The following is a 57488-nucleotide window of genomic DNA, read 5'->3' on the forward strand; positions in this document are numbered from 1 at the left end:
GCCGACAGCGGCAGCAGCCGAAAGCCCACCAGACCGGTCAGCACGATGGCCAGCATCAGCAAGGCCGTCGCTACCGGCCGCTGGATAAAGGGACGGGAAGGACTCATCGCTCAGCCCGCCTTATGGGTTGGCGCGCTGGGCGGGTTGCACGGTGCTGGCCGCTGGCGCCATGCCCTTGGGCACCTCCTCCGGTTTGATCGCGGGTGCGGTCTGGCCGGAGCCGGTCGCAGGGGTTGCTCCGCCCGAGCCACCCGAACCGCCAGAACCACTGGCGCCAGCGGCGGGTTGGTCCGGGTTCACCGCAGGGGCTGCGGCACTGGGCTGGCCAGCATTGGGCTCAACGGCTGCACCGCCACCACCACCACCGCCGGCGGGCGCGCCATTGCCCGCCGCACCGCCGGGTGCCGCACCATTGGCGCCACGGCCTTCGCCATTGCCTCGGCGTCCACCACCCTCGCGCGGGCCGCGCCGGCCACTGCTGGCGCCATGGGCCTGGGTGGGCGTATCGCCCTGCAGGGCCACCACGGCGCCATCCTTCAAGCGGTCGGCGCCCTCGGTCACCACCAGCTCGCCCTCCTTGAGGCCCGTGTTGATGGCCACCCATTCGACCGTGCTCATGCCCCGGATGACGGTGCGCTGGGTCACGGTGCGGTCGGCGTTGATCACGTAGACAAAATCGCCATTCCCACCGGTGCGGATGGCGGTGACCGGCACCACCAGCGCGCTCTCGTCCTTCAAGGTCAAACGGGTGTTGACAAACTGGTTGGGAAAGAGCGAGCCATCGCTGTTGTCGAACCGGGCCTTGGCCTTGACGGTGCCCGTCGCGGTGTCAACCAGGTTGTCCAAGGTCAGGAACACGCCCTGGGCCAGGGTCTTGTTGCCTGCGCGATCGAGCGCTGCCACCGGCAGCCGGGCATCGGCCTTTTGCGCGCCCAGCACCGAGGGGATATGGTCCTGCGGCACGGTAAAGCTCACATCGATCGGCGCAATCTTGGTGATGACGGCGATGCCGGTGGTGCCGCCGGCGCTGATGTAGTTGCCCGGGTCCATCGTGCGCAGACCGATGCGGCCATCGATGGGTGAGGTGATGCTGGCATAACCCAGGTTGAGCTGGGCGGTCTGCACCTGGGCCTGGTCGGTGAGCACCGTGCCTTCGAGCTGCTTGGCCAGCGCGGCCTGCGTGTCCAGATCCTGGCGGGCAATCGAATCCTGGTCCCACAAGGTCTGGTAGCGCTTGAGCGTCACGCGCGCGGCATCGAGCTGCGCCTGGTCGCGCGCCAACTGGCCCTTGGCCTGCTGCAGCGCTTGCTCAAACGGGCGGGGGTCGATCTGGGCGAGCTTCTGGCCTTTCTTGACCATCTGGCCTTCGGTGAACAGCACATCGCGCAGAATGCCCGAGACCTGGGTGGTCAGGGTCACCGTGGTGGTGGGCACCACCGTGCCCATTGCCGTCAGGGTCACCGGCAGGGTTTGGCGTTTGGCAGCGGCACTGCCCACGGTGACGGCCATCGCCCGCATCGCGCCCGGGCCCATGCCGGGAGGGCCACCGGCGCCCGGTGGGCCGCCCATGCCAGGTGCACCGGCTGCCATGCCGCTCGGGTTCTTCTTGCTCTGCACCAGGTACCAGGCCCCGCCTGCCAGCCCCGCCACCAGCACGATGGCGATCGTCGAGCCCAGCCAGCGGCTGCGCCGCTTGGGTGCTGCTGCAGCACCGGGGTTCAACCCGGCGTCTGCCGCGCCGGGGGTTGGGGTGGGACGGGTGGAATTATTGGAGTTATGGTCCATGGCAGCAATCGGTAGAGGTGAGTTACAGCAGCGGCCTGTGGCAAAGCTCCACCATCAGCACCGGCATGTAAAGAATGACCGCATCCTAGTGCAGCCATGTTGCACCTGCCCTGTACCGACTGCGAAGATAAGTAAACGCCACCGCCGCCAGCCCCGAGTCTACTGAGATTCCGTGGCAGCACGCCGCTGGCAAGGCTGTTGGACACGCAGGTTTTTTGCGGCGCAGTTTCTTGGCTGCCTGCAGCCACCCATCGCCATTCCTGGCGCGGCAAAGCGCAAGCCAGCCAACACGGCTGCAGCGGCCCAGCAGCTTGCAGATCACCCCTAGCCTGCGCATCGCGCAGCGGTCCCGCTTTGTCCCCATTGCACGGGCACAATGCTGTGGAAAGCTGTGAAGAAGCTTGTAGATAAGCAGGGCAAGCCGCTGATTCCTAAGCCAAATGCCAGCCTTGCTCAAAATTGAGGCATATGGGGCCTGGGCGCGTCATTCGCGCAGTTTCAACGCCACTACACTGCTGGCCCTGGCCTCTTCTGGCACTGGAGCACCGCTGTTTTGGCGCAGCGCAGCGTTGTCCCCAGTCCGTGGGCACAATGCTGTGGAAAGCTCTGTGCACAGCTGTAGATAAGCCACCCAAATCGTTGAAACTAAGACAAAAAGTTAACCATGATGAAAAAAAAGGCAGCCTGCTTGGGCTGCCTGGGTGCTGTGGAGAACAGCGGGCTGAGGATCAGGCATCGCGGCGCTTGATCTGTTGCAGGCCTTCTGAGGTGATGACCATGTAGCCCTCACGCTCCACCACCATGCCGCGTTCCAGTAAGCGCTTGGAGACATGTGCATGCACAGCATCCTGCAGCGAAATCTTTTCTCCCAGTTCCAGTTTCTTCAAAGCGGCCAACTCATCGACCGTGGGTTCGAACACGGGAGCGTGGTAAGCGGTATGGGTGGTGTTGGTAGACAACATGGCAACTCCTTATATGGTTGCGATACGTGCGTGTAGGCCTCGGACTTGCTCGGGGTCTGCGCGTTGGCGCATCTGGTCAATGAATGCCACGAAGCGTAAGACCGTTTTTCGAAAGCGCCTGTAGGCGAATACCGCTAGCCTATCGCACTGTGGAGCCGCATTGCATAACTTTACGACGGCGCTGCCGGAGCTTTACAGCGCAGCAGCGCAACGCAGTTTGGGTGCCGCTCAGCGCGTCGGCCAGCTTCCCAGCTGGTAGGCGCTGTCCCAGAACATCCATTCGAGCTCAGCACTGTAGCGGTAGGCCTCGGCCATGCGCGTGCGGGTGGCGCTGTCAGCGGCGTCCGCCACACGGTCGATCGTGGCGATGACGGCGCGCACAGCGGCGTGGAATTCTTCACTGGCATAGGTGTCCACCCAGGCCTGGTAGGGGTTACCGGGCTGGGAGCGAGCATGGATGTCCCGCCCCACTTCGGCATAGATCCAAAAGCAGGGCAAGAGCCCGGCCAGCGCCACCGGGTAGCTCTCCGACCAGCTGTTGGCCAGCAAAAAGCTCGTGTAGTGGTGGCAGGCCGGTGTCAGTGGCGTGGCGGCAAAGTCCTGCGCGCTGATGCCGAAGTCGCGCATAAAGCCATCGTGCAGCTTGCGCTCCTCGACCACCGCCTCATTGGCGGCATTGGCAAACTGCACCACGCCCTCGGCCTGGTCGGCCTTGGCGGCAGCGACGGCCAGCGCACGGCCATAGGCCACCAGGTAATGCGCATCCTGGATCATGTAATGGCGAAAGCGCTCGACCGACAAGCTGCCTGCCGCCAGCTCGCGGTTGAAGGGATGGTCCAAGGTGCGCTGGTACAGCGCCTGGTTGGCTTGCCACAAGGCCTGGCAAAACGACATGCAAACTCCTCAAGAGATCGTGGACAAGCGCTGATTGTCGGCCAGTGCCGGGCCGCTGGGCAGTATCCAACCCCAGAACAGCCCGGGCATGCATGCAGCGCAGAACCGGCTACGATCCATCCACTGCAGTCCCTGGACCTTCAACCGAACCCGCCCTGCCCATGCCCAGCCCCGCGCCCTTGTTGACCGCCGCCCAGCAGCAAGCCCTGCAGGCCGTGCAGCGCCGTGGCGGCCCGGTGCGCGAGCACGCACCTGCACCCGCTTCGATTCACGTCCACTTTCATCCCGACTGGACCGTACAAGGCCAGCCGCTGCTGGCGCTGCTGTGCCAGCAAGGCCGCTACCTGTCGCAGTTTGAGAGCGGCCGCAGCAATGGCAGCTACAGCCCCCAGCCCCAGGGCGAGCGCTGGCAGTGGGAGGACCAGCAGTTTGCGGGCGCTTACAACCACGCCGATCCCGCCGAGCGGCCGGTGTACGGCGCCGTCGATCTGGTGCCCTTGGGCCGCCCCAGCCACCAGGGCTATGGCGCCGCGCCCCGCTTTGGATCGGCGTATCTGCAGCTGCACAGCTCTGCCACCGCACGCAGCAGCTTTTGCGACCCCGACAGCTACTGGCAGCCCCGCCATGTCGGGCTGTGGCAGCAGATGGACTGGCAGCAGCTGCAATGCCTGCAACTGGCCGACCCGCTGGACCACTATGTCGAAGCCCAGCTGCATGGCGGCCTGGTTCTGGCGCGCGATGTGGCCGCCATCTGGCTCGACCCCTGCTACCGCGATACGCCGCTGGCGCAGGCCGTGCAGACATCCGGTCTGCCCTTGCGCTTTCACCCCGGTTACCGGCTGCAGGCCGGGCAGCTGGCGCAAGCCAGCCAGTACCGGGGCGCCGACGTGGCCGAGGTGCTGGCCGAACTGCTGCAACGGGCGCCGGACGGTCTCACCCCAGCCGATCTGGGCCAGGCCCAGGCCCGCCATCGCTACCCGGCGCCGCTGCTGAAAAAAGCCTGGCATTGCATCGCCCACCTGGGCAGACAGTCGGGTTAGGGCCGCATCACCGATAATCGCTGCTTTTGTCGGCGCGGGCACTCCATAGAGAGGCCTGGCCATCTTCCGGATCCGCATGCCTTCTCCCGCTCCCACCCACCTGTTTGATACCGTCATCATTGGCGCAGGAGCTGCCGGCCTGTTTTGTGCGGCGCAGGCGGGCCAGCGCGGGCTCAAGGTGCTGCTGATTGACCATGCGGCCAAGGTCGCAGAGAAGATCCGCATCTCGGGCGGCGGGCGCAGCAACTTCACCAACCGCGATCTGGATGTGCGCCAGCCCCATAAGCACTTTGTCGGCCAGAACCCGCAGTTCTGCCGCTCGGCACTGTCGCGCTTTGGGCCGGCCGATTTTGTCGCGCTGGTCGACAAGCACGGCATTGCCCACCACGAAAAGCACAAGGGCCAGCTGTTTGCCGACCATTCGGCCGAAGACATCATCGCGATGCTGCTGGCCGAGTGCCGCGCGGGCGACGTGACCCACTGGCAGCCCTGCCCTGTCAGCGCCGTTGCGGCGCTGGATGCCGATGCGCAAGGCCAGCGCTTTCAGGTCAATACCGCCCAGGGCATGGTGCACTGCCGCCACCTGGTGATCGCCACCGGCGGCCTGTCCATCCCCAAGATTGGCGCCACCGACCTGGGCTACCGCCTGGCCCAGCAGTTTGGGCTGGCACTCGTGCCGCGTGTGCCAGGCCTGGTGCCGATGACCTTTGATGGCAGCGCCTGGGCACCCTACGCGCAGCTGGCGGGCCTGGCCTTGCCGGTGGTGATCGGCACCGGCAGCAAGAAAACCCGCATGACGTTCAACGAAGACCTGCTGTTCACGCACCGGGGCCTGTCGGGGCCGGCCATCCTGCAGATCTCGAGCTACTGGACACCGGGCACCTCCATCGACATCAACCTGGTGCCCGAGGTGGATGTGGCCGAGCAGCTGCTGCAGGCCAAGCAACGCTCGCGCAAGCTGATTGCCAATGAGCTGGCCAGCCTGGTGCCCGCGCGCCTGGCCGATGCCTGGGTGGCGCAGGATGCCGATTGGCAGCGCCCGATTGCCGAGGCCAGCGACAAGGCGCTGCTGCGCCTGGCCGAGCGCCTGACGCGCTGGGAGCTGACCCCCACCGGCACCGAAGGCTATAAAAAGGCCGAGGTCACCGTGGGCGGTGTGGACACGCGCGAGCTGTCACAGCAAACGATGGAAGCCAAGAAAGTGCCGGGCCTCTACTGCATTGGCGAGGTGGTGGATATCACCGGCTGGCTGGGCGGCTACAACTTTCAATGGGCCTGGGCGAGTGCCGCCGCCTGCGCGGCGGGCATGGCAGAAAGCCAATAGCAGCAGGACGCTGGGCGAGATGCAGGAGAGCAACAGCGCAGGTCTGGCTCCCCGCTTGCAAACCGTGACCCTCTTGCTTTCCTATCAAAAGCCGGATATAATCGCCCCTCTTTGCTGGCAAAGCCCTGTCTGCCAATACTAGTCAATATGACAGGGCAAAACCGCCATTCAAGGCTTTGGGGCGCGATCTTCCCCAAAACCCGCTGTTGGCACCAATGGAAACATTAGCTAATGACGACTATCCGTGTAAAAGAAAACGAACCCTTTGACGTTGCGCTGCGCCGCTTCAAGCGCACCATCGAAAAGCTGGGCCTGCTGACCGACCTGCGCGCTCGCGAGTTCTACGAAAAGCCAACTGCTGAGCGCAAGCGCAAGAAGGCTGCTGCCGTCAAGCGCCACTACAAGCGCGTTCGCAGCATGCAACTGCCCAAGAAGCTGTACTGATCGCAGCTCTCACAGGCCTGACGCAATTTGCCCAGGCTGTGACACCACCCGCGCTCGGGACGCCAGGCGCGGGTTTTTTGTTTTCTGGCCATCGCCAGATTTTTCAGGCAGACCGCTGCTTGCGTCGACGGCCTGCCAACAGGAGCCTGTTATGAGCTTGAAAGCACAAATCACCGAAGACATGAAGAACGCGATGCGCGCCAAGGACACGGAACGCCTGGGCACCATCCGCTTGCTGCAAGCTGCGATGAAGCAAAAGGAAGTCGATGAGCGCGTCGAGCTCGATGACGCGATGGTGATCGCCATCGTCGACAAGATGATCAAGCAGCGCAAGGACAGCATCGCCGCATTTGAAACTGCCGGCCGCCAGGACCTGGCCGACAAGGAAAAGTCGGAAATCGAGGTCATCAAGGCCTACCTGCCAGAGCGCATGTCCGCCGAAGAAGTGACCGCTGCGGTCCAGGCCATCGTGGCGGAACTGGGTGCCTCGGGCCCTGGCGACATGGGCAAGGTCATGGGCGCCGTCAAGACCCAGCTGGCTGGCAAGGCGGACATGGGCCAGGTCTCTGCCGCCGTGAAGGCCGCACTGGCCCCCTGATCGCCGGGAGGCAGGCCCCGGGCACGGGGCTGCCCGGAAGCCAAACATCAAAAAAACCACTGCAGCACCGAGCGGCAGTGGTTTTTTTGTGGGCGCTTTGCCGCTCAGTGGCGGCCGCGCTGGCGCATGCGGCGCAGGCCCAGCGCAGCGGCCCCGCCCAGCAGCAGCGACATCAGCAGCAGCCCCGCCAGCGATACCGTGGGTACCGCTACTGGCGCGGGCAAGGGTGTCGGGTCTGGATCCGGAGTCGGGTCAGGTGTGGGATCGGGCGCAGGTGGGTCCACATCGATGGTGTTGCTGTAGACCGCATCCTCGTCCTCACTGCTGCAAGGCGCGCTGCTGCTGCACTGGGCCGCATCGCTCACCCGGGCCAGATTGCGAACATGTGCAGGTGCCGTGGCCGTGATCCGGGCCTGTACCGCATAGCGCACGGTTTCGCCACCTGCCAGCGTCACGCCGCTGCAACCCGACGGGCTGCAGACACCAGCGGCGCTGTGGGCCCCGACCTCGGTCGCAACAATCTCAGTCACCACCATGCCGCTGGGAACATCGTCCCACTGCAGCTCTACGGGCATGCCACCTTCATTGCTCAGCGTCACCACATAGCGCGTGCTGCTGCCTTCCAGCACCTGGCTCACGCCATTGCTTTTGAGCACCGTGATATGGGCGGGGGCCAGCACATCAGTGCGCGCCTGGGCACAGCTGTCGGCAGGCAGGCAGGCAGCGCCCGGCACCGGCGGCTCGCTGCCCCCCAGCGGATCGATGGCGGCATGGTTGGTGATGCTGCCGGCCTGCGCTGGCGCGATGGCATGCAAGCCAAAGGCAGCATGGCCGCCTTGCTCCAGCGCGGCATCCAGCACCACCTCGCACACCAGCGGCTCGCCACTGCAGACCACCGATGTCACACCGGCACCGGGCGAGGCACCCGTCAGGCGCATGCCATCGGGCAGGGCCTCAGCCACGACCAGCGTTTGCCCGGCGGCAACGGCTGTCTGGCCGCTGTTGCCAATGCGGAACTGGTAGTCCAGCGCCTGGCCCGCTTCCACCGTTGCCGCAGCCGTTTTGCTCAGCGTCAGATGCACGGGGCTGCGCAGCGCGTCGGTATCCGTCACGGTGCAGGGGGATGCTGCCGTGCAGTTCGCCCCCGTCAGCGTGGCCGTATTGCTGACCGTGGCATCGGCACGGCCCTCCACCAGCGCCGTGACCCGCGCCCGCACCTGGTAGCTGACGCTGGCGTTGGCGGCAACCGTGATGCCGCTGCAGCCCATCGGTGCCTGCAGGCTGCAGCTGCCGGCATCACTGGGCACTGCGGCCGCCAGCGGCGTGATGGCCTCGATCTCCATGCCCTGGGGGCTGTCCAGCCAGGCGAGGCCGGCAGCGGGCATGCCGCCGCTGTTGGTAATGGTGACGGTATAGCTGCTGCTGGCGCCTTCGGTCAGCGTATCGACACCATTGCTCTTGCGGATGCTGACAGTGGCGGGCAGCACGATGGCATCGCGGTCTTCGGCACTGCAGCTGTTGCCGCCGCTGCAGCTCGCGCCACTCAAGGTCACCACGTTGCGGGCGCTGTCCACGCCCACCTCGCCGGTGACGGTCGCCTGCACCGCATAGACAATCGATTCACCAGCCGCGACCGCGATATCCGAGCAGCCGCTGACAGTGCACAGGCCCGCCTCGCTGTTGGCGCCAACCGTCGTGGCGCTGATGCGCTCAATAGCCAGGCCCACCGGGCTCTCTGCCCAACGCAGGCCCGCAGCTGCACTGCCGCCGGTGTTGTGCACAACCACCTGGTAGACCGTGCTGGCACCCTGGGCCAGTACATCCACACCATTGCTCTTGCTGATGCCCATATTGGCCGCCGTCACCACCAGGTCGGTATCGGTGCTGGCGCAGCCGCTCACCCGCTCGCTGGTGCAGGTGCCGCCTTGCACCACGGCCTTGTTGCTGACCGAGGCGCCTGCGGCTACGGCAGCATTCACTTTTGCGCTGACGATGTAGACGATGGATTGGCCCGCTGCCAAGGTGATGCCGGTGCAGCCCGTGGTGCTGCAGGTGCCCGCCACACTACCGGCCCCCACGCTGCCCGCGCGGATGCCACTGACCGTCAGGCCGCTGGGCACATCGCTCCAGCTCAGGCCCGAGAACGCAGTCGCTGCGCTGTTGCTCAGGGTCACGCTGTAGGTGGTCTCGCCACCCACGGTCAGGCGGTCCACCCCATTGGTCTTGACCACACTGACCGAGTCGGCTGCCACGATCAGATCCGCATCGCTGCTGCTGCAACTGGCGGGGCTGCCGCTGCTGCAGTTGGCGCCGTTCACAATGGCGGTGTTCGATGCCATCGCGCCCACCAAGCCGGTCACCTCCGCCTCCACGCGGTACGCGATCGATGCACCAGGCGCCAGGCGCAGGCCCGTGCAGCCGCTGCTATTGCAGACACCGGCATCGCTGCCCGCGCCCACGACACCGGCCTCAATGCCCAGCACGCGCAGGCCTTGGGGCAGATCCTGCCAGGAGACATCGCTGGCCAGCGAGCCGCCGGTGTTGCTGATCGTCACGGTGTAGACCGTGCGGCCGCCTGCGGTCACGGCAGCAGCCTCATTGGTCTTTTGCACGCTCAAGGCCGCCGGGGTGCTCACGGCCTCCTGGTTGTAGGCGACAAAGGCAATGTCGGAGTCGCCGCTCAAGGCCTGCACAAAGCCAGCCACCCGGCCCATGTTCTGCGGCGTGATGCCAAAGTCGGCGAAATAGTAAGCACGTATGCGCAGATCACGGCTGCCATCGCCCACCGTGGACTTGGTGTGGTTGGGGTTCCAGAACTGCCAGTTCTGCCGGGCGACGACGGGCACGCTGCTGAGCGCGATGCTGATGCTGTTCCCCACGACCGCACCCGTGTCGTCGATGAAATAAAAGGTGTCGGTCTTGCTCGATGGCTGGCCCACCTGGGTCACCAGCACATCGGGCACCGCGTCCGTCGTGGACTCGGGATTGCCCACACTCGCACTGAAGCGCAGCGAGCTCGCCGGGATATTGAACAAGGCGGTGCTGAGATCGAGCCCATGCCCGCCATCCGACAGGTAGGAGGCCCGGGTCTTGGAGATGTCGTAGCTGGCGCTTTGGGCAATGGCATTGAGGCCGCCCGCAGCGGGGAGCGAGCTGGGATTGGGCGTAAAGGCCTGGAAGACCGCCGGCTGAAAAGCCCCAGTCAGCACCGCGTCATTGACACCGGTCGAGTAGCGCACGCCCCCGGCCGTGAACGCCAGCAGATCGTTGTTCCCATTGGCTGCCGGCGCTGTGGCGGCATTGCTGGTACTGGCCGTCCAGCTGTTGCCGTTGAAGCTGCCCCAGACGGCGGTCACATTGTCAGCCGCATGCGCCAAGCCCTGCCCCACCACCAAGCAAAGCCCCAGCAGGCCACGCAGCCCTCGCGCACCCAGCGCCCACCTCATCACTGAACCCATCACACCTTGACCGTTCTTGTTGAAAACACCGGCACCGAAATGCCAAGACCCTGAAGCCTGTGCAGCCTCAGGGCCCGTGTCCATCAGTTGAAATTGAGAAAAATATATTAACTTAATCAATTATCAAAACCCAGCCTTCGATTCCATGTATTCACTTTGGTTAACAATGACTGAAATTTGACCTACGCCCAACCTTGACTGAAATCAATAAATTTCAATAAGTTATTTTTGTATCATTTTATTTCATTACCCAATACACCAGCAAGGCTGCGGTGTATGGGCAAGGCGCCCGGCCCTTGAGAGCCTTTAGCGAGCCGCGTTCAGTCCCACAGGATGGATGCCGGACCCGAGGAAACTGACATCGAACCCAGCGAGCCAGCAAGCTTCTGGCCCTGTGAGCACTGACCTTCAAATGCAGAAATTGGTAACGATTCCCTGCAAAATCCTTGGTCTTGCCATCGTGCTTTTACAATGCCCGGTTGGCTGCAGGCTTCCATGACACGCAGCTATGCGGTCGGTGCCGACTGCCTTGTTTCACTTCCTATGAATACACCCATGCGACTGATCTCCAAAAGCATTACAGCTGCGCTGATATCTTGCGCCGTCTCCGCAGGTTGGGCAGCCAACACGATTGCGCCACAAAACGGAAACTGGATCATTGCCGACGAATTGGGCGGCAAGCCCGGCCGCGGCATGGGCATTGATGTCCAGGATGGCATCTTCCTGATGCAGCTGTACAACTACAACAAGGATGGCAGCGCCACGTTCCACATGGCAACAGGCCCGGTGGTGGACAACAAGGTAGACACCCCACTCAAAAAGTACAAGGACGGGCCTTATTTTGGCGGTGGACGTCGGGATGGCGTTGAAGCTGAAGACGCCGGCAATGTGAAAATCGAATTCACCAGCCGCACCACCGCGATGATTCAGTTCCCGGGTGAAGAGGCCAAGTTGATGCACCGCTTCAACTACGAAGGCACGCCAGAGGACCAGTGGTCCGACCCCGCCTTCGTCGAGCGCTGGGCCATGGTGGCGATGGATGCCGATGGCAATCCCACTACCACCTTCTTTGCAGACACCGGTGTAGGCTCGCAAATGGCCATGAGCCCGGACATGGCTGCTGGCTGGCCCTACAAGTCGAGCAGCAAATTCACGGTGCATACCCTGGACGTGGGCAGCCCCAAGGTGCATGGATTCATGGAATGCGAGTACCTGGGCTCGAACCTGGAGTTCAGCTGCGTTGGCGAGCAAATCGACACCAGCTCCGGCACTTCCGTGCGTAAGCCTATCAGCCTGGTCATGCAACGCAGCATCGATGACCTGCAGGGTACGCTGACCCTGGACGGCAACGACACCAAGGTGATCGGCGCGCGTGTGGAGCAGACCTCCTACGCTATGGCGCAGAGCAAGGTAGTCACGACCGCCTACTTCCGCCGCAATTCACTGCCCGAGGCGGGTACCTGGATTGTCAGCAGCGAAGTCACCGGCAAGGCAGGCCGCGGAATCTCCCTGGATCTGCAAAAGGTGGTCGGCGCCAAGCACTTGCTGTTCATGCCGATCTACAACTATGACGAAAAAGGCAATGCCACGTTCCATATCGGCATGGCCATCCACAGCCCCAGCGCCGTCAATCCCACCTTGCCAGCCATTCCCGTGATGAAGTACAAGGGCGGGCGCTACCTGGGCGGTCCGGCGCAAGATGGTGTGGAAGACGTTTATTTTGGACCAGCGCAGGTCACTTTCAACACAACCGCGACCGGCTTGGTTCATTTCCCCAAGGAAGACCCTGTCAGCTTCAAGCGCTTCTACTTCGGTATCAACCAGGACCGTGTCGAAAGCCTCGTCGGAACCTGGGCATTGGTGCCACATGGTGGTGCTGTCAAGCACCGCATTCTGCACCTGACGAAAACCGCCAGCGGCGTCGTGGAAGACAAGGTTGCAGGCTACACCTGCACGGTGTCCTACTGGCTGGATCAGCGCTTTGTTTGCGAACCCAAGACCCTCACGTCAGACCAGCAGCGAATCCGTCTGGGTTCAGGCTACTACGGTGCTGCGCGCGCCATCCTGGGAGACGGCGGCTCGCTGCCCGACAGCACGCCCGAGCTGACCGCCATCCGCATCGCTGATGGCCAGGGCAATCTGGTGCAAGGCGGCCCGCTCTACCCCGTGGACGACCAAGGCAGCAACCCTGGCAACGGTGAGGCAGCAGCACCTACCGCCCAAATTGGCGCGGTAACCAGCACCGTGGAAGGCAGCACCGTCACACTTGAAGGCAGCGGTAAAGCTGCAGCCGGCAAGCGCCTGACCTACAAGTGGACTTTGAACTCTGCCCCTGCAGGGAGCGTGGCGCAGCTGACCTCTGCTGACACCATCAACCCCAGCTTTGTCGCCGACAAGGCTGGCAGCTATGTGATCACGCTCGTCGTCAATGATGGAAGCAAGGACAGTGACGCGGCCAAGGTCACTGTGACCGCCATCGCCAAGGACGGCATCCGTCTGCTGCTTGACGACGATTCTTCTGCCTCCGGTCAAGCGCTGAGCTGGCCTTACACAGGCTCGTCGGAAATCAGTGCCAATGTGGCATGCGTCGGCGCCTGCGACGCCACCTACAAGATTGCCCAGTACAAGCTGCAGGTCAATGGCGCGAACTACACCATTGCCAACCTCAAGGCCACCAATCTGACCGCAGGCTCCAACGTCAAGGCGTCCTTTGAAGGTCTGAGCGAAGGCCAGGTGATCTCCTCCGACAAGCCTGTGTCCTTCGGGCTGCGCAGCGCCTACACCAGTGGCAAAAGCGTGAATCTGAGTTTCAGCTTCACCATCAAGGAAACGGGTCAATCCTTCAACTACACCAGCACTTTCAAGACCAATTGAGGTCTGAAGCTGAGGCATGCATGACGCGCTGACACTGGCATGCCCAACACCATCAAGCCTTCTGCCCCTGCGGCAGAGGGCTTTTTTTGCACCGCATCTTCGCAACTGAGACAGGCCATGGTGCCTGGACTCAAGCGGTTGTGCTACATACGGCATACACCTCTTTCCCCACTTGCTGCACCCGCTGCGAGACACGCCAAGCCCTGCGCTGATCCCCCTGCCCGCGGACGCAATCTGCCTTTCTGAGCCATGCACCACACCGACGATTCCCCTCCCTCCACCACCTCTGCCACCACCTCAAACCTGCCACTCGCCGGCCTGCGTGTGGTCGAATTCAGCCATATGGTGATGGGCCCGACCTGTGGCCTGGTGCTCGCCGATCTGGGGGCCGAGGTCATCAAGGTGGAGCCGGTCGAGGGCGACCGCACCCGCCACCTGCTGGGCGCGGGAGCGGGCTTTTTCCCGATGTTCAACCGCAACAAGAAAAGCGTGGCCATCGACCTGCGCCAGGCCTCAGGGCTGGAAGCGGCAATCCGCCTGGCCAGCACGGCCGACATCGTGGTGCAGAACTTCAAGCCCGGCGTGATGCGCAAGTATGGGCTCGACTACCGCGCGCTGTCGCAACTCAACCCGCGCCTCATCTATGTGAACCACAGCGGCTTTCTGCCCGGGCCCTACGAGCACCGCACCGCGCTCGACGAGGTGGTGCAGATGATGGGCGGTCTGGCCTATATGACTGGGCGCCCCGGCGACCCGCTGCGCGCAGGCACCAGCGTCAACGACATCATGGGCGGCATGTTCGGAGCCATTGGTGCGATGGCCGCGCTGATGCAGCGGGCGCAAACCGGCCGGGGCCAGGAGATCGACTCGGCGCTGTTCGAGAACAATGTGTTCCTGGTCGGCCAGCACATGATGCAGTTTGCCGTGACGGGCGAGGCGGCCGAGCCCATGCCCAACCGCATCTCGGCCTGGTCGGTGTATGACGTGTTCACCGTGCAGGATGGCGCCCAGATCTTTCTGGCCGCCGTGAGCGATGCGCAGTGGACCACCATGTGCAGTGCCTTTGGCTGGGGCGATCTGCTGGCCAACCCCGGCTACTGCAGCAACAACGACCGGGTGCGCCTGCGCCCCCAACTGCTGCCCGAGCTGCGCCAGCGCTTTGCAGCAATGAGCGCCGCGCACATTGGCCAGGTCTTTGAGGCCAACGGCCTGCCCTATGCCCCGATCAGCAAGCCCGAAGAGCTGCTGGACGACCCACACCTGCTGGCCAGCGGCGGCCTGGCCCCCGTGCGCCTGAGCGATGGCGAACGCGCGGGGCAGACGGCCCCCACCACCTTGCTGCCGCTGCGCATGGCCGGTGAGCGCCTGGGCGTGCGCATGGACCCGCCGCAGCTGGGCCAGCACACGCAGGAGCTGCTGCGCAGCCTGGGCTATGGCGATGACAGCATTGCCGCGTTGCGGGACAGCCAGGCGATTGCCGGCTAGGCGCCAGCGCCTCCCGCCAAATGTGAATATCGATGAACCCGGACGATTGCGGCAGCCTGTCCTACAAGGCTCTGGCCTGCCGCCGCCTACGCTGTGGCTCTTTGTCGCGGCACCTGGGGCACCGGGGGCACTTGGGGATAAGCTAGGCCATCCGATGCGGCTTGTGGGCGCTGTTGAAACTTGCAGTCCAGCTCGCACTCCAAGCCCGGTGACCTGGGCACCCGCCTTTTGGCGGTATGTCCTCCGCGACTGTTTTGAACAAGGAGAATCCGATGAAAAAAATGCGCATGCTGGCAACCGCCGCCTTGATCGCCGCCACCCCTTTTGTAGCTTCCACCGCCATGGCCCAGAACCCCGCTCCCGCCGCTGCCAACGCAGACAAACGCCCCAGCCTGAACCTGGATGCCGAAGCGACCACCCGCGTGCCGGAAGACACGGCCTGGGCCCAGTTCAGCGTCGAGAAGGAATCCAAGGACCAGGCCCAGGCCCAGCAGCTGGGCAAGACCGCGCTGGCCGATGTGCTGGCCACCGCCAAGAAGTCCCAGACCCTGCAGGTCACGACCGAGAACCTGTTCACCAGCCCCGTCTACAACAAGGATGGCAAGGTCACCAGCTGGCGCACCCAGTTCAATGTGCAGCTCGAGTCCACCGACACGGCCGTGCTGGGCCAGACGATGGCTGCGCTGATGGACAAGGCCCGCCTGACCGGCTCGGGCTTTCGCCTGTCCGATGCTGCACGCAACAAGGCGCAGGACCAGCTGATCGCCGAGGCGGTCAAGAACTTCAACGCCAAGGCCAAGGTCACCGCCAATGCCATGGGCTATGCGCAGTACGAGTACGACACCATCCACCTGAACCAAAGTGGCACCAGCCAGCCGATGCCTCGCATGGGCCGGGGTGTGGCCATGATGAGCAAGATGGAAGACAGCAGCGCCCCCGTGGGCCTGGAGCCAGGCTACACCACGGTGTCGGTCAGCATGTCGGGTGCGGTGCGTTTGATCAAGTAAACCGCGCTGGCTGAGCTTGGTGGGGCCCGCCCATCAGCGCTTAGCCCCCGGAGCCAGGTAATGCCGCGCATCACCTGGCTTTTTTGCATCCCCTCACAAAAAGTGATTAACCACTTACCACCATCAACCACTCCCACCAGGCGTAAACATTTGTAGCAATATGGGCGCCATAGCCATCCCGGCTAGCAGGAGTGAAGCATGTCCCGTACTGTTCGCCCTTGGCTGCAGCGCAGCCCCCTGTTTCGATCTGCGGTGCTGGCCGGCACGATCGCCTTGGCGGCCAATCCGCCAGCGCAGGCTGCCAGCGATTTCACACCGCTACCGGGCACCTGGATCGTCAGCGCCGAGCAAGATGGCAGGCCCGGCCGGGGCATGGCCATCGATGTGCAAGATGGCGTGCTGGTCATGCAGGTCTACAACTACCGGGCCAATGGCACGGCCACCTTCCACCTGGCCGTCGGCAATATCGATGGCAACCAGGTCGCAGCCCCGCTCAAAAGCTACCGGGGCGGGCGCTATTTCGGCAGCGGGCCGCTGTCGGGCGTGGAGGATGGCGATGCCGGCGAAGTGCGCATCGAATTCACCAGCGCCACGCAGGCCCAACTGCGCTTTCCCGGCGAGCCCACGGTAGCCATACAGCGCTTTCGGTTTGACAACACACCGGCTTCTGCGCTGCCCTCCGCATACTGGCTCATGTCCATGCAAGACAGCAGCGGCAAGGCGGTGTACTCGGCCATTGCGCTCAGCGGCGTAGACACCAGCACCGGCCCCGCAATGGTGATGGCGCTGCCCAATGGCACCCAGCTTCCGATCTCCTGCAGCTACAGCGCCACCTTGCAAGGTTTTAACTGCAGCAATGGCAGTGCCACGCCCAGCGTCAGGTTGCAGTTCCAGACGGCGCTGCAGCAGCTGAGCGGCACGGCGCAGCTGAACGGCAGCAGCTTCCAGTTGGTGGGCCAGCGCATGCTCAGCCCGGATGGCTATGACTCGCTGGTGTTCAGCGAAACCACGCCCGTCCCCGCCAGCGGCACCTGGATCGTGACGGGCGAGAAAAATGGCCAGCCCGGGCGCGGCATGGCCATCGATGTGCAGACCGGCACCCTGGTCATGCAGGTCTACAACTACCAGGCCGATGGCAACGCCAGCTTCCACCTGGGTGTCGGCGCCTTTGCCAGCGGCCAGGCCAGCGCCCCGCTCAAGAGCTACCAGGGCGGCCGCTACTTTGGCAGCGGTGCGCTCAGTGGCACCGAAGCCGCCACGGCCGGGGATGTGTTTCTGGATTTCAGCTCGCCCACACGCGGCCATATCCGCTTTCCGGGCGAGGGGGCGGTGGCCATTGAGCGCTTCCAATTCGCGCCGGTCGCGCCAGACCCTGCCAGCCTGCTGGGCAACTGGACTTTCCACGACACGACGAACAAGGAAACCGCCCATGTAGCGCTGACCCAGGTCGATGGCACTGCCGCCACCACCGCTGGCGGAGGCGTGCGCTGCAGTTTTCTGAACCCTGCCACTGCCCAGGTGCGCTGTGTGGAAACCTTCACGATCTCCGGCCGGGGCAGTGTCTACCTCAAGGACTACCGCTTTGTGCTGCAGACCGATACGGGATCGGGCAAGGCCTTGCAGGCCGGTGAGCTGGCGCGCAGCGATGTGCTGCCCGATGACAGCAGCACGCAGAAAAACTCCTTGCTGGCGCTGCGCACGATGGACCGCCGGGGCATGAAGCTGGGTCTGGGTACGTCCTTCTAGCGCAGGCGCGCGGGGCGCTTCGGTCAGTGCCGCCGCGCCAGGATCAGCACCACGCCGGCCACGGTCAGCAGCGCGCCGGCCATGGCGCCCAAGGTGGGCGGCACCCTGGTCTTCCACCACAATAGTGGCAGCAGCAGGATGGGCGAGACGGAGGACAGCATGCCCACCAGCCCGGCGCTGCCGTACTTGAGGGCGGCGAGGATCAAGGTCATGCCCATGGCCATCGACAAAAAGGCGCTGCCCGCCAGCAATTGCCAGTCGCGCGGCGCCATCACCGCGGTCAGGCGTGCCGGCTTCCAGCCCACGAGCAGCAGCAGCGCATGAAAGCCGAAGCCGGCCGCCATGCGCACGGCCGATGCAGCCACCGGGTCCACATCGGGGTCCATCACCGGCTTGACCACCAAGGTGCCCAGCGCCTGGCCCAAGGCGGATACCAGCCCCAGACCCACGCCCACGGCCAGCCGGCCGCGTGTGGCCTCCAGGCTCGATTCGCTGCCCGCGCGCTTGCCAAAGGCAATGGCGCACATCACGCCACTCAGCACCAGCGCGCAGCCCAGCATGGCCACTGCGCCCATACGCTCGCCCAAAAAGAGCGCCGCCAGCACGGCCGACATCATCGAATGGGTGGCAAACAAAATGCCCGAGCGGCGCGGTCCCAGCCGGTTCATGCAGGCAAACAGCACCGTGTCGCCAATGAAGATGCCGATAAAGCCCGACAGCACCAGCACGCCCGCCAGTGCCAGGTTCAGGCTGTCCCAGGTGCCTGCCAAGGTGGCCCAGCCGCCCAGCATCACGGTGGCAAACACCATGCGCCAGCGGGTAAAGGCAAAGGCGCCCATCTTGCGCGCCACCGGGGCGGAGAACAGCGCGGCCAGCGCCCAGCAGGCGGCGGCCAAGACGGCCAGGGATTCAGGGGGAAAAGGAAAAGGCGACACGGCAGGCGGCAAAATGGGGCGCCAGCGGTGCAAGCTGTCTCGCACCATGCTGCGCAGCTGCTCCAACAGCGCTAGGATGCCCATCCAGACACCCCAGCCCCGGCACCCAGGTGCAAGGACGAGCGATTGTAGAGCCCAGCGATGGCCTTTGCGAGCGCTGCCAGTCGCCCGGGCGGCCACCACCACCTTTTGACCAGACATTCAGGACCAGCATGAGCAAGAAACTACGTATCGCGGTATTGGCGGGCGACGGCATTGGCAAGGAAGTGATGCCCGAAGGCATCCGCGTGCTGGAGGCCGCCGCCAAGCGCTTTGACCTGCCGCTGGAGATGCAGCATTTTGACTGGGCGCATTGCGACTACTTTGCCGCCCACGGCCAGATGATGCCCGATGACTGGAAAGCGCAGCTGCAAGGCTTTGACGCGATCCTGTTCGGCGCTGTCGGCTGGCCCGCCACCGTGCCCGACCATGTCTCGCTCTGGGGCTCGCTGCTCAAGTTCCGCCGCGAGTTCGACCAGTACATCAACCTGCGCCCGGTGCGCCTGTTTGACGGCGTGCCCTGCCCGCTGGCCGGCCGCAAGCCGGGCGATATCGACTACTACGTGGTGCGCGAAAACACCGAGGGCGAGTACACCGCGCTGGGCGGCATCATGTTCGAAGGCACGGACCGCGAAATGGTGCTGCAAGAGGCCGTGTTCACCCGCAAGGGCGCTGACCGCCTGCTCAAGTTCGCCTTTGACCTGGCCCAAAGCCGCAGCAAAAAGCATGTGACCCTGGCCACCAAGTCCAACGGCATTGCAATCAGCATGCCTTGGTGGGACAAATGTGCCGAAGCCATGGCCAAAAACTACCCTGACGTGGTGCTGGACAAGCAGCACATCGACATCCTGACCGCCCGCTTTGTGCTGCAGCCCGGCCGCTTCGATGTGGTCGCCGCCACCAACCTGTTTGGCGACATCCTGAGCGACCTGGGCCCGGCCACCACCGGCACCATTGGCCTGGCGCCCTCGGCCAACCTGAACCCCGAGCGCAACTTCCCCTCGCTGTTCGAGCCCGTGCATGGCTCAGCGCCCGACATCTACGGCCAGAACATTGCCAACCCGATCGCGATGATCTGGTCGGTGGCGCTGATGCTCGACTTCCTGGGCAACGGCCAGGGCGCCTGGCGCAGCGCGCATGACGCCATCGTCGATGCGATCAGCCAGACCATTCTGAGCGGCCCGCGCACGCCCGACCTGGGCGGTCAGGCCAAGACCCCGGACGTGGGCAAGGCGATTGCACAAGTGCTGGCCTGAACGCCTGCCAGCCCAGGCGGCGCTCGCTGCGCTGGCCAGCGCCCTGCTGGCCTGGGCGCCGCTGGCGCAAGCCCGGGGCTACACACCCCAGGGTCGCTGCGGCGGCTATGAAAAAGTCAGCATCGGCAGCCCGGCTGGCAGCTGCGTGGCCCTGGTCGCTGATGAGCGCGACGGCCTGCGCGCACCGCGCCGGGTGCTGGAGATCAGCCCCGGGCGCCTGTGGATCATCGACATGGGCAGCTGGATGCCGCGCCAGGGCCGGCTGCTGGAGCTGCGCCTGCCTGCGCCTTCGGCCGCCGCTACCCAGCGCCCCCAGGTCCAGGTGTTGGCCGACAAGCTGGACCGGCCCCTGGCCTTGGTACGCGGGCCCGATGCCCAGATCTATATCGGCGAGGCCGGCCGCATCTGGCGCACGCCGGTGCCGGCCGCCGGCCAACCGATCCAGGCGCAAACGGTGCTGGACCAGCTGCCCGATGATGGCGCCCACCCGCTCAAGGAAATTACGTTCGGGCCCGATGGCAGCCTTTACGTCAACATCGGCTCGCTCACGGACCGTTGCCAGGACGCGCAAGGCACCCTGCCCCATCCCTGCCCCGAGCGCGGGGCGATGCAGTTCCGTGGCGCGGTATGGCGTGCGGTATTGCGCAGCCCTGCGCTGCAAGGACAAGCAGCGGTGCAACAGTTCGCGCCCTTTGCGCTGGGCCTGCGCAATTCCGTGGCCCTGGCCACCTTGCCCGATGGCCCCGCCCAAGGCAGCCTCTGGCAGGCGGAGAACAACATCGACTACCGCGACAGGAACGAGCCGCCCGAAGAGCTCAACGAGCTGCTGGAAGGGGCCGACTATGGCTGGCCTTACTGCATAGGCGCTCAGCGCCCGGCGCGCGGCTACGAGCAACGCGCGCGCTGCACCACCACCCAGGCGCCGCATATGCGCTGGCCCGCCCATACCGCCCCGCTGCACCTGCTGGCCACCACGCAGGCCAGCCCCTTCCAAGGCCAGTTGCTGGCCGCCTGGCATGGCCCGCAAGGCCACCGCGTCGTGGGCTTTGCGCGCCAGAAGGACGGCAAACCCGGCGGCAAGCCGATCGAATGGCTGGGCCACTGGACGGCCGATGGCAAGACCCGGCCACTGGGCCGCCCCACGGGCCTGGCACTGAACCATGCCGGCCAGCTGATGGTGGTGGAAGACTACAACCGCACCTTGCTGATGCTGCTGCCCGATACGGCAGGCGCCCTCGCCGCACAGCGCTGACCCGCGCGCTGGCCCGCCTGCCGCCAGCGCGACATCCAGCCGCACGCCCCGCTTGCCTCTCCTGCGCCTCGGCCTATCATCGGCCCTACTACATCCTTGTTGCGCAGGCCTTTTGACGAGCGCCTCGCGGCCCCCGCGACATGACAGCGCTCAATACCTCCCTGCCTCCAGGCCCCACCCCACCGTCCGGCCTCTATTTCGGCTGGGTGATCGTCGCCGCCTCCACCATCCTCACCTTGCTCACCGTGGGCATGCGCATGGGGATCGGCCCCTTTATCGTGCCGCTGTCGCAGGACCTGGGGTTCAGCCGCAGCCTGCTGTCGTCCATCGTCGCCTTTGGCATGCTGTGCTACGGCCTGGGCATGCCGCTGGCCGGCTGGCTCGTGGCGCGCCAGGGCACGCGGCGGGTGCTGCTGCTGGGCACCGTCATCGTGGTGCTGTCCTGCATCTGGGCGGTTAACGCCCGCACGCCCTGGCTGTTCTTCTGGTCCTACGGCGTGGCGCTGTCGCTGGGCCTGGCCTTCACCAGCCCGGTCGCAGTCACACCGATGATCAGCAGCTGGTTCACGCGCCAGCGCGGCATGGCGCTGTTCTTTCTGTCCACCGGCTCGATGGCTGGTATTGCGGTGATGACGCCGGTCTTCACCTTCACGATTGCGCGCTGGGGCTGGCAGCACACCCTGCTGGGCTTTGCGCTGGTGTTTGCGCTGATCGTCAGCGCGATGGCGCTATGGATTGTGCGCGATGACGCACCCGAGCACACCGACCTGACCCCGGCCGAGCAGGCAGCACGCCAGGAGCGCCTGCGCGCGATGGCCGGCCAGCCCGCCGCACCCACCTTGGGCTTTGCGCAGGCCGTGGCCACTGCACCTTTCTGGCAGATCTTTCTGGGCCTGTTTGCCTGCGGCTTCAGCATGAACCTGCTGGGCACGCATGGCGTGCCCATGCTGATGGACCATGGCTTTGATGCCGGCAGCAGTGCCGGCGGCATTGGCCTCATTGGCCTGGTCGCCATCTTCAGCACCCTGGGCCTGGGCAAGCTGTCGGACATGGTGCCGCGCCGCTATATCCTGGCCGTCATCTACCTGGTGCGGGGCCTGGGCTTTGTCGGCTTGGTGGCCGTCATCCACCACTGGCAGCTCTATGCCGTGGCCGCCCTGGGCGGCATTGTCTGGGCCGGCTCGATTGCCGCGTCTTCGGCCATTCTGGGCGATCTCTACGGCATCAAGCTGGTGGGCATGCTCTACGGCTGCGCCTACCTGGGCCACCAGATTGGCGCGATGATCAGCAGCTGGCTGGGCGGCTGGGCCTATGAGCAGTTCGGCACCCACTGGATTGCCTTTGGCGCAGCTGCTGCGCTGCTGATGCTGGCCGCTGGCGTGTCGCTGCTGCTGCCCACGCGGCTGGCAGCCAACGCGCGTTAAGGCTGTATCGGCCTCAGTCGATCTTCAGCTTGGTGGCCTGCGCCACGTCGCCCCAGCGCTTGATCTCGCTGTGGAAGAAGCGCTGAAAGCTGGCCGGTGAATTGGGCGCGGGCGGCAGCATAAAGCCATTGCTCTGGTACTTGGCCCGCACATCGGGGTTGGCGTTCAGTGCGCGGTTGATGGCCTTGTTGACGGTCTCCACCACCTGGGCCGGTGTACCGGCGGGCGCAAACACACCAAACCAGGCGGCAACCTCAAAGCCGGGCACGCCGGACTCGGCGACGGTCGGAATATCCGAGGCGAAATCCACGCGCTCAGCGGTCGTCACCGCCAGGCCCTTGAGCTTGCCGGCGCGGATCTGCGCGAGCAGCGGTGGCAGGTTGTCCATCATCGAATCCACCTGCCCGCCCAGCAGATCCGACACGGCCGGGCCGCTGCCCCGGTAGGGCACATGCAAGATGCTGGTCCCCGTCTTGAGCTTGAACAGCTCGCAGCCCAGATGGGCCGACGAGCCACTGCCGGGAGACGCGCAGGTCAGCTTGTCCGGGTGCTGCTTGCCATAGGCAATGTACTCGGCCACCGAGTTGACCGGCAGCTTGGCGCTCACGGCCAGAATATTGGGCACCACATTGAGCTGGGCCACAGGCACCAGGTCCTTGCCGGCATCAAAGCCCAGCTTGGTGTAGAGGCCCTGGTTGATCGCCGTGGAGATGGATCCCACAAACAAGGTATAGCCATCGGCTGGCGCACGCACCACATATTCGGCACCGATATTGCTGTTGGCGCCTGGGCGGTTTTCGACGATAAAGGACTGGCCCAGGTCCTTGCCCAGCGCGTCAGCCATCAGCCGCGCGCCAATATCGGTGGCACCGCCGGGCGCATAGCCCACGACCAGTTTGACGGGCTTGCTGGGGTAGCCCGTGCCTTGGGCCTGTGCGGCGGGCAACAGCGCCCATGCGGCGGCCAGGGCCAGCGCGGCCTTTCTCAGTGTCATCATTTTTTGTCTCCTTGATTGCAAATAGGTGCAGCGCTTTAGCGCTGACTGGAGGGCAGCGAAAAGTCGCCCTGGATGCGCAAATAGTCCGCTGTCAGCTCCTGCGGGCGGTTGACGCCCAGCAGCGCCAGGTTGGTCATCAGCTCCTGGCGGAACAGCTGCACCGCGTGCGCAATGCCCGCCTCGCCAGCGACTGCCGCGCCAAACAGCTGGGGCCGGCCGGTAAAGACCAGGTCAGCGCCCAGCGCGATGGCCTTGAGCACATCGCTGCCCCGGCGAAAGCCGCCGTCGATGAACACCGGATAGCCGGCAGGCACGGCCTGCCGAATCTCGGGCAGCGCCTGCAAGGGGGAGATGCAGGCATCGAGCTGGCGCCCGCCATGGGTCGAGACGATGACCGCATCGGCGCCATGCGCCACGGCGAGCCTCGCGTCCTCCGGGTGCATGACACCCTTGAGCACCAGCTTGCCCTTCCAGGCAGCGCGTATCTGGTCTATGCAGTCCCAGTCGAGCTGGTCGCGCTCGCCCCGAAAGCCGTTGGGCGGGTCGGCGGTGATGGCCGGCCCCGCCTCATGGGCCAGGTTGGCAAAGCGGGGCACGCCCTGGCTCAGGACCGTGCGCAGGAACACATCGCAGCTCCAGCGCGGGTGGCGCATTCCGTCGAGCAACAAGGTCCAGCTGGGGCGAAACGGCACGGTAAAGCGCAGGCGCTGCAGGTTCTCGCGGTTGGCGCCCACGCAGGTGTCGATGGTGACCACCAACACGGGCACCTGGGCTCTTTCGAGGCGCTGCAGCAGCGGCAGGATGCGCGCCATATTGCCCGGCAGGTAGGCCTGGTACCAGCAGCGCTGGCCATGGGCGCTTTGCAGCTGCTCCAACGGCACGGTCGACGCACCGCTGATGATGAAGGGCAGTGCCTGCGCCTGCGCCACCTTGGCCAGCGCGGCATCGCAGTCCTTCATCACGATGGCAGCAAAGCCGGTGGGCGCAAAGCCCATCGGCAGCGAATAGGTCTGGCCCCACAAGGTGGTGGCCGTGCTGCGCCGGGCCACATGGCGCAGGCCACGCGGCACAAAGCCCAGGCGCGAGAAGGCCTGCAGGCTTTGCTGCAGCGATACGCCGTCTTCCGTGCCGCCGCAGACATAGCCGCGCACACAGGCGGGCAAGCGCCGGCGGGCAGCGCGTTCCAGATCGGCAATCGAGAGGTAGTGGTGCAGCGCGGCCATGGTGCGCAGTCTCCGTCGTTGTTCTTGTTGAACCACGCATTGTTCGCAAGGCCGGGCTGCTGTGCAAACGAAATTAAATGATCGGGCTATTCCAAAATTTCATGCAGTGGGCGCGCTGGCATGCGCCTGCGCCAGCACCCAGTCGACAAAATGGCGGATCTTGGGCAAGGCCGCGCAGTAGCTGGCATGCGCCACATAGTAGGCGCCGTCGCTGGGCTGCACAAAGGGCCAGGGCTGCACCAGGCTGCCCCGGGCCAGCGCCTGCTCGGCAAACATGCGCGGCATGATGGCCAAGCCAATGCCTTCTTGCGCGGCCTGCAGGCACATCGAGAAAGTGTCAAAGCGCGGGCCCCGGTAGGCATCGACCGGCACAAAGCCCTGGCTACCAAACCAGTCGCGCCAGATCTCGGGCCGAAAGGAGCACTGGACCAGCGGCAACTGCTCCAGCTCAGCGAGCGACGCCAGGCCATTAACCGGCAGAATCTCTGGCGCACAAACGACTGCCACATCGGCCTCGAACAAGCGGTGGCAGTCCGCACCCGGCAGGCTGCCTTCGCCATAGAACAGTGAGATGTCGATGCGCGCCTGCATCAGGTCAAAAGGGCGGGCATCGCCCTTGGTGACGACCTGGATATGCGGGTAGGCCTGCATGAATTGCCGCAGGCGCGGAATCAGCCAGGTGATGCCAAAGGTGGGCTGTACCGCAATCGTCAGGGTTTCGTCCGCCTCGCCATAGCCCATCACATAGCGGGCCGAGGCATCGACCTGGTTCAAGATGCTGCGCACCTCGCCCAGGTACATGCGGCCGGCCGGGGTCAGTGCCAGCCCGCGCGCCGAGCGGTGGAACAGCGCCTGGCAGACGGTGGCTTCCAGCTGCGCAATCTGCTTGCTGATCGCGCTCTGGGTCAGACACAAATCCTGGGCCGCCAAGGTAAAGCTCATGTGGCGGGCCACGGCCTCAAAGCACTGCAGCGCCATCATCGACGGCATGACGCGTTTTTGCATATCAGGCCACTCCCTTGCGTGCGCGCTGCTGGGCCAGTTGCTGGTCCAGAATGCTGCCCAGGTGCTGGAGCAGCACACGGGCCTGGGCTTCTGGGCGGCGCTGGCTGACCAGAATCAGCGGCGCCACCAGACCGGGCGCAGCACTCAGCCGCCGGTAGGCCAGACCGTCGCCGCGCAGCTGCTGCAGCGAGGCCGGCACAATGCTCAGCCCCAGGCCTGCGGCCACCAGGCTCAGGGTCGCAGTCAGGCGCGGGGCCTCTTGCACCACCTGCGGATGAAAGCCCGCGCCCACACAAGCGGCCACAATGCCATCGTGCAGGCCCGGGCCCGCAGGCCGCTTGTACAGCACCAGCGGCTGGCCCCGCAACTGCGCCAGCGGCAAGGCGCGTTTGGACTGCATCAGCGCATGCCCGGCCGGCCCGGCCACCACCATCGGCTCACTGAGCAAAAGGCGGCTGCTGAGGCTGGGCTGCGCCTCCCAGGCCGAGCGCACCAGCGCGGCATGCAGGCGCTGCGCCAGCAGGGCCTCGAGCAGCTCGCCCGAGCCCGCCTCCTCCAGGGTGACCTTCACGCGCGGCCACTGGGCCCGAAAGGCCCGCAGCACCTGCGCCACCAAGGGGTGGAGTGCGGCCGAGCTGGTAAAGCCAATGGCCACATGGCCGCGCCCGCCCTGGGCGGCATCCTGCACCAGGCCGGCCATGGCCTCCACCCGGGCCAGCACCATGCGCGCCTCCTGCACCAGCGCCAGGCCAGCGGCGGTGGGCCGCATGCCCCTGGGCAGGCGCTCCATCAACGGCGTGCCCATCTCCGCCTCCAGCTGCTGCAGCAAGCGCGTCAGCGGCGGCTGCTGCATACCCAGCTGCTGCGCAGCCCGGGTCAGGTTGCCACATTCGGCAATGCAGACTAAGGCCTTCAAATGTCTCAGCTCCATCCAGCAATACCTCAAAAGTATGGATAAGGTTTTTATAGCGTATTTGTCAGCATGGGTAAAGCGCACTACAGTGCCCAACACCACACAAGGAGAACCCCATGACCTGGTCCGCCCAGCAATACAGCCAGTTTGAAGCCGAACGCACCCGTCCCGTGCGCGATCTGGTGGCTGCCATTCCGAACACCGAGGTGCAGACCGCAATCGACCTGGGCTGCGGCCCCGGCAACTCCACCGAGGTGCTGCAAGCCCGCTACCCCAGTGCCACTGTGACCGGCCTGGACAATGACGAAGACATGCTGCGCGCTGCACGCGAGCGCCTGCCGCAGACGCCGTTTGCGCTGGCCGATATTGGCAACTGGCAGGCTGCGCCGGCCGTGGATGTGATCCTGGCCAATGCCAGCCTGCAGTGGCTGCCTGACCATGCCCGCCTCTACCCACAGCTGCTGCAGCAACTGCACGCCGGCGGCAGCCTGGCGGTGCAGACGCCCGACAACCTGCAAGAGCCCGCCCATGTGCTGGCACGCGAAGTGGCCGCACAAGGCCCCTGGGCCTCGCGCATCGGCGCGGTGCGCCACCCCGACCGCCACAGCCTGGACTGGTACTACGCACTGCTGCAGCCGCTGTGCCGCCGGGTCGATGCCTGGCGCACCACCTATATGCACCCGCTGGCCAACCACGAGGCGGTGGTGGAATGGTTCAAGGGCTCGGCGCTGCGGCCATTTTTGGCGCAGCTCGATGCACAGGAGAAGACGCAGTTCCTGGCCGACTACCTGGCCGCCATCCGCCAGGCCTACCCGGCGCTGCCCAGCGGCACGGTGCTGCTGCCCTTCCCGCGGATCTTTATCGTGGCCACTCGTTGATCTAGACCTTGGGCATCAAGCCTTGGGCAACTGCGGCGGCGTGACCAGGTCATCCAGGCTCAAGCCCTTCTCGCGCAACAGCGCTTCGAGCAGGGGCTTGAGTTGGCCCAGGCTCTCATCCACCGCTTCGCGCACGGTGTCGACGACGACCTGGGTGCTGCGCTCGATCTCGATGTTCAGGCGGTCGCCGGCGCGCTTGTCGCCAAAGACGGTCATGCGCAAGGTCTCGGGAATCAGCCAGACCTCGAACCAGCCTTCCTGGCGGTTCACCTCGGCGACGGTCAGGCTGGCGCCATTGATGGCGATATAGCCCTTGGCAAACACATAGCGGCGAAAGGCCTCGGGTACCGCCACGCGCATCACATGGTTGTTGTCGAACTGGCGCACCTGCGCCAGCGTGCCGGTAAAGTCCACATGGCCCGACAGCGGGTGGCCGCCAATCTCGGCGCCATCCTTGGCAGCGCGCTCCACATTCACTGGCGAGCCCAGCTCCAGCGCGCCCAGGGTGGTGATGTTCAGGCTTTGCTGCATCACATCAAAGCGGGCATGGCTGGCGTCCAGCAGCTCGGTCACCGTGAGGCACACGCCGTCGTGCGAGACACTTGCTCCTATCGCCAGGTCTTCGCAAAAGCCCTCGGGGAAGGCCACGGTAAAGCTCCGCAGCCCCGGTTGGTCGTCGATCGCGCTGATGCGCGCCACTGCCTGAATAATGCCGGTAAACACAGCCCACTCCTTACGGCACTGGCCAGCCTTGGCCAGCTGCTCACTCAAAAAAAACAAAACCCGCCCGCCGCCCCTGGATTGGATGGCTCTGAGCGGGCTGGAAGCTATTGAACGGCGCGGGATCAGGACCCTGCCACCTTCATGCGGTTGACCAAGATACTGCCCAGGGTCTTGGAGCCGGCGTTGTACTCGTCGGCGCCCACGGCCTCGATGCCCTTGAACATATCCTTGAGGTTGCCGGCAATCGTGATCTCTTCGACCGGGAAGGCGATCTGGCCGTTTTCGACCCAGAAACCACTGGCGCCGCGCGAGTAATCGCCGGTGACCGGGTTCACGCCCTGGCCCATCAGCTCGATCACAAAGAGGCCCGTGCCCAGCTTTTGCAGCATGGCATTGAGGTCGTCCGAAGGGCGCGTCTTGGTCGAGTAGAAATGCAGGTTGTGGGCGCCGCCGGCGTTGCCGGTGGTGCGCATGCTCAGCTTGCGGGCCGAATAGGTGGACAGGAAATAGCCGGCCACCTTGCCGTCCTCGATCACCGAGCGCTTGGCCACGCGCACGCCTTCGTCGTCATAAGGCGCGCTGCCCTTGCCGCCGATGATGAACGGATCTTCGATCAGCTGGATATGCTTGGGGAACACCTTCTTGCCCAGCGAATGCAGCAAGAAGGAACTGCGGCGGTAGAGCGCGCCGCCGCTGATGGCCTGCACCAGCGAGCCCACGAGGCCAGCAGCCAGCGGTGCATCGAACAGCACCGGGCATTCGGTGGTGGCAATCTTGCGCGCGCCCAGACGCGAGAGTGCGCGCTCGGCAGCGTAGCGGCCCACGACGGCCGGATCGGCCAGATCGCCCGCACGGCGCATGCTGCTGTACCAGGCATCGCGCTGCATGTCGGCCCCCTTGCCGGCAATCGGCGCGACCGACAGGCTGTGGCGCGAGCTGGCATAGCCGCCGGCAAAACCATTGGTATGGGCGCTGTAGAAATGGCTTTGCTGGGCCGACACACCGGCGCCTTCGCTGTTGGTGATGCGCTTGTCGGTGGCAAAGGCTGCTGCCTCGCATTGCAGCGCCAATTGGGCCGCCGCCTCGCTGTCAATGGCCCAAGGATGGAATAGCTCGAGCGCACGGTGCTCGGCTGCTGGCACAATGTCGGCTGCGTCGGGCAGACCTGCGATAGGGTCCTCGGCGGTGAAGCGTGCAATGTCATAGGCCGCCTGCACGGTGCGCTGCACTGCTTGGGCAGAGAAATCAGACGTGCTGGCGTTGCCACGGCGTTTGCCCAGATAGACCGTCACCCCCAGTGATTTGTCCCGGTTGCGCTCCACCGTCTCCAGCTCGCCTTTGCGCACACTCACCGACAGACCGGAGCCTTCGGAGGCATCGGCCCCGGCGTCGCTGGCCCCCAGTTTTTTGGCATGCGAGAGCGCCTGCTCGACGAGATCTTTGAAAAATGCGCGGCTGTAGCTGAAGCCGGACTCAGCCTTGGCATCGCCTTGGCTGTTAGAGCTGGATACGGTTTTATTCATACTGCCCGCTATGATACTGATAACCGCCATCGCCCAGGCACTGCGCCGGGCGATGGCCTTTTGAACAAAAGCATTTAACCATGTCACGCAAACCCAAAAAAGGCTATTTCGTTCGCGGCAAGTTCGTGGCCGAAGGCAGCGAGCTCGATATCGAACTCAAGGCCGAGCTCAAAGGCACGACCGAGTCGAGCAAATCCGACCTGAAAAAAGAGATGGATGAGCTGCAAGACCTGGGCAAAGAGCTGCTGACCTTGCGCAGCGATCTCTTCAAGCGCCTGGAATTGCCCGAGATCCTGGCCAACGCGTTGACCGAAGCCAAGCGCATCACCAATTTCGAGGGCAAGCGCCGCCAGATGCAGTACATCGGCAAGCTGATGCGCAAGCTCGAAGACAGCGAAGTTGCTGCCATCAATGCCGCCCTGTCCGAGCAAAAGGAAGGCTCCAGCCTGGAAAAGGCCCTGCTGCATGCGGCCGAGCAGTGGCGCGACCGCATGATCGTCAGCGACGACGCCGTCGCCCAGTGGATCAATGAAGCCCCCGATACCGACATCCAGCAGCTGCGGTCGCTGGTGCGCCAGGCCCGCAAGGACATGCCCGGCGCCCATGAGGCCAATGTGCAGGAATCGACCGGCCAGGCGCCCCGCAAGGGCCGCGCCTACCGTGAGCTGTTCCAGCTGGTGCGCGACCATGTGATGGCCGCCCACAGCGCCAGCCGCAGCAGCGCCGATGCGCCCGAAGACGGCGATGACGACGATGACCAGGCCTGATGGCAGCGCAAGGGGTCCGGCCATGAGCAACACCTGCGACAGCGTCAAGATTGGCCTGGTCTCCATCAGCGACCGCGCCAGCCGTGGCGTCTATGAAGACAAGGGCCTGCCTGCGCTGCAGGACTGGCTGGGCCGCGCGCTGCGCAACCCGCTGCAGTACGAGACCCGCCTGATTGCCGACGAAGAGGCACTGATCAGCCAGACCCTCATCGAGCTGGTGGACGCTGGCTGCGCGCTGGTGTTGACCACCGGCGGCACCGGCCCCGCGCCACGCGATGTGACGCCCGAAGCCACCCTGGCCGTGGCCGACAAGGTGATGCCCGGCTTTGGCGAGCAAATGCGCCAGATCAGTCTGCAGTTTGTGCCCACCGCGATTTTGTCGCGTCAGGTGGCCGTCATCCGGGGCAGCAGCCTGGTCATCAACCTGCCCGGCCAGCCCAAGGCGATTGCCCAGACCTTGGAGGGGCTCAAGGACGCCGAAGGCCAGCAGCAGGTGCCCGGCATCTTTGCCGCCGTGCCCTACTGCGTGGACCTGATTGGCGGCCCCTATCTGCAGACCGACGAAGCGGTCTGCAAGGCATTTCGCCCCAAGGGCGCCGAGCGCCCCAGCGCGGGCTAACCGCTCTACAACGCCGATACCCCGCCCAGAGCGCGAAATGTGTACACAGTTTCGCGCTCTTTGCATTGCAGCGGGCCAATGTCCCAGCTCTTTGCGGCGGCGCCGCCAGCGGGCACAGGCAGCGGCATTTTTTGGTTAAATGCTTGCTTGCCACTTTGCCGCTTCCCTCTTCTGAGTGGCGGTGGTTCTTCATTTCGGCGCCTTAGCCCCCACCCGCTTCTTCCTCCATCCAAGCCTTTGGCCCGCAGGGCCAGGCAGCGCTTGCTGTGATCGCGGCCCAGGGCAGCGCCCAGCGCCCCATGCAAAAGTCACCCGTTACGCTCACCTTGCTGTTTGCCCTGTGCACCATGATTGGTCCGCTGGGCATCGATACCTACCTGCCCTCTTTCCATGCCATCGGGCAGGAATTTGGCGCCACGCCGATAGCGGTGCAGCAGACGCTGAGCGTCTATGTGTTTGCGATGGCCAGCACCATGCTGTTCTACGGCACGCTCAGCGACACCTTTGGCCGCCGCCGCGTGCTGATGGTCTCGGCCATCGGCTACTGCATCACCTCGCTGGCAGCGGCCTTTGCCGGCTCGATCGAATCGCTGGTGCTGATGCGCCTGGTGCAGGGCCTGTGCGCCGGCTCGGGCATGGTCATCGTGCGCGCGATGGTGCAGGACCAGCACCAGGGGGCAGAGGCGCAGCGCATGATGGCGCTGGTGATGATGGTGTTTGGCCTGGCCCCTGCGCTGGCGCCCGTGCTGGGCGGCTGGCTGCAAAGCCATGGTGGCTGGCGCTACAGCTTCTATTTCCTCTCGGGCTTTGGCGCGCTGCTGGCGCTGCTGATCTGGCGCCAGCTGCCCGAGACGCTGCCGCCCGAGCGCCGCACGCCTTTGAAGCTGCGCGTCATTGCCGGCAACTACCTGCAGGCGCTGCGCAATCGCAAATTCCGCACCATGCTCATTGGCCTGGCGCTGATGGCCGGCGCCAACTCCATCTACATCAGCTCCGCAGCCGAGTTTGTGATGACCATCCTGGGCAAGGACGAAACTGCGCTGGGCTGGCTGTTCATCCCGCTGATCGCCGGCACCATGCTGGGCTCAGCCGTCTCCAGCCTCTTTGCCCGCCGCATCCCAGCTGCCGTGCAAAAACGCATCGGCTATGCCTGCCTGCTCATCGCCTGCGCCAGCAACCTGCTCTACAACAGCCTGACGCAACAGCCCAGCGTCCCCTGGGCCGTCCTGCCGATCACGCTCTACACCTTTGGCATCTCGCAGCTGATGCCCATCCTGACCTTGGAAGCCATGGGCCATTTCCCCCAGATGCGCGGCCTGGCTTCGTCCTTGCAGGGCTTTAGCCAGATGATGGTCTTCACCATCATCTCGGGCCTGGTGGCGCCGCAGCTCTTTCACAGCGGCCTGTTGCTGGCGCTGGGCCTGGCGGTGACGGTGCTGCTGGGGATGGCGGTGTTTGCCTGGGCATCGCGCATGCCGGATGCACGGGGGGTTGGGCAGGTGGCTTGAAGGGTGTAGTGTCGCGAACCACATTGTTGGTCGAGTCGCAGAAGCACTATCGCGTGTTCACCCTCAAAGGTTGCACACTTCGGCCAGGTCGCAATGGATCGCATTGTTTGCATCAATTAATGGGATTCGCATGAAGCCCGACAATTTGCACTACTTCCAGGCTGCCCACCTTCCGCCCTCCTTCCATAAAGTAGCCGCGGGTACCGATCTCGATGCGTCCTTGATGGACAGATGCTCTCATCTCTGGAGACAAAATGGACATCGAGGCCCGTCCATCCAAAGGCACAGGAATTCCTTCTTCGATAGGTAGGCCATCCGCGCCGAGAAATTCAGGATAGATCATGAAAATTCCGTCGGAAGCAATGTCATAACCTTCATACATGAAGTCGCAGCGAAGGTGCTGATACGTTATCTTTCGCCCACCCTCAGAAGGAGCGTAGAGGTGATAGCTCACGATGAAGTCTGGTGGGTAACCCCGAATTTCTTCGTAAGTACGCATAAGTTTTGAAAGTTTGCAAGAAAAGCCGTTCTCCAGACAAGACTTCACGCAGAGCCAATCTGTCGCTAAAGCCTGTTGGATGGAGTTGGAACTAGAGACTTACCACCATACAAGCAAACTGCTCGATCTTCATAAAAAAACCGCCAGGGCACCCCAAGGCGCCACTGGCGGTCAACTACCCATCAAACCCTAACGATCAAACCAGCGCCTTGCGCTTGCGGCGCCAGGCCAGCAGGCCCATGCCGCCCGACAGCAGCGCGAGTGCTGCATGGCCCAAGGTAGGCACGGGGGTGGCGGTAGCGCCAGGGGTGCCAGGCGTGCCGGGGTCATCGGCCAGCACGGCTACACCACCCGGATCGCGGATGACGCCATTGGCCAGCAGGTCGTCATCGCCGGTCTGGCCGTCGGTGAGGGTCAGGATGACCTTGTTGCCGCTGATCGTGGCGTTGGGGTAGGCATACCAGTGGTCCTGGTTGTTGTCGGCGGTCTTGCCAAACTTGTAGTACTTGGCATTGGCCGGCAGCGCCTGCGGGTAGGTCATCTCTACCGTGGCGCTCTGGCCTGGCTGGCCACCGGTCAGCTGCAGGCTGACGACGCCAAACGGAAAGCTCAGGCCACTGGGCGCGGCCGCTGCCAGGCTTACGGCAAGCGCTTGCGCAGCATCAAAGGCCCACAGGCCCGTGCCGCCGCCTTGCACGGTGGCTTGCATCTCGCCGTCCTTGCCGATGGGGGTCAGGGATGCGCTGGCCGGCTTGGCCACAAAGTCAAAACGCACCTGGCACTGCGCTGCAATCGTGCCGGTGGTGTAGGCCGTTTGGTCGGCATTCCATTGGCCGGCCGGGCAGGTACTGCCTGCCGCCAGGCCCACCAGCTGGTAGCCCGGTTGGGGCACCACGGCGCAGGTGCTGGTCTGGCCGGGCACAGCGCTGCTGCAGCTTACATGACCGGCAGCAGGTGCATTGGGTGTGCCCACCACGCCATCGCTGCCATCGCCCACCACCAGGGTCAGCGGCTGGCCCATGATCACATAGCTGTAGGTGCCATCCATCTGGTAGCGGTAGCCGGGCATGACGATGGCCGTGCCTGCGCTGCTGAAGCTGAGGCCTCCTTTGCCATCGGGCACTGCCGTAGCGGTACCGCCCAGGTACACCAGCTCGGTGGCGGTAGCATCGCTTTGCGCACGCAGTTGGGTGGTCAGGGTCACACCCAGGCTCAGCGGCTCGTTCAAGGCCAGTGCGCCCGTTTGGGGCTGGGCAGCGATCTCGACCGGGAAGTTGCTGGCCAGGTAGGCGTGGTCGGTGGTGATGCCGTTGGTGCCCCAGCTGTAGTACTTGTAGAAGTCAGTGGCCGTATTCACTGTCCAGGGCCAGAAGGTCACGCCCCGGTGCTTGGCCGCTTCCATCGTGCTTTGGCGAATGGCGGTGTAGCTGGGGTTGAAGGTCGAGGAGTTGGCCTGGGTCGCTTCCAGCACATTGCGTACGCTGGCCGGCACATCGGCGCTGTCGGCAATGCTGTTGAGGAAACCGCCCGTCAGCTCGGGCATTTGCTCGCCGCTGCGCTTGAGCTGGTCGGCAATGAAGGAGATCGCAACCGACTGGTCCGCCACCCCCTCTTCGGCCATTTCCTTCTTGAGCTGGGCAATGATGCGCGGGTTGCTGCTCTTGAGCTCGATCACATGGGTGATCGGATTGTTCTTGAAGGCCTGGAAGTACTCACGCATGGTGGGCACTTTGTAGCCCTTGGTTTTGCTGGCAAGGGCTTTAACCTGCGCCAGCGTCATATTCTCGATAGCTCCAGTGCCATTGGTAGTGTTGTCTACTGTCGCGTCATGCATGATGACCAGGTGGTCATCGGTGGTGATGTAGATGTCGTTTTCCACGGCATCGGCACCGGCAGCCACTGCCGCCTTGGCGCTTTCCAGCGTGTTCTCGTCCTCGCGGCTGGGCATACCCCGGTGGCCGATGACCAGCGGCTTGCGCAGCAAGGTGTTGGCGGGCAGCTTGCGCAGCACCTCGGCGTAGGCGGCGCTGTTGGCAGAGACGACGCCGTTGACACCGCTGACCAGCACCTTCGCTGCTTGCTCGGGGGTGGCGGCCTCGGCATTGCTCCAGACCGTGATCAGCAGGCGCTGCAGGTGGGCGACAAATGCGCGGGTTGTCAGGCCCTCGGGCAGGATCGCGATCTTGGCGCCCGCCCGGTTGGTATCGCCCACGATGGTCAGCAGATCGGCCTTGGACGTGGTCAGCTTGCGCTCGCTGAAATCCACCGCCGTGCGCAGCTTGGGCAGCGCCACGCGGGCTTGCTTGAGCAGTGCCACATCGCTGGACAACAAGGTCAGGTCGGCGAGATTGTGCACCTGGTCGGAGAAAGTCACCAGCGCATTCAGGGTCGCTGCATCCTGGATGCGCAACAGCGGAATGGTGTTGCGGTTGGGCTGGGCAAAGTAGGCCGCCAGCGTACCCACGGTGGCGCCGCTGGCGTCAAGCAGGTTGAGGGCGCTGTCCAGCGTCCACAGCGCATTGCTGGCGCCGGTGCCAGCCAGCGATTGCAGGCCTTCTGCCGCCTGTACCAGGGTGGGTGCCATTGCCGCTGCGCTGCCGGCGTCCTGCACGGCCACAGGCATATCGAACTCAGGCAGTGGCGTGATCTGCTCGGTCACCTTGATGCTTTTGACACGCATGATGAGGCCGGCAGTCGACATGCCAATGCCCCCGTTGGCCATGTCGGCCGCCATCACCGTGTCGTGCAGCAAGGCGCCATCGAGGTACTGGCGCACCCGGTTGCCATAGACCACGACGCTGGCGGTATAGGTTTTCACGGCGCTGATCGCCTCGGTAAAGGGCTTGGTGCCCTGCACCGACCAGGCATTCGCCTTGCGGAGCGCAAATTCAGTGCCATTGTTGGCCGTGGCCGTCTGGCGAATCGCAAATTGGTAGTAGGGCTCGTGCGCCGGAGAATTTGTGGCGGGCGAGGTGCGGTACATCACACTGCCCCAGCGCGTGGTGTTGTTCTGCTGCTCGAAGCTGAACTCCACATCCACCCGGTAGTTGGACAGCTTCTCCAGCTCCACAGGCAGGAGGACTGCCGTCATCGCAGTGTCATTGGCCTTGCCGTTGATCAGCAGATTGCCGGTGCTGGCATCCATAGTCACCGTGCCCTTATTCCATGAGGCTGGGCGCCAGCCATCAGGCAGCTTGGTCGCTGCCGGGTCATTGAATACATGCGCAGCATAGACCTGGCCTTGCGGGTCAGCGGCGGCCAGCTTGGCCTCTAGTGCCTGGCCAGCGGGGGTCTGCACCGACAGATCTGCCGCTGGCGTGGCTTGTGTGGTGAGGATGAGCAAAGAGGCCATGGCGGCCACAAGGGGTAAGCGTCGCATAGGGATCCCAAAAGAAAGGCGGGAGTGTTGCAACGGCGGGTGACATCCTGATGAAGAAGATTTGACAGAGCCGCTCTTACAGCCGCATGCCCTCTGGACAAATATTCCTATGTGTTATTTGGTATTTATTTGTATTTATTAACTTATCAAATATTCCTCTGCACAGCGCACCCGGTAACGTGGGTGACAACCGCGGCGCGGCGCCGCGGCTTCTACCCTGTCGCCATCTGACATCTGCTCTTAGCATGGCTGTTGCACCACCAAAGCAACCCATAACAAAGGAGTCTCGTATGTCCACCCCAACCTCCCTGCGCTTTCGGCCCGCGCTCAGCGCCTGTGCCCTCGCCTGCTGCGCGATCACCGGCACGGCCCAGGCACAGGCCCCAGCGCCGGTGCGCCTGGGTTTTCTCACCGATATGTCCAGCCAGTATTCGGACGGCGATGGCAAGGGCGGCGTGACCGCTATCCAGATGGCCATCGAGGACTTTGGCGGCAAGCTCTTGGGCCGCCCGATCGAGCTCTTGTCGGCCGACCACCAGAACAAGGCCGATATCGCCTCGACCAAATCGCGCGAATGGGTCGACACCCAGGATGTACAGCTGCTGATTGCCGGCACCAACACCGCGACGGCGCTGGCGATGGGCCAGGTGGCCAATGAGAAAAAGCGCGTGCTGCTGATCAATGGCGCCTACTCCTCCAACCTGACGGGCAGCCAGTGCTCGCCGTACTGGGTGCACTACAACAGCGACACCACGGCCATTGCGCGCGGCACGGGCCGGGCGGTGTCAGAGCAAGGCGCCAAGACCTGGGCACTCTTGGTCGCCGACTACACCTTTGGCCACACCCTGGAGGCCGATGTGACCCAGGTGGTGCAGGCCCAGGGCGGCCAGATCGTCAAATCGGTGCGTGCGCCTTTCCATGCGAACGATTTTTCGTCCTACCTGGTGCAGGTGCAGGCCAGCAAGGCCGAGATCCTGGGCCTGGCCAATGCCGGCGGTGACTTCATGAACGCGCTCAAGGCGGCGCGCGAGTTTGGCATTACGCCCAAGATGAAGCCCGTGGCGCTGATGGTGTTCGCCAATGAGGTCGAGAGCCTGGGCCTCAAGCTCGCCGGTGGCCTGATGTTCACCGACAGCTGGTACTGGGACCGCTCGCCCGAGGCCCGCGCCTGGACCGACCGCTACTACGCCCGCACCAAGAAAATGCCGACCTCGCTGCAGGCCTCCGACTACTCCTCGGCAATGAGCTACTTCAAGGCCGTGGAAAAGGCGCAGAGCCTGGATGCCGACAAGGTGATGCAGACCCTCAAGTCTATGCCGCTGAACGACATGTTCGGCAAGGGCAAGATCGAGCCCAATGGCCGCTATGTGCATGACATGTACCTGCTGCAGGTCAAGACGCCTGAGGAGTCCAAGGGCAAGCATGACTCGTTCAAGCTGCTCAAGGCGCTGCCGGGCGAGACGCTGTTTGCGAGCAAGCAAGAGGCCCAGTGCCCCATTTGGAAGTAAGCGACTGAACCGGGAAAAGCAGCCTGCAGCCGGGCTGCGCCAATCCTCGGCAGGGTTTGAGGGATAAGGGTTAGCCCTATATTTAAGGGCTATCTCGCCTTTTGCTTGCGCCTGGTCAGAGTGGGGGCATGCGCTGCGCCCCAAGCTGGCAGGACTCTTGCTTGCCCTCTTCCCATGACCCGATACCGCCTCTTTGCCAGCGCAGGCTTTGCGCGCGTGAGCCAACTGACCTCCAACAAATTCCGCTGGGCGCTCAAGACCGGCTCCTCCGGCCATTCCTGGCTGGAGGATGGCATCGCGATGGCGGTCGGCATCTTGCTGATCTCCACCGCCTTGGTGCTGTACAAGAGCGCCGGCCTGCTGAGCGGCGGCATAGCGGGCATCGCCCTGCTGGGGCACTACGCCACGGGCACTGATCTGGGCCTGCTGTTCTTCTGCCTGAACCTGCCCTTCTACTGGCTGGCGGCCAAACGCATGGGCACTGCCTTTGTGGTCAAGACCTTTATCGCGGTGGTGGCCACCTCCTGGCTCACCGAGCTGCTGCCGGCGCTGCTTTCCATCTCCTATGTGTCCCAGCCGCTGGCCGGCATCCTTGGCGGTGTGCTGCTGGGTACGGGCTTTTTGATTCTGTTCCGCCACCGGGTCAGCCTGGGCGGCTTTGGCATTCTGGTGCTCTACCTGCAGGAGCGCCATGGCTGGTCGGCCGGCAAGGTGCAGATGGGCCTGGACTGCCTCATCGTGGCCTTCGCGCTGTGGCTGGTGCCGGCCGTGTCGGTCGCCTGGTCGATTGCAGGCGCCGTCATCCTGAACCTGATTGTGGCGATGAACCACCGCAAGGACCGCTATATCGCGGTCTGATGCTCCCGTTGAGCAGCTTCAGTCAAACCCGCGCATCTGCGCCCAGTCGCCAAAGGGTGCGCGGTCGGCGCGCAGGCTGTTGATGGGCGCCGACAGGTCTTCATAGCCCAGCGCAATGCCATAGGCCACACGGTAAGGTTCTGGCGCCTTGAGCACCCGCTCCACCGTGTCGCCATAGCGGCGCCAGTAGCCCTGGGCACAGGTGGCCAGGCCGCGCTCGGTGGCCAGCAGCATGAGGGACTGCAGGTAAATGCCCAGGTCCACCCACTGCGCATAACCCATGCGCTCATCGGCAAACACCAGGAGGCCCACCGGTGCGCCAAAGAAGCGACCGTTCTTGGCCAGCTGCTCCAGGCGCGCGGCCTTGTCCTCGCGCGGAATGTCGATGGTCTTGTACAGGTCCTCACCGTTCTTGAAGCGGCGCGTGCGGTAAGGCTCCCAGAGATTGGGCGGGTAGGTGTAGTTGTTGCCGCCTTCGGGCAGCGGCTGCGCGTCCGCAATGGCATCGGTCAGTTCATGCAGCGCATGACCTGCCAGCGCCACCACCCGCCAGGGCTGCAGGTTGCCGCCCGATGCCGCCTGGGCCGCATCGGCGATCAGGCTGTGCACCTCGTGGGCAGAGGGAACTTTGGGCAAAAAGGCGCGCACCGAGCGGCGCTCTTTCATGGCTTGCGTGACGTTCATGGCAAAGGGCTTTCTGGCGTTGAAAGGGGCTGGCAGATGGCAGTCCGCAGTTTAGTGCAGCGCAGCAAATGCTGCTGACACCGAGGCGCCAATGCGGCCACCAGGTGGTGGCCGCATGGGGTCAACGCCCGCCGCGTCCTTATCTGGCCGTGGTGTCGCTGGCGATCGGGATGTAGAAATCGCCGCCCGCCCGGTTGAACTCCGCCGCCTTGGCCTGCATACCCACGGCAATGCCCTGCTCTTCGGCCACGCCCTGGTTCTTGGCAAACTCGCGCACTTCCTGCGTGATCTTCATCGAGCAGAACTTGGGCCCGCACATCGAGCAGAAATGCGCCACCTTGGCACTGTCCTTGGGCAGGGTTTCGTCATGGAAGGCGCGGGCCGTGTCCGGGTCCAGCCCCAGGTTGAACTGGTCCTCCCAGCGGAAATCAAAGCGCGCCTGGCTGAGCGCATCGTCACGCGCCCGGGCCCCCGGGTGGCCCTTGGCCACATCGGCCGCATGCGCGGCAATCTTGTAGGCAATGATGCCCTGCTTGACGTCATCGCGGTCGGGCAGGCCCAGGTGCTCCTTGGGGGTGACGTAGCACAGCATGGCAGTGCCAAACCAGCCAATCATCGCCGCGCCGATGGCGCTGGCGATATGGTCATAGCCCGGTGCGATGTCGATGGTCAGCGGGCCCAAGGTGTAGAACGGCGCCTCATGGCAGTGCTTGAGCTGCTCGGTCATGTTCGCCTGGATCATGTGCATGGGCACATGGCCGGGGCCTTCGATCATGGTCTGCACATCGTGCTTCCAGGCCAGCTGGGTGAGCTCGCCCAAGGTGGCGAGCTCGGCAAACTGGGCCTCGTCATTCGCGTCCGACGCACAGCCCGGGCGCAGGCCATCGCCCAGCGAGAAGCTCACGTCGTACTGCTTCATGATGTCGCAGATGTCTTCAAAATGCGCGTAGAGGAAGCTCTCGCGGTGGTGGGCCATGCACCACTTGGCCATGATCGAGCCGCCGCGCGAGACGATGCCGGTGCGGCGCTGGGCCGTCAGGTGGATATAGGCCAGGCGCACGCCAGCATGGATCGTGAAATAGTCCACGCCCTGCTCGGCCTGCTCCACCAGGGTGTCGCGGAAGATCTCCCAGGTCAGGTCCTCGGCCACGCCGCCCACCTTCTCCAGCGCCTGGTAGATCGGCACCGTGCCAATGGGCACCGGCGAGTTGCGCACGATCCAGTCGCGCGTGGTGTGGATGTTCTTGCCGGTGGACAGGTCCATCACATTGTCCGCACCCCAGCGGATCGCCCAGACCAGCTTCTCGACCTCCTCCTCGATGCTCGAGGTCACGGCCGAGTTGCCGATATTGGCATTGATCTTGACCTTGAAGTTGCGGCCAATGGCCATCGGCTCGATCTCGGGGTGGTTGATATTGGCCGGGATGATGGCCCGGCCCCGCGCCACCTCTTCACGCACAAACTCGGGCGTGATGATCTTGGGGATGGCCGCGCCCAGGCTGTTGCCCGCCAGGCGTGCCTCGCGCGCGTCATCGCGCTGGTACTCGGCCATCCATTCGCGGCGGCCGTTCTCGCGCAGGGCGACGTACTCCATCTCGGGGGTGATGATGCCCCGGCGCGCATAGTGCATCTGGGTCACGTTGGCGCCGCTCTTGGCGCGGCGCGGCTGGCGCTGCAATGCAGCGGCCTCGGCCCGCAGCTGGGCCACGCGCAGGTCTTCTTCGCCGCGCTTGCCGCCGTCATCGAGCGCCACACGCTGGCGCCCCACATAGTATTGGCTGTCGCCGCGCGCAGCGATCCATTCGGCACGCAGCGCGGGCAGGCCCTGGCGCACATCGATGGCCACGGCCGGGTCGGTGTAGGGGCCCGAGGTGTCGTAGACGCTGACCTGCTCTCCATTGGTCAGCGCAATATCGCGCACCGGCACCTGCAGCTGCGGGTGGATGGCACCGGCCAGATAGGACTTGGTCGACGCGGGAAAAGGCTGGCGCGATTGGGCCAGCAGTTCGCCAAAGCGGGCGGCATCGGGGGCATCACCGGTGGCGGGGATGAACAGGGACTCAGGGGCGTTCATGGCAGTCTCCTCAAAGCGGTTGATTTCATCGAACGCTCCGAGACGTGCCGGCCCTCTTCTGCTGCAACACGCCAGGCATGGCTGCTTGGCCGCAACACGCCCATCGACTACACCCCGGCCCGGCCGTGCTGTGCGTGGTGCCAGGGCCGCTGTTAGGTGGCCATGGCGGCACCTGTTGCGCGCTGACAGGTGCCGTCCCCAAAAAAGACAAAACCCCAGTGCGCGAGGCGCCTGGGGTGTGCGTGGCAGGTGGCCGCAGGCGCGTGCCATGCAACGCTGCCTGCCTTCCACCGCTGTGCTTTCAGGGTCCCGCTCTTCTTCCGCCGGCATGAACCGGATCAAGTTCGTCGGGTTCACTACTCAGCAGTCTTGCAACTGCCTTTGGCATCTCAGCGCTTTCGCACACCCCGGAGCTGCGAGCAGTATAGCCGCTTCGCGCCGCGCGCAGCCCCGTTTTTTTCGCCGCGCTGGTGCTTACCCCAGTAGGCGCGCGCCAAGCAGCCTGCAACCATCGGGGCGCAGCAGCCCACGGGTGCGCCGCACCTGGCAGCCGCACTGCACGCCTGTCTATTTGAACAAGGAGACCTTCCGATGAATGTTCCTGCAATGCCCTCTTTGCGTTCTGCCCGGCCGCACCGGCGACGCGCGATTGCGGCCGCTGCCGCCGGCTGCGTGCTGGCCCTGCTCGCCCAAGGTGCGCTGGCGCAAGACAAGGTGCGGATCGGCTTCATCACCGACATGTCCAGCGTCTATGCCGATGTCGATGGCAAGGGCGGGGCGCTGGCCTTGCAGATGGCGATTGATGACTTTGGCGGCAAGCTGCTGGGCAAGCCGGTGGAGCTGATGGTGGCCGACCACCAGAACAAGGCCGACCTGGCCGCCTCCAAGGCACGCGAATGGTTTGACCAGCGCGATATGCAGATGCTGGTGGGCGGCACCACCTCCAGCACCGGCCTGGCGATGGCCAAGGTGGCCGAGGAGAAAAAGCGCCTCATCATCGTCAACGGCTCGGGCACCTCGGCGCTGACCAATGACCAGTGCAGCCCCTACACCGTGCATTACGCCTATGACACCGTGGCCCTGGCCAAGGGTACCGGCGGCGCCATTGTGGCGCTGGGCGACAAGGACTGGTTCTTTCTGACAGCAGACTACGCCTTTGGCCATGCGCTGGAGGCCGATACCACCAAGGTGATCAAGGCCGCAGGTGGCCGCGTGGTGGGCGCCGTGCGGCACCCGATCAATGCCTCGGATTTCTCATCCTTCCTGCTGCAGGCGCAAAACTCCAAGGCCCAGATTCTGGCGATGGCCAATGCCGGTGGCGACACCATCAACACCATCAAGGCCGCGCGCGAGTTTGGCGTGACCAAGACCATGAAGCTCGCCGGCATGCTGCTGTTCAGCTCGGACATCCACAGCCTGGGGCTCAAGCAGACCGAAGGCCTGATGTTCACCGACAGCTGGCATTGGGACCTGAACCCGGAAAGCCGCAAGTTCTCGGACCGCTTCTTCGAGAAGTTCAAGAAGATGCCCACCTCGCTGCAGGCGGCCGATTACTCGGCGATGATGACCTACCTAAAGACGGCCGACCGCATCAAGTCCACCGATTCGGACAAGGTGATGGCCGCGCTGAAGGCCGAGCCCCTGTCCGACTTCTATGCCAAGGGCGTTGTCCGCCCTGATGGCCGCTACGCCCATGAGATGTACCTGATGCAGGTCAAGGCCCCAGCCGAATCCAAAGGCGCCTGGGATTACTTCAAGGTGCTCAAGACGCTCAGCCCCGACGAAGTCTGGACCACCAAGGCCGAATCCAGCTGCAAGCTCTGGAAGTAAGACCGCCCTCCGCGCCCTCCGAAAAAACAAAGACCCGCGCAATGCGGGTCTTTGACTTGGGCGGGTCTGCAAGCCTCCGCTATTTCTTCTTGCGGTCCATGAAGGCGATCAACTCGCCCATGATGCCGCGGCGGAACGCCAGCACGCAGATCACAAAAATCAGGCCGGTCACAATGGTCACCGACTCACCCAAGGTGTTGAACCACTCGACGCCGGTCAGGCGCGACAGCCAGGTGCCGATATCGCCGATCTTGTTCTCCAGCGCGACGATCACCGCCGAGCCGACGATCGGGCCCGACAGCAGGCCCAGGCCCCCCACCAAGGTCATCAGGATGACCTGGCCCGATGCCGTCCAGTGCACGTCGGTCAAGGTCGCAAAGCCCAGCACCACGGTCTTGAGCGAACCGGCCAGACCGGCCAGCGCAGCCGAGATGACAAAGGCCAGCAGCTTGAAGCGGTTGACGTCGTAGCCCAGCGAGATGGCACGCGGCTCGTTTTCCTTCAGGGCCTTGAGCACCTGGCCGAAAGGCGAATGCACCGTGCGCATGATCAGCAGGAAGGCCAGCACCACGATGGCCAGGGCCACGTAGTACATGGTCCAGTCGCTCTCCAGGCTCAGCACGCCAAACAGCTTGCCGCGCGGCACCGCTTGCAGGCCGTCCTCACCACCGGTAAAGGGCATTTGCAGGCAGGCAAAGAACAGCATCTGGGCGAGCGCCAAGGTGATCATCGAGAAATAAATCCCCTGGCGGCGAATGGCCAGCCAGCCAAACACCACACCCAGCAAGGCGCCGAACACCACGCCGAACAAAATACCCAGCTCCGGCGTCAGGTGCCAGACCTTGATCGCATGGCCGGTGACATAGGCCGCACCACCAAAGAAGGCGGCATGGCCAAAGGACAGCAGACCGGTGTAGCCCAGCAGCAGATTGAACGCGCAGGCGAACAGCGCAAAGCACATCAGCTTCATCACGAACACAGGGTAGGCCCCCATGAACGGCGCAGCGATCATGCCGAGCAGCAGCAACCCATACCCCAGTTTGGCAAACTTCTTGGAATTCATCCCCTCACCTCACTTCGCTTTGCCAAACAGGCCAGCCGGGCGCACCAGCAGCACGATGACCATGATCACGAACACGACGGTGGCCGAGGCTTCTGGGTAGAAGACCTTGGTCAGCCCTTCGATCACGCCCAGTGCCAGACCGGTGACGATGGCACCCATGATGGAGCCCATGCCACCGATCACCACCACCGCGAACACGGTGATGATCAGGTTCTGGCCCATCAGCGGCGTGACCTGGTAGACGGGCGCTGCCAGCACGCCGGCAAAGGCGGCCAGGCCCACGCCAAACGCATAGGTCAGCATGATCATCAGCGGCACGTTGACACCGAAAGCCTCGACCAGACGGGGGTTCTCGGTGCCGGCACGCAGGTAGGCGCCCAGGCGGGTTTTCTCAATCACATACCAGGTGGCAAAGCAGACGATCAGCGAGGCCACCACCACCCACATGCGGTAGTTGGGCAGCAGCATCACGCCGACATTGGTGGCGCCTTCGAGCAGCTCGGGCGTGTCGTAGCCCAGGCCCGAGACACCGTAGATCGAGCGGAACACGCCCTCGATCAGCAGCGACAGACCCAAGGTCAGCAGCAGGCCGTAGAGGTGGTCGAGCTTGTAGATATGGCGCAGCAAAAAGCGCTCTATCAACACCCCGATGATGCCCACCAGAATCGGCGATAGCAGCAGCATCACCCAGTAATTGACCTGGAAGTAGGACGCCGCCATCCAGGTGAACATAGCCCCCAGCATGAACAAAGCGCCGTGGGCGAAATTGATCACGTTGAGCAGGCCAAAGATCACGGCCAATCCCAGACTGAGAATGGCATAGAACGAGCCATTGACCAGACCCAGCAGCAGCTGGCTCATCAAGGCCGGTAATGAGATACCAAAAATTTCCATGAAAAGCTCACGAGTCAGTGAATGAACACAACACGCCTGGCGTCATGCCGCTGCTTTTGCGACCCGGGCCATCAGCGATGGCGGGCAGCTGCAGCCAGCAGCAAAGACGCAGGTTAGGTGTGAGCGGTGCTTACTTCCAGAGCGCGCACTTGGATTCGGCCTTGGTCGTCCAGACCTGGTCCGCAGGCAAGGTGGACAGAACCTTCAGGTAATCCCAGGGCTTCTTGGATTCGGCAGGCGACTTCGCTTCGACCAGGTACATGTCGTGCGCGTAGCGGCCATCGGGGCGGATCACGCCCTTGCCGTAGAAGTCGTTCAGTGGCGTGCTCTTCAGGTAGGCCATGACTTTGTCGGCATCGGTGGTCTTGACCGCTTCGACAGCCTTCAGGTAGTTCATCGTGGCCGAGTAGTCCGCCGCATGCAGATCGGTGGGCATGCGCTTGGTCTTGGCGAAGAACTTGTCGGCGAACTTGCGTGTCTCGTCGTTCAGGTCCCAGTACCAGCTGGTGGTGTGCAGCAGGCCTTCGGTGTTCTTCAGGCCCATGCTGTGGATGTCGGAGAGGAAGACCAGCAAGCCGGCGGTCTTCATGCTCTTGTTGATGCCGAACTCACGCGCGGCCTTGATGGCATTGATGGTGTCGCCGCCGGCATTGGCCAGGCCCAGGATCTGGGCCTTGGAGCTTTGCGCCTGCAGCAGAAAGGACGAGAAGTCAGACGCGTTGAGCGGGTGGCGCACCGAGCCCAGCACCTGGCCGCCCTTGGCCTTGATGACGGCGGTGGTATCCGCTTCCAGCGAGTGGCCAAACGCGTAGTCGGCCGTCAGAAAGAACCAGGACTTGCCGCCACGGTCCACCACGGCGCCGCCGGTGCCCTTGGCCAGCGCCACGGTGTCATAGGCATAGTGCACGGTATAGGGGCTGCATTGCTCATTGGTCAGTGCCGAGGAGCCCGCGCCGCTGTTGAAGTAGACGCGCTTTTTCTCTTGCGCCACCTTGGCAGCGGCCAGTGCGGTGCCGGAGTTGGTGCCGCCAAACAGCATGGTCACGCCTGCGGTATCGATCCACTCGCGCGCCTTGGAGGCAGCGATGTCGGCCTTGTTCTGGTGGTCGGCCGAGACCATCTCGATCGGCTGGCCCAGCACCTTGCCACCAAAGTCATCGATGGCCATCTGGATCGCGACTGCGCCGTTCTTGCCTTCCACATCGGCGTAGAGGCTGGACATGTCGGTGATGAAGCCGATCTTCACCTTTTCTTGTGCCTGGGCAGCGCCTGCGGACAGGGCGACCAAACATGCCACCTGGGCAATGGCTTTGAGCTTTGCTTTCATCTTGTCTCCTAAAAAATATCTGTTCTCAATACATGGCGGCAGTCTGCGCTGCGCCAGGGTTGCAAAAAAGTGGGAGGCTAGACCCCCAGCAAGGTGTTGAGCAAAGGCATCTTGCCTTCGAGCTCGTCGGCGCTGAACTGCTCGACGATCTGGCCGTGTTCCATCACATAGAGGCGGTCGGCCAGGGGCGCGGCAAAGCGGAAGTTCTGCTCGACCATCACCACGGTGTAGCCCTTGGCGCGCAGGCTCACGATCATGCGGGCCAGCGCCTGCACGATGACGGGGGCCAGGCCTTCGGAGATCTCATCGAGCAACAGCAGCTTGGCGCCGGTGCGCAGGATGCGGGCCACGGCCAGCATCTGCTGCTCGCCGCCCGACAGGCGCGTGCCCTGGCTTTGGCGGCGCTCTGCCAAGTTGGGGAACATCTCGTAGATCTCTTCGACCGACATGCCGGCCGAGCCGGTTTTGAGGTCCGGCGGCAGCATCAGGTTCTCTTCGCAGGAGAGGCTGGCAAAGATGCCGCGCTCTTCCGGGCAGTAACCCAGGCCCAGATGCGCAATCTTGTGCGTGGGCATCTGGATGGTCTCGACGCCATGGATCTTGATCGAGCCCTTGCGCGCTCCGGTCAGGCCCATCACCGCACGCATCGTCGATGTGCGGCCCGCGCCATTGCGGCCCAGCAAGGTCACCACCTCGCCCGGCATCACGCGCATGTTCACGCCATGCAGCACATGCGACTCGCCATACCAGGCGTGCAGATCGCTGATCTCCAGTGCAGGCACTCCGTTTTTCTCATTCATGTCAGTGCGCTCCCTGCAGCTGGCCGTCGGTGGTTCCCATATACGCTTCCATCACCTGGGGGTTCTGCGACACCGTCTGGTAGTCACCCTCGGCCAGGATCGCGCCGCGCTGCAGCACCGTGATGCGGTCTGCAATCGTCGAGATGACCTTCATGTTGTGCTCGACCATCAAGATGGTGCGGCCAGCCGAGACCTTCTTGATCAGCTGGGTGACGCGCTCGACGTCCTCGTGGCCCATGCCCTGCGTGGGCTCATCGAGCAGCATCAGCTCGGGCTCCATCGCCAAGGTGGTGGCAATCTCGAGCGCACGCTTTTGGCCATAAGGCAGGTTCAAGGTGATCTCGTCGGCCAGGTGCGCCAGGCCCACCTCTTCGAGCAAGGCCACGGCGCGGCCATTGAGCTTGTCCAGGGTGCGCTCACTGCTCCAGAAGTGGAAGGACGTGCCCAGCTTGCGCTGCAAGGCGATGCGCACGTTCTCCATCAGGCTCAGGTGCGGGAACACCGCCGAGATCTGGAAGGAGCGGATCACCCCCCGGCGGGCAATCTGCGCCGGCTCTTCGCTGGTGATGTCCGTGCCGTTGAAATGGATGATGCCCTTGGTGGGCGTCAGAAACTTGGTCAGCAAGTTGAAGCATGTCGTCTTGCCGGCCCCATTGGGGCCGATCAGCGCATGGATCGAGCCCCGCTGCACCGACAGGTTGACATTGCTGACTGCTGTGAATCCCCGAAACTCCTTGGTGAGATCTCGGGTTTGAAGAATGACATCACTCATGGGCACCGCACCGCTTCGCTGGAAAAAAGTGCGACGCCATTTCCTGGATGGAAATATACGTCGCTTCGATGCTGCCAATACTAGGAAAGAATACTGCAACGCAACACTGGGGAAAGCCTGTAGGTGAGGCTGCGTACGCGTTAACCCGTGGGCTTTATGCGCTCACTTTTTGATAGTCACCTGAGGGACAAGTGGTCGTCTTTTTGTCATCAAAATCAAGCACGGGCGACAATGCACAGGCCCTGCCCCAGCCCATTCATACGCGCTGTGCATCATCAGCGCTGCAGCATGCCAGCCAGGCCGGCTGCTGCCAAGGCGACAGATAAAGCCTATTGCAGGCGGTGCTTGCTCGCTTCGGGCAGCAGCAAGGGCAGCACATCGATGCCCTCATCGACCAAGGCGCGCTGCTCCTCGGGGGTGGCAGTGCCCCGGATCGGGCGGGCATCGACCTCGCCCTCATGCATCTGCCGGGCCAGGTCGGCAAAGCCACTGCCTACATCGTCGGTGTTGGCTACGATCTGGCGCGACAGCTCCAGCCAGGCCTGTTGCAGGCGCTGGGTATCGCTGAGCGGGCTATGAGGGGCCTGGGACGGCGAGGACGCAGCCGGCGCGCTACCAGGCTGTGCAGGGGCTGCGCTGGATGAAGGTTGCGCAGCAGGCGCCGCTGGGGCCAGGGAATTGGATTTGCGCGCGAGATGCGGGGCGCTCAGGCCTTTGACGATCTCGTGCGAGTTGCACATCGGGCAGCTGAGCCAGCCCTGGCTTTGTTGCTGCTCGAACGCGGCGTCCGAGGCGAACCAGCCCTCAAAGATATGGCCCAAGGGGCAGCGCAGGTTGAAGACCTTCACAGGCTCACCCCGCTCGGCTCACCTTGCGCAGCAGGTACTGGTAGGCAAAACCGGGGAAGGCAAAGGTCAGGAACAAGGTGCCGGTGACGGCATAGAACTCCCAGCCCTGGCTGCTGCGCTGGCCGGCACGGCCTTCAAGCAGCATCGCAAAGGCCCCGATGAGGAAGTACAGCACGACGAGCTCAACCAGGCGGATCCACAGGGCCTTGCCGGCACTGCTGCCGTCATGGCACAGGGGCCCCGCGGCCAGGATGCGTTGGTTCAGAAACGGCAGATTGGCCGCAACAAAGCCCGCCACGATCACCAACCAGATGGATGCAGTGATAGACATGCGGGCTTTGTCAGGCTCGGTTGCCGAGCCGCTTAGCTGGCGAGTGCGCGCAGCACGGCGTCAGAGCACAGCTTCATCAGACCGCCGGGCATGATGCCCAGGATCAGCACCAGCGCGCCATTGACGACCAGCACGGCACGCACGTCCAAAGGTGCATGCACCTTGGCGGCGGTGATGGGCTTGTCGAAGTACATGACCTTGACCACGCGCAGGTAGTAGAAGGCGCCGATCAGCGACATGATCACCGCAAACACCGCCAGCGCAATGTACAGGCCACTGCCCGATGCCACCAGCGCCTGCAGCACGGCCAGCTTCGAGTAGAAGCCCACCAGCGGAGGAATACCGGCCATCGAGAACAGGCAGATCGCCATCACGCCAGCGTACAGCGGGCTGCGCTGGTTCAGACCGGCAAAGTCGGCAATCTCTTCGCTCTCGAAGCCTTCACGGGCCAGCAGCAGCACCACACCGAACGTGGCAAGGGTGGTCAGCACATAGCTCACGACGTAGAACATCGAGGCGCTGTAGGCGTTGCCAGCGGTGGCCGCTTCGACATTGCCATTGACCACGCCGGACATCAGACCCAGCAGCACAAAGCCCATTTGCGAGATGGTCGAGTAGGCCAGCATGCGCTTGATATTGGTCTGGGCGATAGCAGCCAGGTTACCGATCAGCAGCGAGAGGATGGCCAGCACGGCCAGCATCTGTTGCCAGTCAAAGGCCAGCGGCAGCAGGCCGTCCACCAGCAGGCGGATCACGATCGCGAAAGCTGCCAGCTTGGGCGCGCCGCCCACGATCATCGTGATGGCCGTGGGTGCGCCTTGGTAGACGTCAGGCACCCACATGTGGAAAGGCACCACACCCAGCTTGAAGGCCAGGCCAGCAACCACAAACACCAGACCAAACACCAGCACCTGGTGGCGGATCAGACCGGAGTTCACCGCCTTGAACACTTCACCGATATCGAGCGAGCCGGTGGCGCCGTAGATCATCGACAGGCCGTACAGCAGGAAACCCGAGGCCATCGCACCCAGCACAAAGTACTTCATGCCCGCTTCCACCGCCGCGGTGTTGTCACGGCGCAGGCAGACCAGCGCGTAGCTCGACAGGGTCAGCAGCTCCAGGCCCAGGTAAATGATCAGGAAGTTGTTGCCCGAGATCATCACGTTCATGCCCAGCAGCGCGAGCAGCGACAGGATGAAATACTCACCGCCCTTGAGCATGCCACGGTCACGCGAGTAACCACGGCCATACACCAGGGTCACAGCCATCGCGATGGCCGCAGCGCACTTGAGCCAGTTGCCCATGGCGTCGGAGACGACCATGTTGCCAAAGGCGTAGAAGGTATTGCCATTGCTGGCATAGATACCGGTGATCACCGCCACGACCACCAGGGTCAGCAGCGACAGAATGTAGGTGAGCGTGCGCCCTGCGCTCTTGACGCCCAGGTCCACGATGGTGATGACGCAGGCCATCACCAACAGCACGATTTCAGGATAGATAGCCAGCCAGCTGATGTTATCAATCATCTCAAGTCTCTCAATTCTGTCCGACCATCACAGCTTGGACGCAGCGACATGCTTGAGCAGGTCGGCCACCGAGGCACCCATCACATCGGTGAACGGCGCAGGGTAGACACCCATGATCAGCACGGCAGCAGCCAAGATGCCCAGGATTAGGAATTCGCGGCAACCGATGTCCTTGAGCTCGCGCACATGGTCATTGGTCACTGGGCCGAAGTACACGCGCTTGTACATCCACAGCGTGTAGGCAGCGCCCAGAATCAGCGCGGTAGCCGACAGCACACCAATCCAGAAGTTGAACTTGGTGGCGCCCAGGATCACCATCCACTCACCGATGAAACCGGCGGTGCCTGGCAGGCCGCAGTTGGCCATCGCAAACAGCAGGGCAAAGGCGGCGAACTTGGGCATGGTGTTGACCACGCCGCCGTAGGCAGCGATATCACGCGAATGCACGCGGTCGTACAGCACACCGATACACAGGAACATCGCGCCCGACACAAAGCCGTGGGCAATCATCTGCATCAGGCCACCCATGACACCGATGTCATTGAAGATGAAGAAGCCCAGGGTCACAAAGCCCATGTGTGCGACGGACGAATAAGCCACGAGCTTCTTCATGTCCTTCTGCACAATCGCCACCAGACCCACATAGATCACAGCGATCAGCGACAGCGCGATGATGAGCCAGGCCCATTCGTGCGACGCATCAGGTGCGATGGGCATCGAGAACCGCAGGAAACCATAGGCACCGAGCTTCAGCATGATCGCGGCCAGCACGGCAGAACCACCGGTAGGCGCTTCGACGTGAACGTCGGGCAGCCAGGTGTGGACCGGGAACATCGGCACCTTCACGGCAAACGCAGCGAAGAAGGCAAAGAAGATCAAGGTCTGCTCGGTCATCGACAGCGGCAGCTGGTGCCAGGCCAGAATCTCGAAGCTACCGGCCTTGGTGTACAGGTACAGCAGCGCGATCAAGGTCAGCAGCGAACCCATCAGCGTGTACAGGAAGAACTTGAACGCTGCGTAGATGCGGTTTGGGCCGCCCCAGATACCGATGATCAGGTACATCGGGATCAGCGTGGCTTCAAAGAACACGTAGAACAGCAGACCGTCCAGTGCGGAGAACACACCGATCATCAGACCCGACAGGATCAGGAACGCGCCCATGTACTGGTTCACGCGCTCGGTGATCGACTCCCAGGACGCCAGCACCACGATCACCGTGATGAAGGCGGTCAGCGGCACAAACCAGAAGGAGATGCCATCGACGCCCAGGTAGTAGTTGATACCAAAGCGTGGAATCCAGGACGCCTTCTCGACGAACTGCATCGCCGACGTACCCAGCTGGAAGCCGGTGTACAGCGGCAAGGTGACCAAGAGGCCTATCAGCGCACCGACCAGTGCGATCCAGCGCACCATCTTGGCCTGCTCCTGCTTGCCAAAGGCCAGCAGGACCGTACCAAAGACGATGGGCGTCCAAATTGCAAGACTCAACAATCCCATTTTTCTTCTTCCTTACTTGTTGAGCAGCACGAAGTACGTCATGGCCAGGAAGATACCCAGAATCATGACCAATGCGTAGTGGTACACATAACCCGTCTGCAGCCAGCGCACCAGGGCGGAGATGCGGCCCACCAGCTTCCAGGAACCGTTGACGAGCAGGCCGTCGATCAGGCCTTGGTCGCCCACCTTCCAGAACACGCCACCCAGCACGCGCGAGCCGCGGGCGAAGATGTTTTCATAGACCCAGTCCACACCGTACTTGCCTTCCAATGCCTGGTACAGGCCGACCTTCTCGCTCATGCGCTTGATGGCAGCAGGAATCTCGGGCTTGACCATGTAGAACACATAGGAGGTCACCACACCGGCCAGCGCCAGCCAGAACGGCGCAGCGGTGAAGCCGTGCAGTGCCATCGGGATCCAGCCGTGGATCTTCTCGGCCAGCTCGGCCATCGCGCCGTGCTTGCTGCCATCGACATAGATGACGCCCTTGAAGAAATCACCAAACAGCATCGGCATCAGCGCAATCGCACCGATCACCACCGAAGGAATCGCCAGCAGCACCAGCGGCAGGGTCACCACCCATGGCGACTCATGCGGCTTGGCATCGTGGCCATGGCCGTGGTGGTCATCGTGCGCGTGGTGGTCGTCATGGTGGGCATCGGGGTTCTGGTCGTAACGCTCTTTACCGTGGAACACGATGAAGTACAGGCGGAACGAGTAGAACGCAGTGATGAACACGCCAGCGAGCACGGCAAAGTTGGCAAAGCCGGCGGCAGGCAGATTCGAGGCGTGCACCGCTTCGATGATCGCATCCTTCGAGTAGAAGCCCGAGAAGAACGGCGTACCGATCAGTGCCAGGTTACCCAGCAGGAAGGTGATCCAGGTGATGGGCATGTACTTGCGCACGCCACCCATCCAGCGGATGTCCTGGTTGTGGTGCATGCCCATGATGACCGAGCCCGCGCCGAGGAACAGCAGTGCCTTGAAGAACGCGTGCGTCATCAGGTGGAACACCGACACCGAGTAGGCCGACACGCCCAGTGCGATGGTCATGTAACCCAGCTGCGACAGCGTGGAGTACGCGATCACGCGCTTGATGTCGTTCTGGATGATGCCCAGGATACCCATGAACAGCGCGGTGATCGAGCCAATCACGAGGATGAAGTTCAGGGCTGCGTCAGACAGCTCATAGAGCGGCGACATGCGCGAGACCATGAAGATACCGGCGGTCACCATGGTGGCCGCGTGGATCAGTGCCGAGATGGGGGTAGGACCTTCCATCGAATCGGGCAGCCAGGCGTGCAGCGGGAACTGGGCCGACTTGCCCATCGCACCGATGAACAGGCAGATGCAGATCACCGTCATCAGCGACCAGGTCGAGCCCGGCAGCGTCATGCCGCTCAGCTCATTGGTCTTGGCGAAGATTTCGGTGTAGTTCAGCGTGCCGGTGTAGGCAGCGATCAGGCCGATGCCCAGAATGAAGCCGAAGTCACCGACACGGTTGACCACGAAGGCCTTCATGTTGGCGAAGATCGCGGTTTCCTTCTTGAAGTAGAAACCGATCAGCAGGTACGACACCAGGCCCACCGCTTCCCAGCCGAAGAACAGCTGCAGCAGGTTGTTGCTCATCACCAGCATCAGCATGGAGAAGGTGAACAGCGAGATGTACGAGAAGAAACGGTCATAGCCGTCGTCTTCCGCCATGTAGCCCATCGTGTAGATGTGCACCATCAGCGACACAAAGGTCACCACGCACATCATCATCGCGGTGATGGAGTCGATCATGAAACCGATCTCCATCTTCAGCGACCCGACGGTCATCCAGGTGTAGAGCGTCTGGTTGAAGGTCGCGCCTTCAAACACCACGCTCTGGAACGTCATCGCAGAGATGACGAAGGCAATGAACACACCCAGGATGGTGAGCGTGCGGCTGCCAACGCGGCCGATGCGGTTGCCGCCCAGGGCGGTACCGAAAATGCCTGCCAGCAAAGATCCTGCCAGGGGCGCCAGAGGCACCGCCAACAGTGTTGAAGCAGAAAGGGTTTGACTCATTCTTCTTAACCTTGCAAGTATTGGTGCCTCAACCCTTCAGGGAGTTGAGATCTTCCGCATCGATGGTGGACTTGTTACGGAACAGCAACACCAAGATTGCCAAACCAATTGCCGACTCCGCCGCCGCAACGGTCAGGATGAAGAACACGAAAATCTGGCCGTGCATGTCTCCCAGGTAGTGGGAGAAGGCGACAAAGTTCGTGTTCACTGCCAGCAGCATCAACTCGATGGCCATCAGCAGCACAATCAGGTTGCGACGGTTCAAGAAGATACCGACCACGGACAGCGCGAACAGCATCGCGCCCAACGTCAGAAAATGACCCAGAGTGAGCGTCATACCTTCTTCTCCTCGACCTCAGCGGCAGGCTGCACCACAGGGGCAGCGGGCTTGCTCGCTTCGACTTTGACCAATTGCAGGCGATCCGAAGCACGCACGCGCACTTGCAGCGATGCATCGATGGCCTTGGAATCCTTGCGCTGGCGCAGGGTCAGGGCAATCGCGGCAATCATCGCCACCAGCAAGATGACCGCAGCCACTTGCACAGGGAACAGATACTCGGTGTAGAGCATGGTGCCCAGCGCCTTGACGTTGCTGTAAGGCACCACCTTGCCGGCCGCATCCACCACCGCTGGGATGGCCTTGGGCGCGTCGATGGCGCTGAAGCCGCCGATCAGCACCACGCCCATCTCGAACGCGACGATGGCAAAGATCACTGCAGCGAGCGGGAAGTTCTTCCAGAAGCTCTTGCGCAGCTGGTCGATGCGGATATCCAGCATCATCACCACGAAGAGGAACAGCACCATCACGGCGCCCAGGTAGACCATCACCAGCACGATGGCCAGGAACTCAGCCTTGAGCAGCAACCAGATACCGGCCGCCTGAGAAAACGCCAACATCAGGTGCAGCACAGCGTGCACCGGATTTGGAGCAGTAACCACTCGGAATGCCGCATATAGCAGCACTACCGAGAACAGATAGAAAAAACCAGTTGTGACATCCATGTGGGGCTCTTTTCGATCAGTCTCCAAGTGCCGCGTTAGCGGTACTTTGCGTCCGCAGCCTTGGCTGCAGCAATTTCAGGTTCGTAACGGTCACCCACGGCCAGCAGCATTTCCTTGGTGAAGTACAGGTCGCCGCGCTTTTCTCCGTGGTATTCCAGAATCTGGGTTTCCACGATGGAGTCAACGGGGCAGCTTTCTTCACAGAAGCCACAGAAAATGCACTTGGTCAGATCGATGTCATAACGGGTGGTGCGGCGCGAGCCGTCATCACGCACATCGGACTCGATCGTGATCGCCATCGCAGGACAGACGGCTTCGCACAGCTTGCAGGCAATGCAACGCTCTTCGCCGTTTTCGTAGCGGCGCAGCGCGTGCAGGCCACGGAAACGGGGCGACAGCGGCGTCTTCTCTTCAGGGAATTGGACCGTGATCTTGCGCGCAAACGTGTAGCGGCCGGTCAGGGCCATGCCCTTCATCAATTCCCAGAGCATGAAGCTCTTGAAGAAATCCTTCACCGAGAAAGAGCGGGGAGAAACTGCAGTAGTCATGTTGTATTCCTCCGCTTATTTCCAGATGTTCCATGGCGACAGCAACCAGCCGCCGACAAAGACCAGGTACACCAGGGTGACGGGGATGAAGATCTTCCAGCCCAGACGCATGATCTGGTCATAGCGGAAACGTGGGAAAGTAGCGCGGATCCAGATGAACATCGACACCACGAGGAAGGTCTTGGCAGCCAGCCAGATCCAGCCTGGGATGAAGGACAGGAAATCGAACGGTGGCAACCAGCCGCCCATGAACATGATCACGGCCAGGATGGACACCAGCCACATGCTCGCGTACTCGGCCAGGAAGAACACGGCAAAGCCCATGCCCGAATACTCCACCATGTGACCGGCCACGATTTCCGCTTCGCCTTCGACGACGTCAAAGGGGTGGCGGTTGGTCTCAGCCACGGCCGAGATCAGGTAGACGATGAACATCGGGAACAGTGGCAGCCAGTTCCACGACAGGATGCTGGCACCCGACGATGCCATCATGCCCTTGCCCTGGGCCAGCACGATCTCGGTCAGGTTCATGCTGCCGGTGACCATGATCACCACCAGGAAGCAGAAGCCCATCGCGATTTCATAGCTCACCATCTGGGCCGATGCGCGCAGCGCGCCCAGGAAAGCGTACTTGGAGTTCGATGCCCAGCCGGCGATGATCACGCCATAGACTTCGATCGAGGTAATCGCCATCACCAGCAGCAGGCCCACATTCACATTGGCCAGCGCCACATCGGGGCCGAAGGGGATGACCACCCAGGCTGCCAGCGCAGGCATGATGGCCATGATCGGGCCCAGGCGGTAGAGGCCCGAGCTTGCCGCCGTTGGCGTGATGATTTCTTTGGTCATCAGCTTGAGGCCGTCGGCCAGAGGCTGGAGCAGACCAAAAGGGCCGACCCGGTTGGGGCCATAACGCACTTGCATGAAGCCCAGGAGCTTGCGCTCCCACAGGGTCAGGTAAGCCACCGCGCCCATCAAAGGCAAGACGATGCACAGGATCTTGACCAGGTTCCAGATCACGGGCCAGACCAGGGTCGCCCACCACTCTGCTGCGATCAGGGTCAGACCGCCGTTGTAGATTGCGTCGATCATGCTGCCACCACCTCCGAGGATTGGCGGGCATCCGCCGTCATTTGCAACGACGGCGCGCGACGCACGATGCCATCGAGTTGGTAGATGCTGGCCACCACCGGCTCCTGGCCTGCAGGTGCCGACACGGCCATGTTTGTCTTGGTGCTGTTGGACAGCAGCTCGGCAGGCACCTGGCCTTGCGAGCCAGTGGCCACGGCCAGCACATCCTGCGACGAATCAAAGGCC

Annotated in this window: 49 protein-coding genes (2 of these 49 only partly in view); 18 read left to right on the forward strand and 31 right to left on the reverse strand. The window is 63.5% G+C overall.

The window, feature by feature from the left end; translation table 11 throughout:
• From WH303_RS19145 to tenA, 4 genes are all read right to left on the reverse strand, one after another.
• Window positions 1-107, reverse strand: the 5' portion of a protein-coding gene (locus WH303_RS19145; protein ID WP_339520432.1) for an efflux RND transporter permease subunit. 3004 nt of this gene lie to the left of the window's left edge; the window shows 107 of its 3111 coding nt (coding positions 1-107); the start codon lies at window positions 105-107; its stop codon lies off the left edge, out of view.
• 13 nt (window positions 108-120) lie between these two features.
• Complete coding sequence (locus WH303_RS19150) at window positions 121-1785, reverse strand: MdtA/MuxA family multidrug efflux RND transporter periplasmic adaptor subunit (RefSeq protein WP_339520433.1); 1665 nt, start codon at window positions 1783-1785, stop codon at window positions 121-123.
• Window positions 1786-2513: 728 nt separating this feature from the next.
• A complete protein-coding gene (locus WH303_RS19155; protein ID WP_021027653.1) occupies window positions 2514-2747 on the reverse strand; it encodes a hypothetical protein in 234 nt (77 codons plus the stop codon).
• Window positions 2748-2975: 228 nt separating this feature from the next.
• On the reverse strand, window positions 2976-3641 hold the full coding sequence (tenA, locus tag WH303_RS19160) for a thiaminase II (RefSeq protein WP_339520434.1): 666 nt from the start codon (window positions 3639-3641) through the stop codon (window positions 2976-2978).
• A 161-nt stretch (window positions 3642-3802) separates the two neighbouring features.
• Here tenA and WH303_RS19165 point away from each other — a divergent pair, with 161 nt between their 5' ends.
• The 4 genes from WH303_RS19165 (at window position 3803) to WH303_RS19180 (ending at window position 7047) form a co-directional block, all read left to right on the forward strand.
• Window positions 3803-4681 carry a DUF3626 domain-containing protein gene (locus WH303_RS19165; RefSeq protein ID WP_339520436.1) on the forward strand — a complete coding sequence of 293 codons (879 nt, stop codon included), beginning with the start codon at window positions 3803-3805 and terminating at the stop codon, window positions 4679-4681.
• Window positions 4682-4757: 76 nt separating this feature from the next.
• Window positions 4758-6005, forward strand: coding sequence for an NAD(P)/FAD-dependent oxidoreductase (locus WH303_RS19170; protein WP_339520437.1), 1248 nt, complete (start codon window positions 4758-4760; stop codon window positions 6003-6005).
• Window positions 6006-6236: 231 nt separating this feature from the next.
• Complete coding sequence (gene rpsU, locus WH303_RS19175) at window positions 6237-6449, forward strand: 30S ribosomal protein S21 (RefSeq protein ID WP_007833691.1); 213 nt, start codon at window positions 6237-6239, stop codon at window positions 6447-6449.
• A 151-nt stretch (window positions 6450-6600) separates the two neighbouring features.
• On the forward strand, window positions 6601-7047 hold the full coding sequence (locus tag WH303_RS19180; protein WP_021027649.1) for a GatB/YqeY domain-containing protein: 447 nt from the start codon (window positions 6601-6603) through the stop codon (window positions 7045-7047).
• A 104-nt stretch (window positions 7048-7151) separates the two neighbouring features.
• Here the strand turns inward: WH303_RS19180 and WH303_RS19185 are convergent, their stop codons facing one another.
• Window positions 7152-10403: a hypothetical protein gene (locus WH303_RS19185; protein WP_339520440.1), complete on the reverse strand. Its 3252-nt coding sequence runs from the start codon at window positions 10401-10403 to the stop codon at window positions 7152-7154.
• 657 nt (window positions 10404-11060) lie between these two features.
• Between WH303_RS19185 and WH303_RS19190 the strand changes: the two genes are divergently transcribed.
• From WH303_RS19190 to WH303_RS19205, 4 genes are all read left to right on the forward strand, one after another.
• Window positions 11061-13379, forward strand: a complete 2319-nt coding sequence (locus tag WH303_RS19190) for a PKD domain-containing protein (protein WP_339520441.1) — start codon at window positions 11061-11063, stop codon at window positions 13377-13379.
• 249 nt (window positions 13380-13628) lie between these two features.
• Complete coding sequence (locus WH303_RS19195) at window positions 13629-14864, forward strand: CaiB/BaiF CoA transferase family protein (RefSeq protein WP_339520443.1); 1236 nt, start codon at window positions 13629-13631, stop codon at window positions 14862-14864.
• A 272-nt stretch (window positions 14865-15136) separates the two neighbouring features.
• Window positions 15137-15871, forward strand: a complete 735-nt coding sequence (locus tag WH303_RS19200; protein WP_339520445.1) for an SIMPL domain-containing protein — start codon at window positions 15137-15139, stop codon at window positions 15869-15871.
• A 198-nt stretch (window positions 15872-16069) separates the two neighbouring features.
• Window positions 16070-17617 carry a hypothetical protein gene (locus WH303_RS19205; protein WP_339520446.1) on the forward strand — a complete coding sequence of 516 codons (1548 nt, stop codon included), beginning with the start codon at window positions 16070-16072 and terminating at the stop codon, window positions 17615-17617.
• Between the two features lie 23 nt (window positions 17618-17640).
• On the opposite strand, the gene WH303_RS19210 is transcribed toward WH303_RS19205, so the two are convergent.
• On the reverse strand, window positions 17641-18636 hold the full coding sequence (locus WH303_RS19210) for a DMT family transporter (protein WP_339520447.1): 996 nt from the start codon (window positions 18634-18636) through the stop codon (window positions 17641-17643).
• A 128-nt stretch (window positions 18637-18764) separates the two neighbouring features.
• Here WH303_RS19210 and WH303_RS19215 point away from each other — a divergent pair, with 128 nt between their 5' ends.
• The 3 genes from WH303_RS19215 to WH303_RS19225 all read left to right on the forward strand — a co-directional run bounded on the left by WH303_RS19215 (window position 18765) and on the right by WH303_RS19225 (window position 22523).
• Entirely contained in the window at window positions 18765-19847 is a 1083-nt protein-coding gene (locus tag WH303_RS19215) for a tartrate dehydrogenase (protein WP_339520448.1), read from the forward strand.
• Window positions 19828-21099, forward strand: a complete 1272-nt coding sequence (locus WH303_RS19220) for a PQQ-dependent sugar dehydrogenase (protein WP_339520450.1) — start codon at window positions 19828-19830, stop codon at window positions 21097-21099. The genes WH303_RS19215 and WH303_RS19220 overlap by 20 nt, the downstream gene beginning before the upstream one ends.
• Before the next feature lie 140 nt (window positions 21100-21239).
• Window positions 21240-22523 (forward strand): MFS transporter, encoded by a 1284-nt coding sequence (locus WH303_RS19225; protein ID WP_339520451.1) that lies wholly within the window; start codon window positions 21240-21242, stop codon window positions 22521-22523.
• A 13-nt stretch (window positions 22524-22536) separates the two neighbouring features.
• Here WH303_RS19225 and WH303_RS19230 read toward each other — a convergent pair whose 3' ends face one another.
• From WH303_RS19230 to WH303_RS19245, 4 genes are all read right to left on the reverse strand, one after another.
• Window positions 22537-23520, reverse strand: a complete 984-nt coding sequence (locus tag WH303_RS19230; RefSeq protein ID WP_339520453.1) for a tripartite tricarboxylate transporter substrate binding protein — start codon at window positions 23518-23520, stop codon at window positions 22537-22539.
• 35 nt (window positions 23521-23555) lie between these two features.
• The gene (locus WH303_RS19235; protein WP_339520454.1) at window positions 23556-24743 is read right to left on the reverse strand and encodes an alpha-hydroxy acid oxidase; all 1188 of its coding nucleotides are present in this window, start codon (window positions 24741-24743) and stop codon (window positions 23556-23558) included.
• Window positions 24744-24842: 99 nt separating this feature from the next.
• Window positions 24843-25748, reverse strand: coding sequence for a LysR substrate-binding domain-containing protein (locus WH303_RS19240; RefSeq protein ID WP_339520456.1), 906 nt, complete (start codon window positions 25746-25748; stop codon window positions 24843-24845).
• Between the two features lies 1 nt (window position 25749).
• Window positions 25750-26664, reverse strand: coding sequence for a LysR family transcriptional regulator (locus WH303_RS19245; protein ID WP_339520458.1), 915 nt, complete (start codon window positions 26662-26664; stop codon window positions 25750-25752).
• A 113-nt stretch (window positions 26665-26777) separates the two neighbouring features.
• Here WH303_RS19245 and tam point away from each other — a divergent pair, with 113 nt between their 5' ends.
• Entirely contained in the window at window positions 26778-27539 is a 762-nt protein-coding gene (tam, locus tag WH303_RS19250) for a trans-aconitate 2-methyltransferase (RefSeq protein WP_339520460.1), read from the forward strand.
• Window positions 27540-27554: 15 nt separating this feature from the next.
• Here tam and WH303_RS19255 read toward each other — a convergent pair whose 3' ends face one another.
• Both WH303_RS19255 and pmbA read right to left on the reverse strand, forming a co-directional pair.
• Complete coding sequence (locus WH303_RS19255; protein WP_339520462.1) at window positions 27555-28262, reverse strand: riboflavin synthase subunit alpha; 708 nt, start codon at window positions 28260-28262, stop codon at window positions 27555-27557.
• A 122-nt stretch (window positions 28263-28384) separates the two neighbouring features.
• On the reverse strand, window positions 28385-29785 hold the full coding sequence (gene pmbA, locus WH303_RS19260; protein WP_339520464.1) for a metalloprotease PmbA: 1401 nt from the start codon (window positions 29783-29785) through the stop codon (window positions 28385-28387).
• An 80-nt stretch (window positions 29786-29865) separates the two neighbouring features.
• Between pmbA and yjgA the strand changes: the two genes are divergently transcribed.
• The 3 genes from yjgA to WH303_RS19275 all read left to right on the forward strand — a co-directional run bounded on the left by yjgA (window position 29866) and on the right by WH303_RS19275 (window position 32679).
• On the forward strand, window positions 29866-30552 hold the full coding sequence (gene yjgA, locus WH303_RS19265; RefSeq protein WP_339520466.1) for a ribosome biogenesis factor YjgA: 687 nt from the start codon (window positions 29866-29868) through the stop codon (window positions 30550-30552).
• Window positions 30553-30574: 22 nt separating this feature from the next.
• On the forward strand, window positions 30575-31171 hold the full coding sequence (gene mog, locus WH303_RS19270; protein ID WP_021028586.1) for a molybdopterin adenylyltransferase: 597 nt from the start codon (window positions 30575-30577) through the stop codon (window positions 31169-31171).
• Between the two features lie 299 nt (window positions 31172-31470).
• Window positions 31471-32679, forward strand: coding sequence for a multidrug effflux MFS transporter (locus WH303_RS19275; RefSeq protein ID WP_339520468.1), 1209 nt, complete (start codon window positions 31471-31473; stop codon window positions 32677-32679).
• Between the two features lie 112 nt (window positions 32680-32791).
• Here WH303_RS19275 and WH303_RS19280 read toward each other — a convergent pair whose 3' ends face one another.
• Together WH303_RS19280 and WH303_RS19285 are read right to left on the reverse strand one after the other, a co-directional pair.
• On the reverse strand, window positions 32792-33178 hold the full coding sequence (locus WH303_RS19280) for a hypothetical protein (RefSeq protein WP_339520470.1): 387 nt from the start codon (window positions 33176-33178) through the stop codon (window positions 32792-32794).
• Between the two features lie 196 nt (window positions 33179-33374).
• Window positions 33375-36530 carry an IPTL-CTERM sorting domain-containing protein gene (locus tag WH303_RS19285; protein WP_339520471.1) on the reverse strand — a complete coding sequence of 1052 codons (3156 nt, stop codon included), beginning with the start codon at window positions 36528-36530 and terminating at the stop codon, window positions 33375-33377.
• Between the two features lie 317 nt (window positions 36531-36847).
• Here WH303_RS19285 and WH303_RS19290 point away from each other — a divergent pair, with 317 nt between their 5' ends.
• Window positions 36848-38065 (forward strand): ABC transporter substrate-binding protein, encoded by a 1218-nt coding sequence (locus WH303_RS19290; protein WP_021028582.1) that lies wholly within the window; start codon window positions 36848-36850, stop codon window positions 38063-38065.
• Between the two features lie 174 nt (window positions 38066-38239).
• On the forward strand, window positions 38240-38923 hold the full coding sequence (locus WH303_RS19295; RefSeq protein ID WP_339520472.1) for a YitT family protein: 684 nt from the start codon (window positions 38240-38242) through the stop codon (window positions 38921-38923).
• A gap of 18 nt (window positions 38924-38941) precedes the next feature.
• Here the strand turns inward: WH303_RS19295 and WH303_RS19300 are convergent, their stop codons facing one another.
• Together WH303_RS19300 and thiC are read right to left on the reverse strand one after the other, a co-directional pair.
• Entirely contained in the window at window positions 38942-39607 is a 666-nt protein-coding gene (locus WH303_RS19300; RefSeq protein ID WP_339520473.1) for a nitroreductase, read from the reverse strand.
• Between the two features lie 139 nt (window positions 39608-39746).
• Window positions 39747-41681 carry a phosphomethylpyrimidine synthase ThiC gene (gene thiC / locus WH303_RS19305; RefSeq protein WP_339520475.1) on the reverse strand — a complete coding sequence of 645 codons (1935 nt, stop codon included), beginning with the start codon at window positions 41679-41681 and terminating at the stop codon, window positions 39747-39749.
• A gap of 606 nt (window positions 41682-42287) precedes the next feature.
• Between thiC and WH303_RS19310 the strand changes: the two genes are divergently transcribed.
• Window positions 42288-43511 carry an ABC transporter substrate-binding protein gene (locus WH303_RS19310; protein ID WP_148293273.1) on the forward strand — a complete coding sequence of 408 codons (1224 nt, stop codon included), beginning with the start codon at window positions 42288-42290 and terminating at the stop codon, window positions 43509-43511.
• A gap of 79 nt (window positions 43512-43590) precedes the next feature.
• On the opposite strand, the gene WH303_RS19315 is transcribed toward WH303_RS19310, so the two are convergent.
• From WH303_RS19315 to nuoG, 15 genes are all read right to left on the reverse strand, one after another.
• The gene (locus WH303_RS19315) at window positions 43591-44574 is read right to left on the reverse strand and encodes a branched-chain amino acid ABC transporter permease (RefSeq protein WP_116925917.1); all 984 of its coding nucleotides are present in this window, start codon (window positions 44572-44574) and stop codon (window positions 43591-43593) included.
• Between the two features lie 9 nt (window positions 44575-44583).
• Window positions 44584-45468 (reverse strand): branched-chain amino acid ABC transporter permease, encoded by an 885-nt coding sequence (locus WH303_RS19320; RefSeq protein ID WP_021028576.1) that lies wholly within the window; start codon window positions 45466-45468, stop codon window positions 44584-44586.
• A gap of 130 nt (window positions 45469-45598) precedes the next feature.
• Window positions 45599-46795, reverse strand: a complete 1197-nt coding sequence (locus tag WH303_RS19325) for an ABC transporter substrate-binding protein (RefSeq protein WP_339520476.1) — start codon at window positions 46793-46795, stop codon at window positions 45599-45601.
• Between the two features lie 77 nt (window positions 46796-46872).
• Window positions 46873-47595, reverse strand: a complete 723-nt coding sequence (locus WH303_RS19330) for an ABC transporter ATP-binding protein (RefSeq protein ID WP_021028574.1) — start codon at window positions 47593-47595, stop codon at window positions 46873-46875.
• A gap of 1 nt (window position 47596) precedes the next feature.
• A complete protein-coding gene (locus WH303_RS19335) occupies window positions 47597-48367 on the reverse strand; it encodes an ABC transporter ATP-binding protein (RefSeq protein WP_021028573.1) in 771 nt (256 codons plus the stop codon).
• 329 nt (window positions 48368-48696) lie between these two features.
• Entirely contained in the window at window positions 48697-49215 is a 519-nt protein-coding gene (locus WH303_RS19340; RefSeq protein ID WP_021028572.1) for a DUF1178 family protein, read from the reverse strand.
• Window positions 49216-49219: 4 nt separating this feature from the next.
• The gene (locus WH303_RS19345; RefSeq protein WP_027011294.1) at window positions 49220-49546 is read right to left on the reverse strand and encodes a DUF2818 family protein; all 327 of its coding nucleotides are present in this window, start codon (window positions 49544-49546) and stop codon (window positions 49220-49222) included.
• Between the two features lie 32 nt (window positions 49547-49578).
• Window positions 49579-51072, reverse strand: a complete 1494-nt coding sequence (nuoN, locus tag WH303_RS19350) for an NADH-quinone oxidoreductase subunit NuoN (protein ID WP_021028570.1) — start codon at window positions 51070-51072, stop codon at window positions 49579-49581.
• 27 nt (window positions 51073-51099) lie between these two features.
• Entirely contained in the window at window positions 51100-52569 is a 1470-nt protein-coding gene (locus WH303_RS19355; RefSeq protein WP_339520477.1) for an NADH-quinone oxidoreductase subunit M, read from the reverse strand.
• Between the two features lie 12 nt (window positions 52570-52581).
• Window positions 52582-54621: an NADH-quinone oxidoreductase subunit L gene (gene nuoL / locus WH303_RS19360; protein WP_021028568.1), complete on the reverse strand. Its 2040-nt coding sequence runs from the start codon at window positions 54619-54621 to the stop codon at window positions 52582-52584.
• 28 nt (window positions 54622-54649) lie between these two features.
• A complete protein-coding gene (nuoK, locus tag WH303_RS19365) occupies window positions 54650-54958 on the reverse strand; it encodes an NADH-quinone oxidoreductase subunit NuoK (RefSeq protein ID WP_021028567.1) in 309 nt (102 codons plus the stop codon).
• Window positions 54955-55623, reverse strand: a complete 669-nt coding sequence (locus WH303_RS19370) for an NADH-quinone oxidoreductase subunit J (RefSeq protein ID WP_021028566.1) — start codon at window positions 55621-55623, stop codon at window positions 54955-54957. Before WH303_RS19370 ends, nuoK begins: the two co-directional genes overlap by 4 nt.
• A gap of 35 nt (window positions 55624-55658) precedes the next feature.
• A complete protein-coding gene (gene nuoI / locus WH303_RS19375; protein ID WP_021028565.1) occupies window positions 55659-56171 on the reverse strand; it encodes an NADH-quinone oxidoreductase subunit NuoI in 513 nt (170 codons plus the stop codon).
• 15 nt (window positions 56172-56186) lie between these two features.
• Complete coding sequence (gene nuoH, locus WH303_RS19380) at window positions 56187-57263, reverse strand: NADH-quinone oxidoreductase subunit NuoH (protein ID WP_021028564.1); 1077 nt, start codon at window positions 57261-57263, stop codon at window positions 56187-56189.
• Window positions 57260-57488, reverse strand: partial view of an NADH-quinone oxidoreductase subunit NuoG gene (gene nuoG, locus WH303_RS19385; RefSeq protein WP_339520480.1) — the 3' portion only. 1886 nt of this gene lie beyond the right edge of the window; the window shows 229 of its 2115 coding nt (coding positions 1887-2115); the start codon falls outside the window, past its right edge — the gene reads right to left on this strand; its stop codon occupies window positions 57260-57262. Before nuoG ends, nuoH begins: the two co-directional genes overlap by 4 nt.

The sequence above is a fragment of the Comamonas sp. MYb69 genome (assembly GCF_037479315.1).
GTDB lineage: Bacteria > Pseudomonadota > Gammaproteobacteria > Burkholderiales > Burkholderiaceae_C > Comamonas.

What these genes read in the sequence shown, in the direction of transcription:
- tenA (WP_339520434.1), bottom strand. Translation starts at nt 3,641, where the DNA reads ATGTCGTTTTGCCAGGCCTTGTGGCAAGCCAACCAGGCGCTGTACCAG.
- WH303_RS19195 (WP_339520443.1), top strand. Translation starts at nt 13,629, where the DNA reads ATGCACCACACCGACGATTCCCCTCCCTCCACCACCTCTGCCACCACC.
- nuoK (WP_021028567.1), bottom strand. Translation starts at nt 54,958, where the DNA reads ATGACGCTCACTCTGGGTCATTTTCTGACGTTGGGCGCGATGCTGTTC.
- WH303_RS19235 (WP_339520454.1), bottom strand. Translation starts at nt 24,743, where the DNA reads ATGGCCGCGCTGCACCACTACCTCTCGATTGCCGATCTGGAACGCGCT.
- WH303_RS19370 (WP_021028566.1), bottom strand. Translation starts at nt 55,623, where the DNA reads ATGGATGTCACAACTGGTTTTTTCTATCTGTTCTCGGTAGTGCTGCTA.
- WH303_RS19190 (WP_339520441.1), top strand. Translation starts at nt 11,061, where the DNA reads ATGCGACTGATCTCCAAAAGCATTACAGCTGCGCTGATATCTTGCGCC.
- WH303_RS19345 (WP_027011294.1), bottom strand. Translation starts at nt 49,546, where the DNA reads ATGTCTATCACTGCATCCATCTGGTTGGTGATCGTGGCGGGCTTTGTT.
- tam (WP_339520460.1), top strand. Translation starts at nt 26,778, where the DNA reads ATGACCTGGTCCGCCCAGCAATACAGCCAGTTTGAAGCCGAACGCACC.
- WH303_RS19295 (WP_339520472.1), top strand. Translation starts at nt 38,240, where the DNA reads ATGACCCGATACCGCCTCTTTGCCAGCGCAGGCTTTGCGCGCGTGAGC.
- nuoH (WP_021028564.1), bottom strand. Translation starts at nt 57,263, where the DNA reads ATGATCGACGCAATCTACAACGGCGGTCTGACCCTGATCGCAGCAGAG.
- WH303_RS19355 (WP_339520477.1), bottom strand. Translation starts at nt 52,569, where the DNA reads ATGGGATTGTTGAGTCTTGCAATTTGGACGCCCATCGTCTTTGGTACG.
- WH303_RS19180 (WP_021027649.1), top strand. Translation starts at nt 6,601, where the DNA reads ATGAGCTTGAAAGCACAAATCACCGAAGACATGAAGAACGCGATGCGC.
- WH303_RS19335 (WP_021028573.1), bottom strand. Translation starts at nt 48,367, where the DNA reads ATGAGTGATGTCATTCTTCAAACCCGAGATCTCACCAAGGAGTTTCGG.
- WH303_RS19200 (WP_339520445.1), top strand. Translation starts at nt 15,137, where the DNA reads ATGAAAAAAATGCGCATGCTGGCAACCGCCGCCTTGATCGCCGCCACC.
- WH303_RS19165 (WP_339520436.1), top strand. Translation starts at nt 3,803, where the DNA reads ATGCCCAGCCCCGCGCCCTTGTTGACCGCCGCCCAGCAGCAAGCCCTG.
- WH303_RS19150 (WP_339520433.1), bottom strand. Translation starts at nt 1,785, where the DNA reads ATGGACCATAACTCCAATAATTCCACCCGTCCCACCCCAACCCCCGGC.
- WH303_RS19290 (WP_021028582.1), top strand. Translation starts at nt 36,848, where the DNA reads ATGTCCACCCCAACCTCCCTGCGCTTTCGGCCCGCGCTCAGCGCCTGT.
- yjgA (WP_339520466.1), top strand. Translation starts at nt 29,866, where the DNA reads ATGTCACGCAAACCCAAAAAAGGCTATTTCGTTCGCGGCAAGTTCGTG.
- WH303_RS19300 (WP_339520473.1), bottom strand. Translation starts at nt 39,607, where the DNA reads ATGAACGTCACGCAAGCCATGAAAGAGCGCCGCTCGGTGCGCGCCTTT.
- thiC (WP_339520475.1), bottom strand. Translation starts at nt 41,681, where the DNA reads ATGAACGCCCCTGAGTCCCTGTTCATCCCCGCCACCGGTGATGCCCCC.
- WH303_RS19315 (WP_116925917.1), bottom strand. Translation starts at nt 44,574, where the DNA reads ATGAATTCCAAGAAGTTTGCCAAACTGGGGTATGGGTTGCTGCTGCTC.
- WH303_RS19320 (WP_021028576.1), bottom strand. Translation starts at nt 45,468, where the DNA reads ATGGAAATTTTTGGTATCTCATTACCGGCCTTGATGAGCCAGCTGCTG.
- WH303_RS19285 (WP_339520471.1), bottom strand. Translation starts at nt 36,530, where the DNA reads ATGGCCTCTTTGCTCATCCTCACCACACAAGCCACGCCAGCGGCAGAT.
- WH303_RS19155 (WP_021027653.1), bottom strand. Translation starts at nt 2,747, where the DNA reads ATGTTGTCTACCAACACCACCCATACCGCTTACCACGCTCCCGTGTTC.
- WH303_RS19240 (WP_339520456.1), bottom strand. Translation starts at nt 25,748, where the DNA reads ATGCAAAAACGCGTCATGCCGTCGATGATGGCGCTGCAGTGCTTTGAG.
- nuoN (WP_021028570.1), bottom strand. Translation starts at nt 51,072, where the DNA reads ATGATTGATAACATCAGCTGGCTGGCTATCTATCCTGAAATCGTGCTG.
- nuoL (WP_021028568.1), bottom strand. Translation starts at nt 54,621, where the DNA reads ATGAGTCAAACCCTTTCTGCTTCAACACTGTTGGCGGTGCCTCTGGCG.
- rpsU (WP_007833691.1), top strand. Translation starts at nt 6,237, where the DNA reads ATGACGACTATCCGTGTAAAAGAAAACGAACCCTTTGACGTTGCGCTG.
- WH303_RS19275 (WP_339520468.1), top strand. Translation starts at nt 31,471, where the DNA reads ATGCAAAAGTCACCCGTTACGCTCACCTTGCTGTTTGCCCTGTGCACC.
- nuoI (WP_021028565.1), bottom strand. Translation starts at nt 56,171, where the DNA reads ATGACTACTGCAGTTTCTCCCCGCTCTTTCTCGGTGAAGGATTTCTTC.
- WH303_RS19325 (WP_339520476.1), bottom strand. Translation starts at nt 46,795, where the DNA reads ATGAAAGCAAAGCTCAAAGCCATTGCCCAGGTGGCATGTTTGGTCGCC.
- WH303_RS19230 (WP_339520453.1), bottom strand. Translation starts at nt 23,520, where the DNA reads ATGATGACACTGAGAAAGGCCGCGCTGGCCCTGGCCGCCGCATGGGCG.
- WH303_RS19330 (WP_021028574.1), bottom strand. Translation starts at nt 47,595, where the DNA reads ATGAATGAGAAAAACGGAGTGCCTGCACTGGAGATCAGCGATCTGCAC.
- mog (WP_021028586.1), top strand. Translation starts at nt 30,575, where the DNA reads ATGAGCAACACCTGCGACAGCGTCAAGATTGGCCTGGTCTCCATCAGC.
- WH303_RS19215 (WP_339520448.1), top strand. Translation starts at nt 18,765, where the DNA reads ATGAGCAAGAAACTACGTATCGCGGTATTGGCGGGCGACGGCATTGGC.
- WH303_RS19225 (WP_339520451.1), top strand. Translation starts at nt 21,240, where the DNA reads ATGACAGCGCTCAATACCTCCCTGCCTCCAGGCCCCACCCCACCGTCC.
- WH303_RS19205 (WP_339520446.1), top strand. Translation starts at nt 16,070, where the DNA reads ATGTCCCGTACTGTTCGCCCTTGGCTGCAGCGCAGCCCCCTGTTTCGA.
- pmbA (WP_339520464.1), bottom strand. Translation starts at nt 29,785, where the DNA reads ATGAATAAAACCGTATCCAGCTCTAACAGCCAAGGCGATGCCAAGGCT.
- WH303_RS19280 (WP_339520470.1), bottom strand. Translation starts at nt 33,178, where the DNA reads ATGCGTACTTACGAAGAAATTCGGGGTTACCCACCAGACTTCATCGTG.
- WH303_RS19310 (WP_148293273.1), top strand. Translation starts at nt 42,288, where the DNA reads ATGCCCTCTTTGCGTTCTGCCCGGCCGCACCGGCGACGCGCGATTGCG.
- WH303_RS19170 (WP_339520437.1), top strand. Translation starts at nt 4,758, where the DNA reads ATGCCTTCTCCCGCTCCCACCCACCTGTTTGATACCGTCATCATTGGC.
- WH303_RS19210 (WP_339520447.1), bottom strand. Translation starts at nt 18,636, where the DNA reads ATGGGCATCCTAGCGCTGTTGGAGCAGCTGCGCAGCATGGTGCGAGAC.